Origin of the sequence: Hydrogenophaga sp. (assembly GCF_051860785.1) — a bacterium.
Classification (GTDB): Bacteria; Pseudomonadota; Gammaproteobacteria; order Burkholderiales; family Burkholderiaceae_C; genus Hydrogenophaga.
The window spans coordinates 1-55962 of sequence record NZ_JBIMLB010000018.1 but is presented as its reverse complement, the minus strand read 5'-3'; the positions used below and the strand labels follow the sequence as shown (position 1 = coordinate 55962).

The 55962-nt window shown below is 64.2% G+C and carries 51 protein-coding genes and 1 tRNA gene (1 of these 52 only partly in view); 20 read left to right on the top strand and 32 right to left on the bottom strand.

Translation table 11 applies throughout. The features are described from left to right. Window positions 1-136, bottom strand: the 5' end (the start) of a protein-coding gene (locus ACTIF6_RS20135; protein ID WP_439589715.1) for a penicillin acylase family protein. The gene continues 2369 nt to the left of window position 1, outside the view; 136 of the gene's 2505 nt are visible here — the first part of the coding sequence; it begins with the start codon at window positions 134-136; the stop codon falls past the left edge of the window. 69 nt (window positions 137-205) lie between these two features. Further along, window positions 206-1150: an FHA domain-containing protein gene (locus tag ACTIF6_RS20130; RefSeq protein WP_439589714.1), complete on the bottom strand. Its 945-nt coding sequence runs from the start codon at window positions 1148-1150 to the stop codon at window positions 206-208. Between the two features lie 306 nt (window positions 1151-1456). Between ACTIF6_RS20130 and ACTIF6_RS20125 the strand changes: the two genes are divergently transcribed. Continuing rightward, window positions 1457-1789: a hypothetical protein gene (locus ACTIF6_RS20125; protein WP_439589713.1), complete on the top strand. Its 333-nt coding sequence runs from the start codon at window positions 1457-1459 to the stop codon at window positions 1787-1789. Between the two features lie 2 nt (window positions 1790-1791). Here the strand turns inward: ACTIF6_RS20125 and ACTIF6_RS20120 are convergent, their stop codons facing one another. Both ACTIF6_RS20120 and tadA read right to left on the bottom strand, forming a co-directional pair. Beyond that, complete coding sequence (locus ACTIF6_RS20120; protein ID WP_439589712.1) at window positions 1792-2700, bottom strand: LD-carboxypeptidase; 909 nt, start codon at window positions 2698-2700, stop codon at window positions 1792-1794. An 11-nt stretch (window positions 2701-2711) separates the two neighbouring features. After that, the gene (gene tadA, locus ACTIF6_RS20115; protein ID WP_439589711.1) at window positions 2712-4091 is read right to left on the bottom strand and encodes a tRNA adenosine(34) deaminase TadA; all 1380 of its coding nucleotides are present in this window, start codon (window positions 4089-4091) and stop codon (window positions 2712-2714) included. 84 nt (window positions 4092-4175) lie between these two features. Between tadA and opgC (ACTIF6_RS20110) the strand changes: the two genes are divergently transcribed. Beyond that, window positions 4176-5324 carry an OpgC domain-containing protein gene (gene opgC, locus ACTIF6_RS20110; protein ID WP_439589710.1) on the top strand — a complete coding sequence of 383 codons (1149 nt, stop codon included), beginning with the start codon at window positions 4176-4178 and terminating at the stop codon, window positions 5322-5324. A 21-nt stretch (window positions 5325-5345) separates the two neighbouring features. Further along, a complete protein-coding gene (gene opgC, locus ACTIF6_RS20105) occupies window positions 5346-6518 on the top strand; it encodes an OpgC domain-containing protein (RefSeq protein ID WP_439589709.1) in 1173 nt (390 codons plus the stop codon). On the opposite strand, the gene ACTIF6_RS20100 is transcribed toward opgC (ACTIF6_RS20105), so the two are convergent. Together ACTIF6_RS20100 and ACTIF6_RS20095 are read right to left on the bottom strand one after the other, a co-directional pair. Beyond that, a complete protein-coding gene (locus ACTIF6_RS20100) occupies window positions 6493-7215 on the bottom strand; it encodes an SGNH/GDSL hydrolase family protein (protein WP_439589708.1) in 723 nt (240 codons plus the stop codon). The genes opgC (ACTIF6_RS20105) and ACTIF6_RS20100 overlap by 26 nt on opposite strands. Before the next feature lie 120 nt (window positions 7216-7335). After that, a complete protein-coding gene (locus ACTIF6_RS20095) occupies window positions 7336-7953 on the bottom strand; it encodes an FMN-binding negative transcriptional regulator (protein ID WP_439589707.1) in 618 nt (205 codons plus the stop codon). A gap of 87 nt (window positions 7954-8040) precedes the next feature. Here ACTIF6_RS20095 and ACTIF6_RS20090 point away from each other — a divergent pair, with 87 nt between their 5' ends. Together ACTIF6_RS20090 and ACTIF6_RS20085 are read left to right on the top strand one after the other, a co-directional pair. Beyond that, window positions 8041-8610, top strand: a complete 570-nt coding sequence (locus ACTIF6_RS20090) for a hypothetical protein (RefSeq protein ID WP_439589706.1) — start codon at window positions 8041-8043, stop codon at window positions 8608-8610. Between the two features lie 82 nt (window positions 8611-8692). Continuing rightward, window positions 8693-9604, top strand: a complete 912-nt coding sequence (locus tag ACTIF6_RS20085; protein ID WP_439589705.1) for a RibD family protein — start codon at window positions 8693-8695, stop codon at window positions 9602-9604. On the opposite strand, the gene ACTIF6_RS20080 is transcribed toward ACTIF6_RS20085, so the two are convergent. From ACTIF6_RS20080 to ACTIF6_RS20065, 4 genes are all read right to left on the bottom strand, one after another. Next, entirely contained in the window at window positions 9594-10406 is an 813-nt protein-coding gene (locus ACTIF6_RS20080; protein ID WP_439589704.1) for a hypothetical protein, read from the bottom strand. The two genes, ACTIF6_RS20085 and ACTIF6_RS20080, sit on opposite strands and share 11 nt — an antisense overlap. Window positions 10407-10468: 62 nt before the next feature. Beyond that, a complete protein-coding gene (locus ACTIF6_RS20075) occupies window positions 10469-11515 on the bottom strand; it encodes a glycosyltransferase family 4 protein (protein WP_439589703.1) in 1047 nt (348 codons plus the stop codon). Next, complete coding sequence (locus tag ACTIF6_RS20070; RefSeq protein WP_439589702.1) at window positions 11512-11943, bottom strand: 6-pyruvoyl trahydropterin synthase family protein; 432 nt, start codon at window positions 11941-11943, stop codon at window positions 11512-11514. The genes ACTIF6_RS20075 and ACTIF6_RS20070 overlap by 4 nt, the downstream gene beginning before the upstream one ends. A 19-nt stretch (window positions 11944-11962) precedes the next feature. Beyond that, window positions 11963-12964: a zinc-dependent alcohol dehydrogenase gene (locus ACTIF6_RS20065; protein WP_439589701.1), complete on the bottom strand. Its 1002-nt coding sequence runs from the start codon at window positions 12962-12964 to the stop codon at window positions 11963-11965. A gap of 77 nt (window positions 12965-13041) precedes the next feature. On the opposite strand from ACTIF6_RS20065, the gene ACTIF6_RS20060 reads away from it, so the two are divergent. From ACTIF6_RS20060 to ACTIF6_RS20050, 3 genes are read left to right on the top strand one after another with little or no spacing between them, the layout of a single operon-like run. Continuing rightward, on the top strand, window positions 13042-13821 hold the full coding sequence (locus ACTIF6_RS20060) for a CDP-alcohol phosphatidyltransferase family protein (RefSeq protein WP_439589700.1): 780 nt from the start codon (window positions 13042-13044) through the stop codon (window positions 13819-13821). A 3-nt stretch (window positions 13822-13824) separates the two neighbouring features. Further along, window positions 13825-14424 carry a YceI family protein gene (locus tag ACTIF6_RS20055; protein WP_439589699.1) on the top strand — a complete coding sequence of 200 codons (600 nt, stop codon included), beginning with the start codon at window positions 13825-13827 and terminating at the stop codon, window positions 14422-14424. After that, a complete protein-coding gene (locus tag ACTIF6_RS20050) occupies window positions 14421-16145 on the top strand; it encodes a hypothetical protein (RefSeq protein WP_439589698.1) in 1725 nt (574 codons plus the stop codon). Before ACTIF6_RS20055 ends, ACTIF6_RS20050 begins: the two co-directional genes overlap by 4 nt. Here ACTIF6_RS20050 and ACTIF6_RS20045 read toward each other — a convergent pair. Continuing rightward, complete coding sequence (locus tag ACTIF6_RS20045; protein WP_439589697.1) at window positions 16128-16928, bottom strand: FkbM family methyltransferase; 801 nt, start codon at window positions 16926-16928, stop codon at window positions 16128-16130. The genes ACTIF6_RS20050 and ACTIF6_RS20045 overlap by 18 nt on opposite strands. 89 nt (window positions 16929-17017) lie before the next feature. On the opposite strand from ACTIF6_RS20045, the gene ACTIF6_RS20040 reads away from it, so the two are divergent. The 3 genes from ACTIF6_RS20040 to ACTIF6_RS20030 all read left to right on the top strand — a co-directional run bounded on the left by ACTIF6_RS20040 (window position 17018) and on the right by ACTIF6_RS20030 (window position 21460). Further along, on the top strand, window positions 17018-18697 hold the full coding sequence (locus tag ACTIF6_RS20040; protein ID WP_439589696.1) for an FAD-dependent oxidoreductase: 1680 nt from the start codon (window positions 17018-17020) through the stop codon (window positions 18695-18697). 295 nt (window positions 18698-18992) lie between these two features. Further along, a complete protein-coding gene (locus tag ACTIF6_RS20035) occupies window positions 18993-20075 on the top strand; it encodes a polysaccharide deacetylase family protein (protein ID WP_439589695.1) in 1083 nt (360 codons plus the stop codon). Next, entirely contained in the window at window positions 20075-21460 is a 1386-nt protein-coding gene (locus ACTIF6_RS20030; RefSeq protein WP_439589694.1) for a glycosyltransferase, read from the top strand. The genes ACTIF6_RS20035 and ACTIF6_RS20030 overlap by 1 nt, the downstream gene beginning before the upstream one ends. Here the strand turns inward: ACTIF6_RS20030 and ACTIF6_RS20025 are convergent. The 3 genes from ACTIF6_RS20025 to guaB all read right to left on the bottom strand — a co-directional run bounded on the left by ACTIF6_RS20025 (window position 21354) and on the right by guaB (window position 26573). Further along, on the bottom strand, window positions 21354-23303 hold the full coding sequence (locus tag ACTIF6_RS20025; RefSeq protein WP_439589693.1) for an acyltransferase family protein: 1950 nt from the start codon (window positions 23301-23303) through the stop codon (window positions 21354-21356). The genes ACTIF6_RS20030 and ACTIF6_RS20025 overlap by 107 nt on opposite strands. Window positions 23304-23415: 112 nt before the next feature. Beyond that, window positions 23416-25032, bottom strand: coding sequence for a glutamine-hydrolyzing GMP synthase (gene guaA, locus ACTIF6_RS20020; RefSeq protein WP_439589692.1), 1617 nt, complete (start codon window positions 25030-25032; stop codon window positions 23416-23418). Between the two features lie 71 nt (window positions 25033-25103). Beyond that, a complete protein-coding gene (gene guaB, locus ACTIF6_RS20015; protein ID WP_439589691.1) occupies window positions 25104-26573 on the bottom strand; it encodes an IMP dehydrogenase in 1470 nt (489 codons plus the stop codon). A gap of 172 nt (window positions 26574-26745) precedes the next feature. Here guaB and ACTIF6_RS20010 point away from each other — a divergent pair, with 172 nt between their 5' ends. Further along, entirely contained in the window at window positions 26746-27297 is a 552-nt protein-coding gene (locus tag ACTIF6_RS20010; protein WP_439589690.1) for a DUF4124 domain-containing protein, read from the top strand. Here the strand turns inward: ACTIF6_RS20010 and ACTIF6_RS20005 are convergent. Both ACTIF6_RS20005 and ACTIF6_RS20000 read right to left on the bottom strand, forming a co-directional pair. Further along, window positions 27291-27620: an RnfH family protein gene (locus tag ACTIF6_RS20005; protein ID WP_439589689.1), complete on the bottom strand. Its 330-nt coding sequence runs from the start codon at window positions 27618-27620 to the stop codon at window positions 27291-27293. The genes ACTIF6_RS20010 and ACTIF6_RS20005 overlap by 7 nt on opposite strands. 1 nt (window position 27621) lies before the next feature. Then, complete coding sequence (locus ACTIF6_RS20000; protein WP_439589688.1) at window positions 27622-28068, bottom strand: type II toxin-antitoxin system RatA family toxin; 447 nt, start codon at window positions 28066-28068, stop codon at window positions 27622-27624. 48 nt (window positions 28069-28116) lie between these two features. Between ACTIF6_RS20000 and smpB the strand changes: the two genes are divergently transcribed. Further along, window positions 28117-28611, top strand: a complete 495-nt coding sequence (gene smpB / locus ACTIF6_RS19995) for an SsrA-binding protein SmpB (RefSeq protein ID WP_439589687.1) — start codon at window positions 28117-28119, stop codon at window positions 28609-28611. Window positions 28612-28628: 17 nt separating this feature from the next. Here smpB and ACTIF6_RS19990 read toward each other — a convergent pair whose 3' ends face one another. The 15 genes from ACTIF6_RS19990 to ACTIF6_RS19920 form a co-directional block, all read right to left on the bottom strand. Continuing rightward, window positions 28629-29624, bottom strand: coding sequence for a hypothetical protein (locus ACTIF6_RS19990; protein WP_439589686.1), 996 nt, complete (start codon window positions 29622-29624; stop codon window positions 28629-28631). Window positions 29625-29819: 195 nt separating this feature from the next. Beyond that, on the bottom strand, window positions 29820-30920 hold the full coding sequence (locus ACTIF6_RS19985; protein ID WP_439589685.1) for an enoyl-CoA hydratase/isomerase family protein: 1101 nt from the start codon (window positions 30918-30920) through the stop codon (window positions 29820-29822). A gap of 30 nt (window positions 30921-30950) precedes the next feature. After that, entirely contained in the window at window positions 30951-31958 is a 1008-nt protein-coding gene (locus ACTIF6_RS19980; RefSeq protein WP_439589684.1) for a DMT family transporter, read from the bottom strand. Then, window positions 31958-33784 carry a translational GTPase TypA gene (gene typA, locus ACTIF6_RS19975; RefSeq protein WP_439589683.1) on the bottom strand — a complete coding sequence of 609 codons (1827 nt, stop codon included), beginning with the start codon at window positions 33782-33784 and terminating at the stop codon, window positions 31958-31960. Before typA ends, ACTIF6_RS19980 begins: the two co-directional genes overlap by 1 nt. Then, complete coding sequence (gene truB, locus ACTIF6_RS19970) at window positions 33781-34758, bottom strand: tRNA pseudouridine(55) synthase TruB (RefSeq protein WP_439589682.1); 978 nt, start codon at window positions 34756-34758, stop codon at window positions 33781-33783. The genes typA and truB overlap by 4 nt, the downstream gene beginning before the upstream one ends. Before the next feature lie 2 nt (window positions 34759-34760). Further along, complete coding sequence (gene rbfA / locus ACTIF6_RS19965; protein ID WP_439589681.1) at window positions 34761-35132, bottom strand: 30S ribosome-binding factor RbfA; 372 nt, start codon at window positions 35130-35132, stop codon at window positions 34761-34763. 18 nt (window positions 35133-35150) lie between these two features. After that, window positions 35151-38012 (bottom strand): translation initiation factor IF-2, encoded by a 2862-nt coding sequence (gene infB / locus ACTIF6_RS19960; RefSeq protein ID WP_439589680.1) that lies wholly within the window; start codon window positions 38010-38012, stop codon window positions 35151-35153. A gap of 31 nt (window positions 38013-38043) precedes the next feature. Beyond that, entirely contained in the window at window positions 38044-39543 is a 1500-nt protein-coding gene (nusA, locus tag ACTIF6_RS19955) for a transcription termination factor NusA (RefSeq protein ID WP_439589679.1), read from the bottom strand. Beyond that, window positions 39540-40202 carry a ribosome maturation factor RimP gene (gene rimP / locus ACTIF6_RS19950; RefSeq protein WP_439589678.1) on the bottom strand — a complete coding sequence of 221 codons (663 nt, stop codon included), beginning with the start codon at window positions 40200-40202 and terminating at the stop codon, window positions 39540-39542. Before rimP ends, nusA begins: the two co-directional genes overlap by 4 nt. Before the next feature lie 151 nt (window positions 40203-40353). After that, window positions 40354-40575, bottom strand: a complete 222-nt coding sequence (locus tag ACTIF6_RS19945) for a DUF2788 domain-containing protein (protein ID WP_439589677.1) — start codon at window positions 40573-40575, stop codon at window positions 40354-40356. A 3-nt stretch (window positions 40576-40578) separates the two neighbouring features. Then, on the bottom strand, window positions 40579-41334 hold the full coding sequence (locus ACTIF6_RS19940; RefSeq protein ID WP_439589676.1) for a DUF2189 domain-containing protein: 756 nt from the start codon (window positions 41332-41334) through the stop codon (window positions 40579-40581). Between the two features lie 63 nt (window positions 41335-41397). Continuing rightward, window positions 41398-43005, bottom strand: coding sequence for an ABC transporter ATP-binding protein (locus ACTIF6_RS19935; RefSeq protein ID WP_439589675.1), 1608 nt, complete (start codon window positions 43003-43005; stop codon window positions 41398-41400). Continuing rightward, window positions 43002-44039 (bottom strand): ABC transporter permease, encoded by a 1038-nt coding sequence (locus tag ACTIF6_RS19930; RefSeq protein WP_439589674.1) that lies wholly within the window; start codon window positions 44037-44039, stop codon window positions 43002-43004. Before ACTIF6_RS19930 ends, ACTIF6_RS19935 begins: the two co-directional genes overlap by 4 nt. Further along, window positions 44039-45067, bottom strand: a complete 1029-nt coding sequence (locus ACTIF6_RS19925) for a microcin C ABC transporter permease YejB (protein WP_439589673.1) — start codon at window positions 45065-45067, stop codon at window positions 44039-44041. Before ACTIF6_RS19925 ends, ACTIF6_RS19930 begins: the two co-directional genes overlap by 1 nt. A gap of 5 nt (window positions 45068-45072) precedes the next feature. After that, window positions 45073-46896 carry an extracellular solute-binding protein gene (locus tag ACTIF6_RS19920; RefSeq protein WP_439589763.1) on the bottom strand — a complete coding sequence of 608 codons (1824 nt, stop codon included), beginning with the start codon at window positions 46894-46896 and terminating at the stop codon, window positions 45073-45075. A gap of 81 nt (window positions 46897-46977) precedes the next feature. Here ACTIF6_RS19920 and fabI point away from each other — a divergent pair, with 81 nt between their 5' ends. Together fabI and ACTIF6_RS19910 are read left to right on the top strand one after the other, a co-directional pair. After that, window positions 46978-47775 carry an enoyl-ACP reductase FabI gene (gene fabI, locus ACTIF6_RS19915; RefSeq protein ID WP_439589672.1) on the top strand — a complete coding sequence of 266 codons (798 nt, stop codon included), beginning with the start codon at window positions 46978-46980 and terminating at the stop codon, window positions 47773-47775. Between the two features lie 8 nt (window positions 47776-47783). Next, entirely contained in the window at window positions 47784-48650 is an 867-nt protein-coding gene (locus ACTIF6_RS19910) for a DNA ligase (RefSeq protein ID WP_439589671.1), read from the top strand. Window positions 48651-48662: 12 nt separating this feature from the next. Here ACTIF6_RS19910 and ACTIF6_RS19905 read toward each other — a convergent pair whose 3' ends face one another. After that, window positions 48663-50936, bottom strand: coding sequence for an Orn/Lys/Arg decarboxylase N-terminal domain-containing protein (locus ACTIF6_RS19905; RefSeq protein WP_439589670.1), 2274 nt, complete (start codon window positions 50934-50936; stop codon window positions 48663-48665). Window positions 50937-51170: 234 nt separating this feature from the next. Between ACTIF6_RS19905 and ACTIF6_RS19900 the strand changes: the two genes are divergently transcribed. The 5 genes from ACTIF6_RS19900 to ACTIF6_RS19880 all read left to right on the top strand — a co-directional run bounded on the left by ACTIF6_RS19900 (window position 51171) and on the right by ACTIF6_RS19880 (window position 54515). Next, window positions 51171-51596, top strand: coding sequence for an NfeD family protein (locus ACTIF6_RS19900; protein WP_439589669.1), 426 nt, complete (start codon window positions 51171-51173; stop codon window positions 51594-51596). Window positions 51597-51653: 57 nt separating this feature from the next. Next, window positions 51654-52568 carry an SPFH domain-containing protein gene (locus tag ACTIF6_RS19895; protein ID WP_439589668.1) on the top strand — a complete coding sequence of 305 codons (915 nt, stop codon included), beginning with the start codon at window positions 51654-51656 and terminating at the stop codon, window positions 52566-52568. A gap of 20 nt (window positions 52569-52588) precedes the next feature. After that, window positions 52589-52981, top strand: coding sequence for a DUF2237 family protein (locus ACTIF6_RS19890; RefSeq protein ID WP_439589667.1), 393 nt, complete (start codon window positions 52589-52591; stop codon window positions 52979-52981). Window positions 52982-53015: 34 nt separating this feature from the next. Beyond that, window positions 53016-53105 (top strand) — tRNA-Ser (locus ACTIF6_RS19885). A 195-nt stretch (window positions 53106-53300) separates the two neighbouring features. Beyond that, entirely contained in the window at window positions 53301-54515 is a 1215-nt protein-coding gene (locus ACTIF6_RS19880; RefSeq protein ID WP_439589666.1) for a tyrosine-type recombinase/integrase, read from the top strand. Window positions 54516-55962 lie beyond the last annotated feature (1447 nt).

Below are 55962 nucleotides of genomic sequence, written 5' to 3'. Positions count from 1 at the left end.
CCGGCGCAGAAAGCCCCGGCAGTGCGAGTGAGCCCGACATCTGGGGCAGGCTGCGTTGCACGTAAAACGCCGCCAATGCCACCAGCAGCACCAGCACGAAGCCCAGCAGGGCGGCCAATCGTCGAATCCAGCGCACGGGTTGTCTCCTGCGTCGCCCCGAGACTGGCGTGCCCGTCCGAAGCGTTTGTTGTGGTAACTGCCAGGGCTACTTGCGGATCATGCCGTGACCGAGGGAAAGGGTGCCATCCACCAACTTGAAGCTCACGGTGGGTGCGCTGAAGTCGCTGAAGGGCGCGCCCATGGCGATCTCGCCATCGCTGTGCAGCAGGCATTCCTGGCGGCGCAGCGAAATGACGTTGTCGCCCCCCGCGAAGCGCACCCAGGTGCCATAGCTGCTGATGTCTTCCAGCACGTAGTTGCCCGAGCGGATGTCGATGGCCGCGTGCAGGCGCGACACGCGCGGGTCGCTCACGATGAAATCGGCCTCGGGCACACGCCCGATCTTCAACGGCAGGTCCGTGATGTTGAAGGCATGCGTGGAGTCGAGCCAGGCGAGTTCGATCCCGCCGAACATCGATTCGGTGGAGTTGTTCAGCGCATGCAGGTCGGCCGGCAAGGTCAGGAATTCGGACAGCATCTCGGGCTGCCATTCCACGCGGAACACCTCGCAGGGCTCCACCCTGCCCTTGATGCGCATGGGTCCCAGGCTGCGGCTGCGCACACCATTGCGGGGCCCCAGTTTGCGGATCACGGTGTCGGTGGCCATGATCTGCTCGGGGCCGGCCAGATCGCTCAGACGGGACGCCACATTGACGGCGTCACCGAAACAGTCGCCATCGACCACCACCACCTGCCCGCGTGCCATGCCGATCTGCATCATCAGCTTGAGCCGGTTCGGCCACTGGGCCACGCGCTTGGCGTGTTCCTGCTGGATCTGCACCATGCTTTCAACCGCATTGCGGTTGTTCGAGAACGACAGAAGCACCCCATCGCCCAGCATTTTCACGACCTTGCCGCCGTTTTCCACGCCGATGGTGCCGATCCATTGAGTCAGCTTGGTCACGGCCTTCGTGGCGCGATCGTTACCCAGTGTTTCAAACACGGAGACGCTGCCGGTCAAGTCGACAAAAGCAATGGTCAGTTCTGCCATAGGGTCGGGGGAATAAGCGCTGAATTACAACACACCGCCCCCGGTATTCTGAGAGCTAGCGAGACCCCTTTCCATACCCTGTATGGCGGCTTGACACGCGCCTTTTTTTCACCCTGAAAACGCATGAACCCTGGGTGCGCGCGCATAAAAAGGTATTACATACTTCAGCCTCAATCTCAGAAACCCCCTGTAAACATTTGATTTATCTGTTGTTTTTCGACTTTGATGCAAAATATGTCATTGCACAACCCAGGAAACGGGACGTATCCTGTATCCAATTAGTACAAAGTCGTTGAGGCCATTCCCATGCGCTGGTTCAAACCCGGTATCCGCAACAGCATTTCGGCGCTTCTGAGCCCCGAACTGCGCAAGGACTCGACCGAGGCTCTGGAGCCCGTTCGTGAAGCGATGCTGGCCGCGCTCGGGGAAGAAGGCGCCAAGGTCAATCCACAACTCACCCGCAAGCTCAAGTACCTGCACGATGCACATGCCCTCTGGTTCGCTCGTGCCGAGATGGTGGCTGTGCTGAGCCAGTTGCACGGCGAGGCGCTGGCTGTGCACCGGGTGCAGAGCCTGTCACCCGTCTTCCAGGGGCTCGTTCCGAAGAGCCTGATGGACTCCTGCCGAATGAGGCGCTAGCCTCACCCCCAGAAAACAAGGGCATCGCGCCCGTCCACCAGCAGGTGGACCTTGCGGCCTACGGGCAGCAGCACTTTGGTTTGAACGTGGCCGAACGGCAGGCCAGTGAACACCGGTGTTTTCGTCTGCGTGCGCAGCCAATCCACCACCCGCTTGAGGTTGAATCCCCGGTCGTAGCCCGGCACCAGCTTGAAGCGGTTGAACGAGCCCAGCAACACCGCCTTCTGTTGACCGACGATGCCGGCGTTCACGAGTTGCGTGAGCTGTCGCTCGATGCGGTAGGGGTGTTCGTTGGTGTCTTCCAGAAAGAGGATGCCGCCCTTCACCACGGGCAGATGCGGCGTGCCCACCAGCGAGCAGATGACGTTGAGGTTGCCGCCCCACAGCGTGGCGCCGCGCACGCGCAGCACGGCGTCTTTCACAGCATCGGCTGCCGGCAGCGTCCAGCCCGCGCCTTCGCCGTGGCCAACCAGCAGATCGTCGAAACAGGCTTCCATGATGTCGTCGGGCGTTTCTGCACCGAAGTCCTCGCCCAGCGCAGGGCCCGCCCAGGTGATGCCGCCGGTCCTGGCGAGCAAGGCCATTTGCAGGGCGGTGAAATCGCTCAGGCCCACAAACTGCGTGCCGCGTTCGATGGCCTTGGTGATGGGCTTGAACGGCAGGTCACCCAGGATGCGGGTGAGCCCGTAGCCGCCGCGCGAGATCAGGGCTACGTCGGCTTCGCTGGCGGCCGCTCGGCCGATGGCGGCCAGGCGGGTTTCGTCGTCCCCGGCAAAGCGCATGTGGCTCTTCAGCACCGCCTCGTCCAGCTCCACCTCATGACCCAGGGCCTTGAGTCGGGCCACGCCGCGCCGGAAAGCGGCCTTGTCGCGCACGGCGCTGGAGGGGGAATAGATGTAGATATGGCTCATGTTGGCCTGGATTATCCCGTGGAGAAATGGCGCACCGCCGCCTGCGCAATCGCCTCGCCGTGCTCCTGGGCGAAGTGGCCCGCCTGCGGCAGCAACATCGGCTCGGGACAGCCGCGGATCTGGCTTTGCAGCGCGCGCATCACCGGTTCGCCGAGCACGGGATCCTGCTGGCCGATCGCCATCAGGCTCTGCCCGCTCCACTCGTTTCGCCAGAAATCGCGCGCACGGCGCGAGACGTCCGCTCCCTCGTCGTCGAGGTGCTCGGGCACCAGCGCGGGAAAGGCGCGCAGCGCGGCACGATGGCCGCGGTCCGGGAACGGTGCCTCGTAGGCTTCGCACTCGGCTGCGCTCATCTGCGGGTTGCCGCGTGCAAACAGGCGCGCCACGTTGAAATCGGGGTTTTGCGCGCACATGGTGCGCCAGGCCAGGAAGCCTGGGGAAAGCGGCGCATCGCCGGTGGCCAGCGTGGTGTTCATCACCAGCAGGCCCCGGTAGCGCGACGGCGCTTCCATGGGCAGCGTGAGGCCGAGCAGTCCACCCCAGTCCTGCACCACCAGCACCACGTTCTGCAAGTCCAGTCGTTCGACGAATTCGAGCAGCACCTGCCGGTGCCAGCTGAAGTGGTGGGCGCCCTCCTTCTTGGGCTTGTCGCTGCGTCCGAAGCCAATGAGATCGGGCGCCACCACGCGGCCACCAGCAGCCGCGAATGTCGGGATCATCTTGCGATAGAGGTAGCTCCAGGCCGGGTTGCCGTGCAGGCAGAGCCAGGTGAGGGGTGGGTTCGCGGTGCCTTCATCGAGGTAGTGCAGGCGCAGTCCGTTGAGCGAGGGGAGATCGCTCAGGTAGTGCGGTGACCACGGGTAGCCGGGCAGCGACTCGAAGCGCTCATCGGGTGCACGCAGCGCGTCTTCGCGCAAGGGATGGGCATTCACACGGCGCTCCTTGAAGAATTCGCGCAGCAGACTGGCGCATTCGCCCGCCAGCACACCACCCTCCACCTGCGTCTGGTGGTTCAGTCGTGGCTGGGAAAACAGGTCCAGCACCGAGCCGGCCGCGCCGGTCTTGGGATCCGTCGCGCCAAACACCACGCGCGCCAGCCGCGCGTGCAGCATGGCCCCGCTGCACATGGCGCAGGGCTCCAGCGTCACGTAGAGCGTGCAGCCGTCGAGCCGGTAGTTGCCCAGCGCCTGCGCGGCCGCGCGCAGGGCGACGATTTCGGCGTGTGCCGTGGGGTCCTGCCCTTCGATGGGCGCGTTGCGACCGCTGGCAATGACCTGCCCATCCTTCACCACCACGGCTCCCACCGGCACTTCACCCGCCTCGGCCGCCGCGCGGGCCTCGGCCAGGGCCAGGCGCATGAAGGCCTCGTCGGCGGGCGTGGAAAAAGACATGCGCGTGAGTGTAGGTCAGGGCTCGGAGGACGCCTGCCCTCTGGCATGATCGCGGGTTGTTCTGGTAAACCCTGATCTTTTCCCATGCCACCACGCCGCTGGGAGCTGGATGCCCTGCGCGGCCTCATGCTCGTCCTGATGACGCTGACCCACATGCCAACGATGTTCTCGTTGCCGTCGGGCCAGCCGTTCGGCTTCGTCTCGGCGGCCGAGGGCTTCGTGTTCCTCTCCGCCTTCATGGCCGGCAAGGTCTACGGAGGCCGTGCGCGGCGCGATGGATGGCCCGCCATGCAGGTGGCCTTCCACGAACGCGCGCTCAAGCTCTACCTGTGCCAGCTCGGCCTGTTGCTGCTGGCCTTCACGCTCATCGCCTGGCTGGGCGTGCGCAACCAGCAGGGAGGCGTGACCGGCCTGCTGGAGTTCTTCTTCATCGATCCCCGCACCTCTGTGGTGGGCGCCGCCCTGCTCCTGCACAACCCGCCGTTGCTGGACATCCTGCCGATGTACATCGTGCTGATGCTGGTGAGCCCCTGGCTGTTGCGCCGGGGTCTGCGGCAGGGTTGGCGCGGCGTGCTGGCCGTCAGTGCCCTGCTCTGGTTGGGTGAGCAATGGGGCTTCGGCCAAGCCGTGCATGAACAGATTGCAGCGCTCAGTGGCCTGCCCATTCCTTACGGCGAAACGGGCGCCTTCCACTGGCTGGCCTGGCAGGCGTTGTGGGTGACAGGCCTCTGGCTGGGCGCGCGGCAGCAGCCGTTGCCGCGTTTCCCGAGCTGGCTGCTGGTGCTGGCCGCCTTCTACGCGCTGGGCATGCTGCTGTGGCGCCACATGGCAGGCCAGGCCCCGATGCCAGGCGTGCAGGCGGTGGGCCTGCTGCTTGACAAGTGGTCACTCGGGCCCATGCGCGTGATGAACTTCGCCAGCGTGTTCGTGCTGCTGGTCTGGGCCGGCCCCTGGCTGCTGAAGGTGCTGCCGCGCCCCTTGCCGCTGGAGTTGCTGGGAAGGCACTCGCTCCCGGTTTTCTGCGCTCACATCGTGATGGCGCTGATCACCCTCGCCTTTTTCGGCTCCACGCAGGTCATCCGGCCCTGGACGACGGATGTGGTGCTGCTGGTCGCCGCGTTCGCCGGCCTGTTTCTGGTGGCCCTGGGTGTGCAAGCGCACGAACGCCGAGTTGGGCTGGGTTCACAGTCGGGCCATGGGAACTTACAGCCACAAACCGGCACGATCACCTGATACCACCTCGGAGCCACGCCCATGAGCCAGAGCGAGCGTCGGTGGGAGCTCGACGCCCTGCGGGGCCTGATGCTCGTGCTGATGACCTTGACCCACCTGCCCACGCGGGTGTCGGACCCGGCGGGGCAGCCTCTGGGTTTCGTGTCGGCGGCCGAGGGTTTCGTGCTGCTGTCGGCCTACATGGCGGGCATCGTCTACAGCGACAAGGCGTACCGCCAGGGTGAAGACGCCATGAAGTCGGCTTTCTTCAACCGGGCCCTGAAGCTCTACGCCTGCCAGCTCGCGCTGCTGCTGTTTGCGTTCACCATCATTGCCGGGATCGGTCTGGTCAGCCGCGAGGACTCGATCACCGGGCTGCTGGGCTTCTTTCTCGAAAAACCGGTGGTGGCCATGGTGAGTGCGAGCCTGTTGCTCTACAGCCCAGCGCTGCTGGACATCCTGCCGATCTACATCATCTTCATGCTGATCAGCCCCGTCATCCTGCTGCACGGCCTGGAGCACGGCTGGCGCGGCGTCCTGCTGCTGAGTCTCGCGGTATGGCTGGGCGCGCAGTTCGGTCTGGGGCCAACGCTTTTCCACATGGCCACCGGCTGGTTCAACATGCCCCTGCGCTACCAGGACCTGGGCGCCTTCGAGATCTTCGCCTGGCAGTTTCTCTGGGTGCTGGGCTTGTGGATGGGCGCAACGCACAGCCAGCCCGACCACGAACCTGTGCGCTTTCCCCGCGCGATGGTGCTGCTGGCGCTGGCATTTGCCTTGGCGACCTTCGTCTGGCGCCATGCCGTGGGCCAGACGCCGCTGCCGGGCAACCCCGGTGTGAACCTGATGTTCGACAAATGGCAGCTCGGCCCGTTGCGGCTGATCAATCTGCTGGCGCTCTTGCTGCTCGCCATGCATTTCGCGCCCTTCCTCCAACGGCATCTGCCGCGCTGGCGGGCGCTGGAAACCATGGGCAAGGCCGCCTTGCCGGTGTTCTGCGCCCACCTCGTGCTGGCCTTGCTGGCCCTGGCGTTTTTCGGTGCTGCCCGCCCTGGACGGCCGTGGTCTGTGGACCTGCTGATTCTGTTTGTGAGCTTTTACGCGCTGTGGGTGGTGGCCAGGCTGTCGCTGGCGCACGATCGGCGGCTGGCTGAGCGGCGCATGCGCAAGGCGCAAACGCCGCGCGACATCACACTTTCAGGCGCGATGCAATGACACTTCGCCAGAGGGCATAGCCTTCGGCATTCATGTGCAGGCGGTCGCTGGAGAACAACTCCGCACGGGGTTGCCCACTGGCATCGAGCATGAGCGAATACACGTCGATGAAGTCGAGCTGCGGCTCGGTCTGACTGTAGGTCTGGATCAGCTCGTTGGCCTCGCGCACCTGCGGCATGAGACCGGCGCGCAAGGGGCTGGGTTTGATCGACACATAGGCAATGCGGCTGCCGGGCAGATCGGCCTTGACCGCCTGCACGAAAGCGGTGAAGCGTTCCAGCACCTGCTGGGGTGTGGCGCCTTCGGCAATGTCGTTCTCGCCCGCGTAGACCACCACCATGCGGGGCTTGTAGGGCAGCACCAGGCGGTTGACCAGCTTCACGCAGTCGAGCAGTTGAGAACCACCAAAACCCCGCTTGATCACCACCGGCTGGTCGGAGAAGCTGGTCTCCAGGTCGTTCCAGAGCCGGATCGAGGAACTGCCCACGAACAGCACGCCACCGGGCTGCGGTGCCTGGCGCAGGTCGGCTGCGGCGAAGGCTTCCAGGCTGGCGTGCCAGCGCGCGTCCACCGCTGCCAGCGCGAGCTCGGGCGGCCTGGCGTCCTGGGCGCGTGTGGGTGCCAGGAAGCCGGTGGCCAGGAGGCCGGCGACAACCAGGGGCAGGTGCAGGGCAGATCGCAGGGAACGGATGGGCATGTTGGGCGGGAAACTCATCTGGAACGAGGACCGGGGGTGGACCGCCCGCTTGGGGCAAAGTTCACCGTGTTGCAGTGTAAGGAATGGGATTTTTCCCGTCCATCCCGGTGTTGTTCAGCGTCACACGCCCAGGCCCAGGCGGCGCATCCACCCGGCCAGGGCCTGCTCGTCCGGGCTGCCCGAGGCATAGGCGGCGTGCAGGGCCCCATGCGATTCGGGGCGGTGCTGGTTGATCTTGAGCTTGCACTGCAGCTCCATGACACGCAGCTCGAAGGCCACGATGCCGCGCATCAGCTTTTGCTGGAAATCCTCCTCCAGGCCGCGCCACTGGTCGGCATAGGCGGGATCGTGGTCGTGGATCAGGTGCTTGAGCAGGCGGTCCTTGTCCTCGAAGCTGTCCACGGGGGTGGCCTGCACGGTGCAGTGAACCGCCAGGTAGTTCCAGGTGGGCACCCGGGCGAGGTCGGGGTAGACGCGCGGGGTCATGTAGGCATGCGGCCCCATGAACGTGACCACGGCCCTGGGCCGGTCGAACAGGTATTTCGCGTGGGGGTTGGGCCGCGCCACATGGCCGAGCAGCACGAGTTCATCGCCCTCTTCCACGAGGTGCAACGGCAGGTGGGTCACGAACGGCAGGCCTTCGTCGTCGGTGCTGATAAGGCTGGCGAACGGGTGGGCGCGCATGAGCTCACGCGCGATGGCCGCGTCTTTCGCGGCGAACTGGGGCGGCATATACATGGTGGCGACTCGGGTTCGTGGGAAACGCAGTGTATGCCCCGGAAATGGCCGCTGGTGCGATGATGTGCCACCCGTCTGCCGCACACGATGTCCTTCCTTCAACACCCCGCTTTCCAGAGCCTTGTGCTGCCTTTGCTGCTCGCCGTGGCGGGCATCGCGCTGCTGCGATGGGCCGGTACGCGCTGGAGCTCGCTGGGTGCGGCGCTCGGCCTGGTGCTCGCCATGGCCTTCTGGCCGGGCTTCGACTGGCCTGCCAGTTCGCGTGCGCAGACCCTGCCCTGGATCGCGCTGGCGGGGCTGGTCGTGGCGGCGCTGGCTGTCGCGTTGAAAGCACCCGGAACCCAGGTCTTGGGGCGCAGGAGCGGCTTCCTGGTCACCGCGCTGATCACAGCCCTGGCCGTGGCGCTGGCGGTGTGGGCCGCCCTGGGTGGCTCGTTGCTGCTCGCGCAGCTCGCGCTCATGGTCGGCAGCGTGGCAGGTGTGGCCAGTCTGTGGGCATGGCGATCGGCATCGGTCACGCCGGCCTCGCTGCTGCCGCTGTTGCTCGCCGGCTTGACCATCGCTTACGCTCAGGCTTCCTTGGCTCCCACCGCCCCCGACGCGAGGGGTGAGGCGGCAGAGCAAGACGACCCCTACTACACGCCGAAGTGGAAATGAATCGCGACGTGGCTGTTTGTCAAACCAAGGGCTATTCCGGTCATTGAGGCCACGGCGGCAGCGCGATGCGATGATGCCGCCCATGCCGACGCCCGAGTTGCTCACCCCACCGCCCGAGGTCACCTCCGGGGCCTTGGCAGACATTCCTTCGGACTGGCCCGTTCTGTGGCTGCAGATGCTGCAGGCCCGCGAGGGCGGATGCCCCCCGCTGCTGCGGCACACCACCGCACACGGCTGGGTGTTGCAAGGCGAGTGCAGCACTCGCAGCCGCGAGTTGTTCACCGCTTACAAGCCGATGCTCGACGCCCGCGTGCGCAACGACCGGTCCCCTTGGGTGGTGGCGCAACTTGGCCAGAGCCTGGACGGTTTCGTGGCCACCGCCACCGGCGATTCCTACTACGTCAATGGTGCACACGGCCTGCTGCACCTGCACCGCCTGCGCGCGCTGTGCGACGCCGTCGTGGTGGGCGCCCGCACCGTGGCCACCGACGACCCGCAACTCACCACACGGCGCGTGCCCGGCCCTGCGCCCGTGCGCGTGGTGATGGATTCGCGCGCACGGCTCGACGGTCGCTCGCGCGTGTTCCGCGACGGCCAGTCGCCCAGCCTGTGGGTGTGCGACGCGCGCCATGCCGAGACCGCTCGCCAGCGCCTGCAGGGTGCCCCCGACTCTGTGCAGGTGCTCGCGGTGGAGGGCCTGTTGGATGAGAGCAACCCCACCGCCTGCTACCGGGCCGAACGCGCTGTCGAAGCCCTCGGCCGGCACGGGCTGCGGCTGCTGTTCGTGGAAGGCGGCGGTGTCACCGTCTCGCGCTTCTTCGGCGCAAACGCGCTGGACCGGTTGCATCTGGTGGTCGCCCCGGTGTTGATCGGCAGCGGCAGGCGCGGCCTGCAGGTCCCTGCAAGCGATGTGATGGTCGAATGCCCCCGCCCACCCGCACGCACGCTGCGGCTGGGCGACGACATGCTGTGGGACCTGGGTCTCAGGTCCTGACGGGCCAGGCCAGCACGTCCGCATGCCCAACGCGCAGACGGGTCTGCGTCACCAGCGACCGTCGTCGACCCTGCCAGCCACGCGACGCGACCGTCCGGAGGGGCGCCTGCTCCAGGGCGGCTTCGGCCATGCCGTCGATCAGGCTCTCCAGCAGCTGGCTTGTGTCCACCTGCCAGTCGCTGCGCGCTTGCCGCACGCGGTAGCCCGCGTGGCGCAGGGCGGGCAGCAGCGTGGCGACGGCCTGCGCGCCGAGCGCAGGACCAAAACCCTTGTCGCGCCGCTGATGCGCGGCGAACAGCGCTCCGACTTCGGCATCCCCGGGATCCGCAGGCGTCCAGATGTGGCGCCCATCGACGCTGAGCGAGAGCAGCAACGGCACACGCGCCGAAGCACAGGCAGTCACCAGCCGATGCAGCCACGCCGTGCCCACCAGGTCGAGCAGGGCCGAAGCCGTGACGAGGTGGGCGGCATGCCAGGGCAACGCCTCCAGCGAGGCCATGAGATCCAGCCGCTGGCGCACGAGGGACACGCCCTCCACTGGCTCCGGTATCCGGCGCAGCAAGGCATCGTCGTGGTCCACCATCAGCCATTGCTGCGGCCCTCGCAGTCGTGGCGCCAGCCAGCGCTGGTTGGCGCCGGTTCCGCAGGCCAGGTCGATCACGCGCCAGGGCGTACCGGATGGGGGACGCAACGCCGCCAGTTGGTCGTCGAGCTGCAGGCGCGCGGCCGCTTCGTCGCGTGCGGCGGCATCGAAGGGTTCGCGCAACCCGAGCCAGTCGGCGCTGAAGGTTTCAACGCTCACTGGACTACCCTCCGTGCTGCGCACTGCGGCGCGAACTCCCTTTGGAACGGCCGGGCGGGCGCTCATGGCATCAGCTCCAGCACGCGGGCGAAAGCCGCGGCTTGCCGGGGCCAGTCGGGCAACCGGGCCGCGGCGTCTCTAGCACCGGCAGCCAATTGTTCTCGCAGCGGGGTGTCTTCGATCACACGGGCCAATGCCTCCCGCAAGGCGAGCGCGTTGCCCGGGTTCACGTGCAGGCCCGCCTGCGATGGCAAGGTATGCGCCAGCGCGCCGGCGTTCGTGGCCACCACAGGCAGGCCGTGGGCCAGCGCCTCGGCCACCACCATGCCGTAGCCTTCATGCAGCGAAGGCAGCACGAAAACGTCCGCTGCCGCGAAGCGTGCCTGCACAGCGGCCTCCGTCAGTTCACCGTGCCACTGCACGCGCGCGCCCCATGGCGCCGATGCCGCGACGAGCGCAGCGGCGGTGACGGGGTCGCGCGTTGTGCTGCCCACGTTGTGCAGCTCCCAGGGCAGCTCGCCCAGGCCCGAGAGTGCCTGCAGCAGAAAGGCGTGGCCCTTGCGGGGCGTGAGCGTGGCCACGCACAGCAGTTGAATCGGGCCTGTTCCTCGCGGTGACCGGTTCTTGGGCAGTATGGGGTCGGTGCCCGGTTCCACCACTGCGATGCGCGCAGACGCCACGCCCATGGCCTCGAGGTCCTGCACGGTGGCGGCACCCGTCACCACCACCTGCCGGACCAGTTGCAAGGCATCGGCTTCGGCCAGACGCAGGCGAGAACGGGCGGTTTCGTCCAGCCCGATTTCAAGGTGCAAGGGGTGGTGCACCAGCGCCACCCAGCGCAGGCGAGTGGCGTGCGGTCGCACTTCGTCGGCCAGCACCGCCCCAGCAAGGCCGTCGATCACGACCATGCGGCCGTCTGCCAGCGAGGCGATCAGGTCTGCGGCTGCCGAGCGGGCGGCAGCGCCGGGATATGGCCAATCGCCCACCAGGTGGTGCACGTCCACCGCCCAGCCCGCCTGCCTCAATGCCTGCACCAGCCGCCGGTCGTAACCGTAGCCGCCGGTGCGCACGTTCCAGTCGCCCGGGATGAGAAAGGCCAGTGAGTTCATGCGGCGTGCGCGGGCAGGTTCCCCTCGAACGCGGCCCAGGCCACGTGCGATTCGTGCAGCGTCACGCGCATCTGGCGCAAACCCGGCCCTTGCGCCGTGGGCAGGGCTTGCGCGCCCATGGCGCCGGCCGCAATGCGCGCCGCGATGCGGTCGAAGATGACGCGCGCCAGAAATTCGGTGGTGGTGTTGCGGCCGGCGAACTCGGGCGCTTCGTCGAGGTTGCGGAAGTTGAGTGCGGCGAGCTCCTCGCGCAGCACCTGGGTGGCCAGGCCGATGTCGACCACGATGCCGTCGGCATCGAGTGCATCGCGGCGCATTTCCAGGTCCACCACGTAGGTGGCACCGTGCATGCGCTGCGCGGGGCCGAACACGGCGCCCTGAAAGCTGTGGGCGATCATGAAATGGTCTCTGACGTTGACGGCGTACATGGTGGGGTTTCTCTTTTCTTCAGTCGGTGTAGTCGATTCGGTGGCACAAGGTGCCGGGAGATTCATGACCGGCAAGCCGCTCCAGCACCACCGGCAATTGGTGAAACGGTGCGGTATCGGTGATGAGTCGGTCGAGCACAGGATCGGTCAGCAGCGAGAGCGCCAGCGCGAGGCGACGACGGTGGGTCCAGTCGCCGCGCTTGACCGCGGCCACATGACCGACCTGCGAACTCTTGAGCGTGAGCCGCTGGGAATGGAAAGCTTCCCCGAGCGGCACGCTCACGTCGCGGCTGCCGTACCAGCTCAGTTCAAGCACGGTGGCTTCGAAGGCCGCGAGTCGCAGCGCGGTGGCCAGGCCCGCCGACGTGGCACTGGTGTGCACCACCAGACCGGCGTTGCCAGAGGCCTGATCGGGCAGGCGGAAAACCGCCCCCATTGCCTCGGCCAGCCCGGCGCGTGAAGCCTGGGTGTCCACCACCTCCACCTGGCAACCGTGTTCTCGCGTTGCCAGCCAGGCCACCAGCAGGCCGATGACACCGCCCCCGACCACGCAGACGCGGCTGCCCGGCACGGGAGCGGCGTCCCACAAGGCGTTGATCGCGGTTTCCATCTGCGCGGCGAGCACCGCGCGCGCGGGCGGCACGCCTTCGGGCAGCGGCAGCACGGCCTCGGCGTTCACCTGGTAGCGGGTCTGGTGGGGATACAGGCAGAACACCGTTCGTCCGATCAGTTCCGCCGGGCCAGCCTCCACCACGCCCACGTTCACGTAGCCGTACTTCACCGGCGACGGGAAATCTCCCGCCTGGAATGGCGCGCGCATGCGCTGCCATTCGCTCGCAGGCACCTCGCCGCGAAACACCAGGCCCTCCGTTCCCCGGCTCACGGCGCTGTGCAATGTGCGCACCCGGACCTCGCCGTCGGCCATCGGCGGCAAGGTCTCCGTGCGAATCTCGGCCTGGCCTGGCGCGACGATCCAGCAGGCCTGCGCGGCGAGGGTTGGTTGATCGGCAATGAAGGGCATGAACGAAATGGGGAATGGGGAGTCCGACCGGCAGCGCGTGCCATGATCGTTGTCCGTTCAGGACGCGCTTGCATCTTATGTCGCAGCCAATAACCCCCCACCCCACACCCGCCATCCCCGGCGCGGACCGTTCCGTGCTGAGGGTGGACGCGGCCCGTTCCCTGGGTGCCAGCATCGCACTGATGGCCTTGGCCGCCATCGCACTGGGCGTGGCTGGCGGGCTGGGAGCGGACTTTTCCCTGAAGGCCCTGCTGCTGTTTGGCCTGCTTGCCTGGCTGGTGTGGCGTGGCCTGTTCGCGCCGATCAGTCCACCCCACCCGCACGCGCGTTTCGGCAGCGCCAACCAGGTGACGCTGCTGCGCCTGGGTGTGGCGGCCCTGCTCGCCGCCTTGCTGGGCGAAGACCTGCCCACGCAAGCCTGGTGGGCGGTGGTGGTGCTGGCCACAGCCACCGCCCTGCTCGACGCGGTGGATGGCCCGCTGGCCCGGCGCAGCGGCCTGGCCAGCGACTTTGGCGCCCGCTTCGACATGGAAACCGACGCCCTGTTCACGCTGGTGCTGTGCGCGTTGGTGTGGCAGGCCGGCCAGGCTGGTGTCTGGGTGCTGGCCAGCGGCCTCATGCGCTACGCCTTCGTGGCCGCCGCCCAGGCCTGGCCCTGGCTGGCCGGCGCACTGCCACCGAGCCGGCGCCGCCAGACCGTGTGCGTGGTGCAGATCACCACACTGATCGTGTGCCTGGGCCCCATCGTGCCGTCCCTGCTGGCCTCGGCACTGGCGGCCACCAGCCTGGCCTTGCTCACCGCGTCCTTCGCCATCGACGTGCGATTCCTGCACCGCGCCCATTCACAGGAGACCTGAACCATGCGAGCCTTTTTCCTGCCCACTCTCACCCTCTGCTCCGCCCTCCTCGCCACCACGCCCGCGCAGGCCCAGGCTGCGCGCTACGAGATCGACCCCGACCACCTCACCGTGGCTTTCCTGGTGGACCACATCGGCTACGCCAAGGTGCTCGGCATGTTCCGCTCGGCGCGCGGCAACTACCGGTTCGACGAAGCCACGGCCACGCTCTCGGAGGTGCGCATCGAGGTGGAGACCGCCAGTGTGTTCAGCAACCAGCGCAAGCGCGACGACCACCTCAAAGGCCCGGATTTCCTCAACAGCGGCGAGTTTCCGCGCATGGTGTTCACCGCCAGCGGCGCCAAGCGCACGGGCGAGCGCACCTTCGACATCACGGGTCAGCTCGAACTGCTCGGCAAGAAGCAGCCGCTCACGCTGCAGGCCACCTGGAACAAGAGCGCCGAATCGCCCATGGGCGGCTTCGGTGGCAAGCCGTACGTGATGGGCGTGTCCGCTCGCGGCAGCTTCAAGCGCAGCGCGTACGGCATGAACTACGCCGTGGCCAACGGCTGGGTGGGTGACGAGGTGCCGTTGATCATCGAGTTCGAGGCGATCCGCCAGTGAGCGCTGCGCTGGCACCCGCCGCGCCATCTTCGGTTGTTGCATGGCTGCTTCGCTTCGGGCTGACCTTTGCGCTGCTCAACACGCTGCTGACCTTCGAGAACCGCTGGCCCGGTTTTGGCGTGCATTACATGCCGCGCCTGTCGTTCGAGCTGTGCCTGGCGGTCGTGGCCCTCATGGCCTGGATCGCCTGGCGCGGGCCGCTCTCGCGCCGTGCAACCGCCGTCCTGGCCCTGGTCTTCGTGGCATTGGTGGTCGTGCGCTATGCGAACGTCACCGCACCCGCGGTGATGGGCCGGCCGGTGAACGTGTACTGGGACGGTCGCCACGCCGCCGGGTTGCTGCGCGCCGCGTTGCAGACCCTGCCCACCTGGCAGGTCGTCACCGCGCTGGCTGCGCTGTCGCTGGGGCTGCTGGCGTTGTGGTGGCTGGTGCGCACGGCCATCGCCTCGCTCTCGCACAGCCTGGCCTGGCCGCGCCCGCGTCCCTGGCTGCTGGCCACCGTGGTGGCCCTCACCCTCAGCTTCGCCGCCTACGTGCCCGAGCGGCGCGACACGCGCTGGTTTTTCTCCCTGCCCATCACTCCCACGCTGCTCCACCAGGGGACGCTGCTGGCCCAGGTGTGGCTGCCTGGGCAGCGCCACGCGGCCCTTGGCGCGAGCCCCACCTTTGCCGGCGACCTTTCCGGCCTGGTGAGCGCGCGCGGCCCGGCGGACGTGCTGCTGGTGTTTGCTGAGTCCTACGGTGCCAGCACCTTTGATCAACCTGAACAGGCGCAAGCGCTTCAGGCTTCGCGCCAGCAACTGGCCGACGCCATCCACACCGGCGGGCGTGCCGTGGTTTCGGCGCGCGTGGTCGCGCCCACGTTTGGCGGGGCTTCGTGGCTGTCGCACGCTGCCCTGCTCTCCGGCGTGGACACCAGCGACCCGGCCGACCACGACCTGCTGCTCACCAGCCAGCGGCCCACACTGGTGAGCCATTTCGCGCACCGCGGCTACCGCACCGTGGGGTGGATGCCCGGCCTCAAGCGCCCCTGGCCCGAGGGCTCGTTCTATGGTTTCGAACGGCTGGCCGACGACCCAGCGGTGGGCTACCAGGGACGGGATTTCGGCTTCTGGCGCATTCCCGACCAGGCGGCCATGGCGCTGCTGCACGCGCAGGAACTGGACCGGCGCGCACCCGGCCACGATCAACGCCCGAGGCTGGCGGTGTTTCCCACCACCAGCTCCCATGCACCCTTCCACCCACTGGCCCCCTTCGTGGCCGATTGGTCCCGCCTCACCGGGCCAGACGCCTACAGCGCTGACGACGCTCGTGCCGCGCTGAGCGCACCGCTGAACATCTCGCAGACGGTGCCGCGTTTCCTGGAGAGCCTGCGCTACCAGAACACCTGGATGGCCGATTACCTGCGCCATCTTGCGCCGCACCCCCTGGTGATGGTGATCGTCGGCGACCACCAGGCGCCGGCACTGGCCTCGGGTGCGGGCGCTTCGTGGGACGTGCCGGTGCACGTGGTCAGCGACGATCCGGCGCTGCTGCATCGCCTGATGGCGCGCGGTTTCATTCCCGGCATCACACCCGGGCCGCGCCCACTCGGTCCGATGACGCAACTCACTCGCGTTTTGCTGGAGGCGTTCGGCGCACCCACCGCGCACGAAGTCCCGGGCGCCGAGCACCTCGCCATGCCGCCGCGCTCGCACGCCCCCTCAGCGCCGGGTTCCTGAATCCGCGCCTGGCCACCAGGCGTGCACATCACCCGAAGGCGCATCGTCCGGCATGGCGCGCAGCCACTCGCGCAGCGCATCCGCCGGCTCGCCCTCGGGCCGCCGCAGTTGCAGACGCTCGCCCAGCGAGACGGCGTAGCGGTAGCGCCCCGGCCCGGCCAGGGTCTCCAGCCGGTCGATGCAGGCCGCCGCCACGTCGCGCACGGCCGGCAGGAACTCGAACGACAGCGCCGGCAAGGGCTGGCTCAGGCCCAGCAGCACCTCATGCTCGAAACCCTCGACGTCGATCTTCACGAAATCGGGCGTGCCATGCTGTGCGATCAGCGCATCCAGCGTGGTGACGGGCACCTGCGGCCCCGCCTGCCAGCTCACGCCCCGGAACGATGGCGCGGCGCCCGCGCGCTGGATGAAATCGCCGGAGAGCGTGGTCACGGTGGGCGTGCGCGGGCTCACCATCAAACGCGCCTGTCCCGCCGCCCGGCCCAGCGCCTGGGGCAACAGCGTCACCCCGGCATCACCATTGAAGCGGCGCCTCAGCAGGTGCACGAAATCCGGTTGCGGCTCCAACGCCACCACACGGGCGCCCAGTTGTCGAAACGCCGCCACGCGGTTGCCCAGATGCGCACCCACGTCGAACGCCAGCCCACCATCGGGCACGAAAGGGCGGTAGAAACGCCGCAATTGGGCACCGCGCCAGGGAATGGCGCGGTAGACCAGCATAGAGCGCAGCAAGCCCAGCGAGCGCTGCCAGCGCTGCACCGGCTCAGATGGGTGAAGGTCCATGCGCCATTGTGGCCGCGCGTACCAAAGCCCGGCTGAAACGGTCGCATACTCCGCTCCAGCCCTGCTCCTCACACCACCCCCTCGAACCAATGGCCGAAGACGCACCCAGTGAACTGCTGTCCCGTCGACACCAGATGTTTCCGCTGCTCTCCGATGCGGAGGTGGCCAGGATGCGGCGCTTTGGAACCCCGCAGGTCCATGCGCGCGGCGATCGCCTGATCACCGCCGGTGAACCCGGGCCGGGACTGTTCGTGGTGCTCCACGGCGTGGTGGCGGTGAGCCAGCGCGATGGCATGGGGCACGTCACGCCCATCGTGCAGCACGGCCGAGGGCACTTCATGGGCGAAGTGGGCGCGTTGTCGGGCAAGCCTTCGCTGGTCGACGGCATCGCGCTGGACGACGTGGAGGTGCTCCTGCTGCTTCCGAGCCAGTTGCGGGCGCTCATCATCGCCGAGGCCGATCTGGGCGAGCGCCTGGTGCGCGCGCTGATCCTGCGCCGCGTGGCGCTGATCGAGGCCGGCGCCAGCGGGCCGGTGCTGATCGGCGAAACGACCGGGGCCGATCTGCTGCGCCTGCAGAACTTTCTGCGCCGCAACGGCGAGCCTTACCACGTGGTCGATGCCCGCACCGACACCGACGCCGCCGCACTGATGGAGCAGTCCGGCGCGGCGCCAGGCGAGCCGCTGGTGGTGTGCCCGGATGGTTCGGTGCTCGTCAATCCCAGCGAAGAAGCGCTGGCGCGCTGCATCGGCATGGTGGACACGGTGGCACACGACGAGCTGTTCGACGTGGCCGTGGTCGGCGCCGGGCCTGCGGGCTTGTCGACCGCGGTGTACGCCGCATCCGAAGGCCTGCGGGTGGTCGTGCTGGACTGCCGCTCCTACGGAGGCCAGGCGGGCGCCAGCGCGCGCATCGAGAACTACCTGGGGTTTCCGACGGGCATCTCAGGCCAGGCCCTGGCGGGCCGGGCTTATGTGCAGGCCCAGAAGTTCGGCGCCGAGATGCTGATTCCAGCCGAGGTGCAGTCGCTGGACTGCACGCGAGCCGGACCCGACCGCGAGCTGGCCATCCGCCTGACCGATGGCCGCCGCCTGCGCGCACGCACGGTGGTGATCGCCAGCGGCGCGCGCTACCGGCGGCCGGATGTGCCGCGCCTGCAGGAGTTCGAAGGGCGCGGCATCTGGTATTGGGCATCCGCGCTGGAAGCCACCTTGTGCGCACGAACCGAGGTGGCCTTGGTGGGCGGTGGCAACTCCGCCGGCCAGGCGGCGGTTTTCCTCTCGCAGCATGCCGCGCGCGTGACCATGCTGGTGCGCGGCCCCAGCCTGGCGGCCAGCATGTCGCGCTACCTGATCGATCGGATTGAAGCCACACCCAACATCGACTTGAAACCCCACACCGCCATCACGGCGCTCCACGGCCAGGCCGCCGATGGCCTGGCTGGCGTGACCTGGCATGACAGCCGGGCGGCGACCCATCATGAAACGTCGTTGCGCCACCTGTTCCTGTTTGTAGGAGCCGACCCCGAGATCGGCTGGCTGGCGGGCTGCCAGATCGATGTCGATGCCCATGGCTTCGTGAGAACAGGCTCGGCCGTTGAAACATCACCTGCAGGCGTCCCGCCAGCGCCACTCGAGTCCAGCATCCCTGGTGTGTTCGCCGTGGGCGACGTGCGCTCGGGCTCGGTCAAGCGGGTCGGCGGCGCCATTGGCGAAGGTGCGGCGGCTGTGTCGCAGATTCATCGGTATCTCGCTGCACAAATCGAATGAAGGTCGTCAGTTCATATATAAATCATTCATCTTTTTTGATTTTTTAAAGTAATTTATAAGATATCTGCAAAAACCATCGTGGACACGACCCGTCAGCTGTCCCCGCGTGGGCAATTTGCGCTCCCGGTGCGGAGTGGTACTCGTGCAAATGCACAAAAAGTCACTGATAAATCAAAAAACTTAATTAAGTTTCTTAAGCATTCCTTTATCTCTTGAGGACCGCTTACGATGGTTGCTCGCCTACGATTCTTTGCACCTGTCATTCTGTTTGCATCTCGGAGCGGATCTCGCACCCATGATCGCTATTACCTCGATCAAGGCCTTGGCTCGCGACGCTTGCGGCCAGGTGCTTTCGCTTGCCAACGTGACTTCGCCCGCCATGCGCATGCGCCAGCGCCTGTCGATCATTACCTTTCACAGGGTACTGACCGAATCACAACGCCGGCTCTACCCACTGCCCGGGCTGGCCGTGACGCCCGAAGAACTCGATGCCCACCTGAGCTTCGTCACACGCCACTTCCGCTGCCAGTCGCTCTCGGCCACGCTTGACCTGTGGGCAGAGGGCCAACATGCCGAACCGCCGTTGCTGGCGATCACCTTCGACGACGGCCAGCTCGACAACTACGAGAATGCCCTCCCCGTGCTCGACCGGCACGGGGTGAAAGCGAGCTTTTATGTGCCGAGCCAGATCCTGGAAGACACGGGACCACTCTGGCACGATGCGCTAGCCACCTGCATCAGCCTCCTCAACAACGCCCCGGGTGCGCAGGTCGACGCGCTGATGGAGTCATTGCGCTCTGCCCGGCACGCAGGCAGTTCGCCAGGCCAGACGGATGTGGAGGCAGCCCTGGAATCCACCAAAGCCTGGAGCGCTGCCCAGCGAAACGACTGGATTGAGCGCGCACAAAGGCTGCTCCCCCATCCGGTGCAAAACACCTGGGATGGCTTCATGAACGTGGAGCAGATGAAGGACCTGGTGGCACGCGGTCACGAGATTGGCAGCCATTCGCACTCCCATGCGCTGCTGCCTCAGTGCACGGACACGGAACTGGTGGCCGAGATCAGCGGTTCCAGGCAGAAGCTGGAAGCCGCCCTGGACGCTCCGGTCACCACCTTCTGCTACCCGAACGGTTCCACCGATCCACGGACGGTGGAAACCGTGCGCCAGGCGGGGTACCGTGCCGCCGTGACCACCCGCTGGGGCAGCAATTCGCGCGGGCATGACCCCTTCCAGCTACACCGCTTCGATATGAACGCCAGATACGCCAAAGACCGCCACGGTCGCTTCTCGGAGTCGCGGCTGGCCTGGCGCATGAGTGGCCTGTATCCCGGCCTGGGCGCTGCGGTGTTCGATCCGTACCGTGGAGCGTCCGCGTGATGAAGGTCGCCTACCTCACCAGTCAGTACCCGGCCACCAGCCATACCTTCATCCGCCGGGAGGTGGAGGCGCTTCGTGGCGCCGGCATCGATATCGCCACGTTCAGCATCCGCCCCCCCTCCGATTCGGAACGGTGTGACCCGGAAAACGTAAGTGCTTTCGAAACCACCACGTACATATTGCCTCCCCGACTTCCCGTCTTGCTTGGTTCGCACCTGCGCTGCGTTCTGAAACACCCCTTGCGTTACCTGCGCACCCTCCGCGATGCGTTCCGGCACCGGGTTCCGGGCCTCTCCTCAGGCATCTACAGCTTCATCTATTTCAGTGAAGCCATGATCCTGGCAGATGCCTTGCGCAAGCAGCAGATCGAGCACCTGCACAACCATTTCGCCAACGCCTCGGCAACCGTGGGTTACCTGGCCACCCGCTATCTCGACATCGATTTCAGTCTCACGCTGCACGGAATCAGTGAGTTCGACTACCCGTCGGGGCTGCTGCTGAAGGAGAAGCTCGAGCATGCGCGGTTCGTCGCCTGCGTGTCGCACTTCGGCAGGGCGCAGGCCATGCGCATCACGAGTCAGGAGGAATGGTCGAAGATGGAAATCGTGCGCTGTGGCATTGACCCATCCCGCTTTTCGCCCGCGCCGCAGGTCAGCGGAAAGGGCCGTCTTCGCCTGCTGCATGTGGGCCGGCTGGCGGCTGAAAAGGGCCAGGCCGGCCTGATTTCCGCCTTTGCGCAGATGCAGCAGCAGGGCATTGATGCCGAGTTGAGGATCGTTGGGGATGGCCCGCTGGAGGCAGAACTGAGGCATCAGGCGAACGCGCTGGGTCTGGGAGATCGCTGCGTTTTTCTGGGTCGACACGGCGAAGATGGTGTGCTGGACGAGTTGAGGAAGGCCGACGCTTTTGTCATTGCCAGTCTGATGGAAGGGTTGCCAGTGGTGCTGATGGAAGCCATGGCCTGTCGGGTTCCGGTGATTGCGCCCCACATTGCGGGCATCCCCGAACTCGTGGCTCATGATGAAACCGGCCTGCTGTTCACGCCCGGCGACTGGAACGACCTCAACAAGCAGCTCTTCTTGCTGCTTTCGGACGAAGCCAGACGCACGCGCCTGGCCGGCGCTGGTCAACTTCGGACACTGAAGCAGTTCAGGATCGAAACCGCCGTCCAGCCCCTCATCGCATGTTTTTTCGCGGAGAAGTTGGAAACCTACCCTTCACGCCCACTCAATAGCACCGCAAGAAAAAACTTGTTGCTTGACAAGCACTTGGAAGTATTCACTTTGCAGCGCCGCCAGACTCAACAAGAAGTTGGTAAAAGTTCATCTTCTGGCCAAGATAGGCGCTTCCTTCCCGAGAAAGATGACCTACATCCCTGTAAATGAAAACGCCATCAACCGATGCGCGGCAGGTGTTGTCACGGCACAAATAGTCGGCGAGATTCACCACCGACACATGACCGTCCATCTCCTTGAGGAAATTCCATACGTTTGACTGACGAGCGAGAGATTCGGAATAGCTGAAATCACAAACTCGAGATTCATCTCGAAAAAACGCTGCCTTCTTGAGACAGCCGCCGACATCCTGACCATTTTGAGGTGTTGGTGAAAAAATAACGGGCACCTTTCCCAGGTCTTTAATTTTCCTCACGGTCTGCTTCATGCTCTCTGCAGCAAGATCTTTTCCTTTTGCCACCTTTCCATCTCTCGTCAGCACCATCGCGTCATCACTGACAAACTGAACAAAAGGCGAACTCAGGACAACGTATTTGATACCAGAAGTGCCTTTCAAGTATTCATAAACCTTGTCATTGATGGCAATACATTTTTCCGACCACGAGCGGACATATTCGGCATTGATGGGTGCAATTCCAAGGAAAGGACCACACGTAGAGACCGTTTTCTGAATCAATCCGACATCCGGCTTGGAGGCTACCAAGCCTTGGACAAGATGCATGGCGTAAGAATCCCCCCAAAGCAGAACTTCGGGATTTTCGGATGTTGAACAGTTGGGCAAGGTGTTGTAGTCACCTTCGCAAGCCTCACTAAGTCCGTGATTGACCTTGACACGATCGTCAAGATCCACCATGAAAGATGAATCTTTCCGGTGCACAAGCTTGCCTTCCGTCATGTGGCCGAACAGACCGAGTGCGATGAGTGAGAAGGTGCCGACGAACGCAAAAAGAAAAACCTGACGCCGATTCACAACGGCCTTTTTTCTAAAGGGAGATTCAATGAATCGCCAGCTGAAGTAAGCCATCAGTAAAGACAAGGCAGCAAGTAGCAAAAAAATGGCTTCGCTCGGTTCAAGCAAGCTTCTTTGTCTCGCAAAGGCGAAAAGAGGTTGATGCCAGAGATAAGCGCTGTAACTGATCAGACCTACCGCAACAAATGCCTTGTTCCCTACAAACTTGCCTACCGTGGTCTTTTGGGTGGCAAACAAGATGACCAACACCGTACCCAGCGTGGGAACCAGTGCATAGAAACCAGGAAAAGGTGTTGCCTTGTTGTAGGCGAAGACGGCGAAGAGAATAAGCGCCACACCTGACCAGCCAGCAAACTCACTCCATCCTTTGCCAAATGCCTCAGGATCTGCCTTTGATAAATGGAAGGCCGCAAAGGCACCCATCAACAACTCCCAGCCACGCGTCGGAAGAAGATAAAAACCAGCATTTGGCTCTGAATACGAGGCCCATTGAGCTACACCAATGCTGACAATGAAGACCAGTGCGAGCGCCATAAGTATCCAACGCCTGCCCAGCTTCCAGAACATCATCAGAAACAATGGGAACAGAACGTAATACTGCTCTTCTACCGCCAGACTCCAAGTGTGCAATAAGGGGCTGAGTTCCGCAGCAGCATCAAAGTACCCGCTCTCACGCCAGAAGAATATATTGGACGCAAACAGAGATACGGCAATCAGGCTTTGCGAAAAGTTTTGCATATCGCTCGGCAACAGCCAGAGCCAAGCGAACGGAATACAGACAGAAATAACGAAGAACAACGCCGGCAGAATCCGCCTCGCACGTCGTTCGTAAAAATTTACGATTGAAAACTTGCCTTGCTCGAGCTCAGCAAGAATGATCGTCGTGATCAGGTAGCCACTAATGACAAAAAAGACGTCGACGCCCACGAAGCCACCGCTAAACGTCTCGAAACCAGCGTGAAAAAGTATCACTGGCAGCACAGCAAGCGCCCGGAGACCGTCTATCTCTTTTCTGTAGTTCATAGCTTCTCGTCTGTTGTCCGTCGCTGGTAGAACCAATTTGCGAAGGCATTATCGAGAAAAGCAGGGAGTATCTGACCTGCTCCCAGCAGATATAGCAATCAAATGAGAGCTTTTACTCCCACTCAATGGTGGCTGGTGGCTTGCTGCTCACGTCGTAGGTCACCCGGTTGATCCCGCGCACCTCGTTGATGATGCGGCTGCTGACCTTCTTGAGCAGCGCGTACGGCAGTTCGGCCCAGTCGGCGGTCATGAAATCGCTGGTCTGCACGGCGCGCAGGGCCACCACGTAGTCGTAGGTGCGGCCGTCGCCCATCACCCCCACGCTCTTGACCGGCAGAAACACGGTGAAGGCCTGGCTTGTCAGGTCGTACCAGGTCTTGCCGCTGCCCGACTCCACGGTGGAGCGCAGTTCCTCGATGAAGATCGCGTCGGCCCGGCGCAGCAGGTCGGCGTATTCCTTCTTCACCTCGCCCAGGATGCGCACGCCCAGGCCGGGGCCGGGGAAAGGGTGGCGGTAGACCATGTCGTGCGGCAGGCCGAGCGCCACGCCGAGTTCGCGCACCTCGTCCTTGAACAGATCTCGCAAAGGTTCCAGCAATTTCAGGCCCAGTTGCTCGGGCAGTCCACCCACGTTGTGGTGGCTCTTGATGGTCACCGCCTTCTTGCTCTTGGCGCCGCCGGATTCGATCACATCAGGGTAAATTGTCCCTTGTGCCAACCACTTGGCGCCGTTTGTTGAAGCACCACTTGAGATCAATTTGGCGGCTTCTGCCTTGAACACCTGGACGAATTCGCGGCCGATGATCTTGCGCTTGGCCTCTGGATCGTTCACGCCGGCCAAATGACCGAGGAACTGGTCGGCTGCGTCCACGCGGATCACCTTGGCGTGCAGCTTGCCGACAAACATGTCCATCACCATGTCGCCCTCGTTCAGGCGCAGCAGGCCGTGATCGACGAACACGCAGGTGAGCTGATCGCCAATGGCGCGGTGGATAAGCGCTGCGGCCACGGACGAGTCGACCCCTCCGGAGAGACCCAGGATGACCTCCTCGTCGCCCACCTGCTGGCGGATCTTCTCCACCGCCTCGGCGATGTGGTCGCGCATCACCCAGTCGGGTCGGGTGCCACAGATGCCAAGCACGAAGCGCTCCAGCAGTGCGCGGCCCTGCACCGTGTGCGTGACCTCGGGGTGGAACTGCACGGCGTAGAAATGGCGCGATTCGTCGGCCATGCCGGCGATGGGGCACGAATCGGTGCTGGCCATGAGCTTGAAGCCCGGGGGCAGCTCGGTGACCTTGTCGCCGTGGCTCATCCACACCTTGAGCATGCCGTGGCCCTCGGGCGTGGTGAAGTCGGCGATGTCCTTGAGCAGCTCGGTGTGGCCCCGGGCGCGCACCTCGGCATAGCCGAATTCGCGCGTGTGCGAGCCCTCCACCTTGCCGCCGAGTTGCTGCGCCATGGTCTGCATGCCGTAGCAGATGCCCAGCACCGGAATGCCAAGCTGGTAGACCACGTCGGGTGCCTTGTCGTCCACCTCGTACACGCTGGCGTGACTGCCCGAGAGGATCACGCCCTTGAGCTGTCCGTCGGCGGCAAACTCGCGCACCCACTCATCGCTGACGTCGCAGGGGTGGACTTCGCAGTACACATGGGCCTCGCGCACGCGGCGGGCAATGAGCTGGGTGACCTGGGAACCGAAATCGAGGATGAGAATTTTCTGGTGCTGCATGGTGTGTGGGGATGTGCGGCGAGAAAAATGAAAAAGGCCGTCGCTCTGGACGGCCTGCGGGGCGGCGGCGGTCACTCCGCCCTGTAGTTGGGTGCCTCTTTCGTGATCTGCACGTCGTGCACGTGGCTCTCGCGGATGCCGGCCGAGGTGATCTCGACGAACTCCGCCTTGTGGCGCATGTGTTCGATGCTGGGGCAACCGCAGTAGCCCATGGCGGCGCGCAGGCCGCCGGCCATCTGGAAGATGATGGAAACCACCGAACCCTTGTAGGGCACCCGGCCTTCGATGCCTTCGGGCACGAGCTTGTCGGCATTGGGGTTGCCCGTGCTGCTTTCCTGGAAGTAGCGGTCGGCGCTGCCCTGCTGCATGGCGCCGATGGAACCCATGCCACGGTAGCTTTTGTAGCTGCGGCCCTGGTAAAGCACGATCTCGCCTGGCGCTTCTTCGGTGCCGGCAAACATGCCGCCCATCATCACGGTGTTGGCCCCCGCGGCAATGGCCTTGGCGATGTCGCCGCTGTAGCGGATGCCGCCGTCGGCGATCATCGGCACGCCGGTGCCCTGCAGGGCGCTGGCCACGTTGTCGATGGCCATGATCTGCGGCACGCCCACGCCGGCCACGATGCGGGTGGTGCAGATCGAGCCCGGGCCGATGCCAACCTTGACCGCATCGGCACCGGCTTCCACCAGTGCCATGGCCGCGCCACCGGTGGCGATGTTGCCGCCGATCACGTCGATCTGCGGGTAGTGCTGCTTGACCCAGCGCACGCGCTCGATCACGCCTTTGCTGTGGCCGTGCGCGGTGTCCACGACGATGGCGTCCACCCCGGCCTTGACCAGCGCCTCCACGCGCTCCTCGGTGCCCTCGCCCACCCCGACCGCTGCACCCACGCGCAGGCGGCCGGCGGCATCGCGCGCGGCATTGGGAAAGTTGAGCTGCTTGGTGATGTCCTTGACCGTGATCAGGCCCTTGAGCTCGAAGGCGTCGTTCACCAGCAGCAGTCGTTCGAGCTTGTGCTTGTTCAGCAGTGTCTTGGCCTCTGCCGGCGTGGTGCCGTCGGGCATGGTGATCAGGCGCTCGCGCGGCGTCATGATCTCACTCACCGGCAGGTCGTAACGGGTTTCAAAGCGCAGATCGCGGCCAGTGACGATGCCCACCACCTTGCCACCATCGACCACCGGGAAGCCCGAGACGCCCAGCTCGTCGGAGAGCTTCATGACCTGGCGGATGGTGGTCGAGGGCGTGATCACCACCGGATCGCGCAGCACGCCGGATTCGTAGCGCTTGACCTTGGCCACGTGCGCTGCCTGTTCTTGCGGCGTGAGGTTCTTGTGAATGATGCCGATGCCGCCTTCCTGGGCAATGGCGATCGCCAGGCGGGCCTCGGTCACGGTGTCCATGGCCGCGGAGACCAGGGGCAGGTTGAGCTTGATGTTGCGGGAGAACTGGGTGGCAAGCGAAGTGTCCTTGGGCAGGACCTGGGAGTACGCTGGCACCAGCAACACATCGTCGAAGGTGAGCGCTTTGCCGAGGAGGCGCATGGGTAAAGCTCCAAAAGCGTCGATTGTAGCTGCCCGTCCTACGTGCAAACCCGCACACCGCGCTGTACGCGGCTTACCGCTCAGCCACACAAATCGACCGCTCCGACGGCTCGTCGAGCACAAGAGCATCCATCCGCAGTCCGTGACGGGGGGCCAGGGCTAAACTTGGGCCATGCCTCAATACTCCCCCCTCGTCCGGCGCTGGCGCGCCGCCTGCCTGACGGCCGCGCTGCTGATTTCCAGCCCCTGGACGCTGGCGCAATGGCAGTGGATCGATGGCACTGGGCGCAAGGTGTTCAGCGACACCGCACCGCCTTCAGGCATCCCCGAAAAGAACATCCTCAAGAGCCCACTGAACGCGCGCGCGCAGGCGCCTGCTCCGGCCGAAGCCGTGCCCGCCGCCGCAGCCCCACAACCTGGCGCAGCACCTCAACTGCCCGCGCGGGACGAAGAGCTCGAGGCACGGAAAAAGCAGGCCGACGACGCAGAACAGGCTCGTCGCAAAGCCGAAGAGCAACGGGTTGCCAAAGGCCGCGCAGAAAGCTGCGAGCGCGCCCGCAAGGCCAAAAGCGTGATGGAGTCGGGCACTCGCCTGGCCACCACCAATGCCAAGGGCGAGCGCGAGATCATGGATGACAAGGCCCGCGCGGCTGAAACCCGCCGCATGGACGACATCATCCGCTCCGACTGCGGGCCCATGCCCAAGACCGCTGCCGCTCAGTAGCCGGCTTTGGAGCCAGGCCGTCGCTTGGCAAACAGGCCCGTGGAGCGGGCGCCTTGCCCCACGAAACGCTCCCGCCGCGCCACCTTCGGGTCCACTCGCAAAAGCCGCACCACTTCCACACGGTCGCCTTCGCGCAAGATGTGATCAAGGTCGGCCTTGCGTCCCCACACACAGGTCGTGAGCAATTCGGTCCCGATCTCCGGGAACCGAGTCAGCCAGCCGGCCTGAGCCAGCACCTGTTCCAGCGTGCAACCGGCAGCGACGTCCAGTGAGTCCTCATGCACCGTGCGTGGCGCGCTGGCGTACATCAGGACGATGCGCATCTCAGTCGGCCCCGTAGACCTGATCGGCGCGCTTGACGAAAGCATCCACAAGGTTGCCGGCGATCTTGTCGAACACCGGCCCGACGAGCGCGGCGAGCGCGCTGCTGGAGAACCCGTAGCTCAGCTGGAACGCCACTTTGCAGGCACGCTCGCTGCCGTCGCCGATCGGGGTGAATTCCCAGACGCCATCGAGCCGCGAAAAAGGCCCGTCGACCAGTTCCATGAGCACTTTCCGGTCGGACTCATGGGTATTGCGGGTGGTGAAACTCTGGCGCAGACCACTGATGGCCATGCCCACGCGAGCCACCATGCCGTCGCTGGTCTGCTCCAGCACTTCGCCGTGATCGCACCAGGGAAGGAACTGCGGGTAGCGCTCGATGTCGGTGACCAGCGCGAACATTTCAGCAGCGCTGTGCCACAGAAGAACGGACTTGTGAATCGTTTTCATACAATCGAACTCATTGTATTGGCCTGAAACGGCCGCACCTCGCGCTTCATGGCCACCAAAAACAGCAACGACACACCCTCCAGGAACACCGAAACCCGCATCGCCGACAACCGGAAAGCGTTCTACAACTACGCGATCGAGGAGCGTTTCGAGGCGGGGGTGGTGCTCGAGGGGTGGGAAGTCAAGGCACTGCGCGAAGGCAAGGTTCAACTCACCGATGGCTATGTGGTCATTCGCGAGGGCGAAATGTTCCTCATCGGTTGTCAGGTGAACCCTTTGCACACCGCATCGACCCACGTGAGCCCGGACTCGGTGCGCACCAAGAAGTTGCTGTTGCACAAGGAACAGATCCGTCGCCTTATTGGCAAGGTCGAACAGAAGGGCTACACCCTCGTGCCGCTGAACCTGCACTGGAAGAATGGCAAGGTGAAGTGCGAGCTGGCCCTGGCCAAGGGCAAAGCCGAACACGACAAACGCGACACCATCAAGGACCGCGAAGGCAAGCGCGAGGTGGAGCGGGCCATGAAATCGCGCAACCGCTGAAATGAATGCGGGCGGGCCTAGCTGCCCACCACAGCGTCGCTCAGCACGCCTGCAGCCGGGACTTCACCCGCCCACTCCAGCCCATTCACGAAACGCTGCAACGCACTTTCCCCGTCCAGACCCACCCTGTGCTGATCATGGACAAGGGTGTCGATCAGGTCGCAACCTTCCTCCCGGTCAATCAACAAGGAAAGCAGCTCGGGCGAGTCCTGACACAGCAGATGCAGGCGGGGGGAATAAAGCATCGCGGCGTGCAGCTTCATGTCGTGCAGGGTCAGCGCCGTCTCCAGTGTGGGAGGCTGGATCCCGACATCGATGGCATGTTCTGTGCCCTGAATGGCGGTGGCGGGAGACCGCAGGAGCGCATAGACCTCCCCCCGCACATGCCAGTGGGTCACGCGCAGTTGCTCGCGTTGCGCGAGCATCTCTTGTGGGTGGCGAACAAAGCCTTGCAAGGCCTTCACCGCGCCATCGGCACTCCCCATCAGGGATTCGATGCTGTGCCGGGCGTGGGCAAAGTCACCGGGTGCGAGCGCCACGAAGCGCAAGGGCGCGTGGGCGAAAACGGTGCACGGCTGGTCGAACCAGCAAGCCATGACGGAGGCGATGCCGCCGCCCACGCCGTGTCCGGTGAAGTGGATGCGGTTCGCATCCCTGCCTTCCATGTAGGCACGCTGACGGAGCAATCCGTAGGCGTGTGTCGCGCTCTGCAATGCCTCCGTGAAGGAGGCCAGGCCCATGTCCAGGGCCAGGTTGGTCACGAATTCGTCGGCGTCGTCCGATGCCGCCAGCGCATCAGCGATGAAATCCGGTCCTCTGAAGGCCAGCACGGCGTCGCCATGGGCATTGACGAAGGCATTGGCGCAGAAGCCCTTGTCGTCGAGGCCTGATGTCGAGTCAGACAAAGCAGACCAGCCGGCCGGCGGCGGGAATTTGCCAGATTTGGTGTGATCAACGCCATGCGGGTTGCACACGATCGCCGACAAGGCGGCGCATTCTTTCTCCGTGACCATGTTTTCCTCCTGATCCAGGTCGCCTGGGTGGCGGTCTTTTGGGATCGGAGTTTTAGTACAAAAGTGCAAGCATGTCTACGCAAATTTGCGGCAATCAGAGGCAGTTCGAATTCAGTTTTGAACCGATTGGTTCCAATTGCAGTTATTGGGATCGAAATGCAAATTCAGAGCAACGATATGCAGACTGAACCCGCTTCAGCCCAACATGCGCAACGGATGCTTTTCTGGGGGCCATGGGCTTTCGAAGAACGCGGCGGCTTGCGCGGGCTTCACCTCTTCGATGCGAGCCGGATTCCATCGAGGCTCGTGATCCTTGTCGATGGCCAACGCACGAATGCCCTCCACGGTTTCGCTGGTGGCACCGGGACGCAGGTGGAAGCAGTGGTGCACCATGTCGCGCTCCATGCGCAGGTCCTCAGCCAGACCCATGCCTCGCGCGCGGCGGATCTGCTCCAGCACCACGTGCAGCATCAAGGGTGAGCGTTGGCGCAGGGTGATCGCCGTGGAGCGGGCCCAGTCGCTGTCGGTCGATTCAAGCGACTCGATGATATGCACGGCATCGGGCAGGCTGAACACCCGGTCCACTTCTTTCACCGGCCAGCTCGGTGGCAGGACCGTGGTGCTGAGGTGGCTGGCGCACCAGCGCTCCACCGAGGCGCCGTTCTCGAACGGCGTCTGCGCGAGCGAGGTCCACAGGCCCGGCAGGCGCCCGGCGTCGATGTGGCCATCGGCCAGTCCGGCTGTGATGGCTTCCTTGCCATTCAGCACCAGTCCGGTGAGCGCCAGGTATTCGCCCAGGCGGCCGGCACAGCGGCTGAGGAAATAGCCGCCGCCCACATCCGGGAACAGGCCGATATGGGTCTCGGGCATGGCCAGCTTGCTGCGCTCGGTGGCGATGCGCAGGCTCGCGCCCTGGCTGATGCCCATGCCTCCGCCCATGACGATGCCATCCATGAAGGCGATGTAGGGCTTGGGGTAGGTGTGGATGAGGTGGTTGAGCGCGTATTCTTCGGTGAAGAAGTCTTCGAGAGCACTGTCGCCCGCCAGAGCGGCCTGGTGGAAGAAGCGGATGTCTCCACCGGCACAGAAGGCGCCGAAGGGCCCTTCCTTGCTGACGCCACGCACCGCAACAGCCAGCACCATGGGATCGTCGCGCCACGTGCGCAGGGCCTGTGTGATGTCACGGATCATGGCCAGCGACAAGGCGTTGAGCGCCTTCGGGCGATTGAGGGTGATGCAGCCGACACGGCCCCGGATTTCAGCGACGACGAGGTTTTCGGTGGCGGTGGAAGTCATCTGGTTTTTCCGTTGCGGTCGTCGATCGGGTCATTGTGGCTGTTTGTCCACCGTCTGGATACGCGGTGTGCCGGTACGGGAGCGCCAGCCCAGCAATTCGTTGAGCACCAGGGCGCCGATCACCAGCGTGCCCCCGGTCAGCACCTCGATGCCGGGTGCCTCCCCCGCGCCCAGCCAGGCCAGCAGGATGCCGAAGATGACTTCGAGCAAAGCGAGCAAAGACACTTCGGGTGCCTTGAGCGATCGGGCGCAGACCACGGCCAGCGCGCAGGGAATCGCGAGCTGCACCAGGCCCAGCAGGCCGAGCCAGGCCATGTCCGAGCCCGTGGCGGCGAAAGGCAAAGCGAGTGGCAAGGTCGTCAGCGATGAGAGCACGCCCCCCAGCAGCACTGAAGGCACGAGATCGACTTTCTCGCCGTGGGTCTGACCCCGTTGCACCACGGTCCAGTTGATGGCGCCTGCCACCGGCACACACAACGCCGCAAGGGAACCCGCAATGAGACCACCGGTCTGAACCGTCGGGTCACCGAAGGCCGACAGGAACTGGCTGCCGTACATGTAGACGATGCCCACACCGGCGGCCAGGATGGCCAGCCAGGTGCGCAGGGCCAGGCGCTGGCCGATGACCACACGCGCCAGCAAGGCGGTGAACAAGGGCCCGACCGACATGATGATGAGCACGTTGGCCACGGTGGTGAAGCTCAGCGCCAGCATGAAGGCGGTGAACATCACGCTCCAGCAGACGCCGGAGATCCAGAATGCCCGTGAACGGGTCAGCACGCCCCAGTGCCGCTCCAGGAAGCCCTGAGCGCGGTCATCCGGGATGAAGCCCGTCGACCGGTCCGCCGCACGCCACAGGGGCAGGATCACCAGCAGCGAGATCGTGGTGAAGGCGCTGCGCCAGAAGGTCACTTCGAAACGCGCGGCCGATTCCAGCTGGCGCGAAACGACGCCCGCGATGGACCACATCACGGTCACCGCGACCATCAGGAAGACCGCCTGTGTATGAGTGAGGCGGTTCAGCAGCCGGAATGGCATCAAGCCTCTCGGGAGGCTCGCTTACGGTCGTGCTCTTTCAGGTGGCGCTTGCGCAGGCGGATGCTCTTGGGCGTGATTTCCACCAGCTCATCGTCCTCGATGAACTCCACGCCGTACTCCAGCGTGCATTCGATCGGCGGCGTGATCTTGATCGCGTCTTCCTTGCCGCTCACGCGGAAGTTGGTGAGCTGCTTGGTGCGCGTGGCGTTCACCACCAGATCGTTGTCGCGGTTGTGGATGCCGACGATCATGCCTTCATACACCGGATCGCCGGCGCGCACGAACATGCGACCCCGGTCGTCGAGCTTGCCCAGCGCGTAGGTGAAGATCTCGCCGTCGTCCATGGAGATCAGCACACCGTTCTTGCGGCTGCCAATGTCGCCCTTGTGCGGCTCGTAGCCGTCGAAGATGTTGGAGATCAGGCCCGAGCCGCGCGTGAGGTTCAGAAATTCATTGGTGAAGCCGATCAGGCCACGTGCCGGAATGCGGTATTCCAGGCGCACACGGCCGCGGCCATCGGGTTCCATGTTCACGAGTTCGCCTTTGCGCTCGCCCAGGGCCTGCATCACGCCGCCCTGGTGTTGTTCCTCAATGTCGGCCGTCACGAGTTCGATGGGCTCGTGGCGCTCGCCGTCCACGTCGCGGAACACCACCCGTGGCTTGGACACGGCCAGCTCATAGCCTTCGCGGCGCATGTTCTCCAGCAGGATGGTCAGGTGCAATTCACCGCGACCCATCACCTCGAAAATGCCGTCTTCGCTGGTTTCTTTCACCCGAAGCGCCACATTGCTCTGCAGCTCCTTCTGCAACCGGTCCCACACCTGGCGGCTGGTCACGTACTTCCCTTCGCGGCCCGCCAGCGGGCTGGTGTTCACGCAGAAGTTCATGGTCAGCGTGGGCTCGTCGATCTTGAGCATGGGCAGCGGCGCCGGGTTCAGCGGGTCGGTCACGGTCACACCGATGCCGATGTCGGCGATGCCGTTGATCAGCACGATGTCGCCGGGGCCGGCTTCGGTCACCTGCACACGGTCCAGGCCACGGAAAGTCAGCACCTGATTGACACGTCCTTTGACAGATTTGCCATCCGGACCTTCCATCACCACCACATCCATCATGGGCTTGATGGTGCCGGCACTGATGCGGCCCACGCCAATGCGGCCCACGAAACTGGAGAAATCGAGCGCGGAAATCTGAAGTTGCAGCGGCGCTGCCGGGTCGCCTTTCTGGGCCGGCACGTGCTTGAGCACCGTGTCGAACAGGGCCGACATGTCGGGCCCCCACTGCTCGCCCGGTGCGCCCTCTTCCAGCGAGGTCCAGCCGTTGATGCCCGAGGCGTACACCACCGGGAAGTCCAGTTGCTCATCGGTGGCGCCCAGTTTGTCGAACAGATCGAAGGCGGCGTTCACCACATGCTGCGGGCGTGCACCCGGCTTGTCGACCTTGTTCACCACGAGAATCGGACGCAGGCCCAGTGCCAAGGCCTTCTTGGTCACGAAGCGGGTCTGGGGCATGGGCCCTTCCTGTGCGTCGATCAACAGCACCACGCCGTCGACCATGGACAGGGCGCGCTCGACCTCGCCACCGAAGTCCGCGTGGCCGGGGGTGTCGACGATGTTGATGTGCGTGCCTTCCCAGCTCACCGCGCAGTTCTTGGCCAGGATGGTGATGCCGCGCTCGCGTTCGATCGCGTTGTTGTCCATCACGGTGTCGATCACTTTCTCGTGCTCGGCAAAGGTGCCGGACTGGCGAAGCAGCTGATCGACCATGGTGGTCTTGCCATGGTCCACGTGGGCGATGATGGCGATGTTGCGGATTTGTTTGCTCATGTTGCAGTTTCCGGTGAGGTTTCCTGGATTTGTCGAATGTCGGTGGGGCTCAAGAGGCGCCCCGGAATGAGTTCGCCCGCGCGGACGTGGGCCGTGCCAAGCAAAGCCGGAGAGGCGCCGTCATCCAGTGACGGGCCATAGACGGCGACGAGTTCGCAGTCGGGCCAGTCGCCGCGGCGGCGCAGTCCACTGAGGAAGCGCCCCGCATCTTCGGTACCGAGCGTGACGGCGGTGTGGCCATCCAGCAGCGTCTGCACGGGGCGCAGCAGCGCCAGTCGGTCGCCTTCTTCCAGCGCCTCCAGGGCCTGCAGCGTGGTGCACAGGGATTCATCGAAGGCACCCGTGGCGATTCGGCGCAAGTGCGTGAGGTGGCCGCCACAGCCCAGCGCCTCCCCGATGTCTTCGCCCAGCGTGCGGATGTAGGTGCCCTTGCTGCAACGCACGCGCAGGCGGAGCTGCGGTTCATTGCCCTGCAGGCGCATGTCGAGCAACTCCAGATCATGGATCACGACCTGGCGCGGCTCGCGTTCCACGGTTTCGCCATCGCGGGCGTATTCGTAGAGCGCCTTGCCGTCCTTCTTGAGGGCGCTGTGCATGGGCGGCACCTGGCTGATCGGTCCCATGAACCGGTCGAGCACCTCCACCACCTGGCCGGGGGTGCAGTTCACCTCACGGGTCTGCACCACATTGCCTTCGGTGTCGCCCGTGCTTGTCTTCTGGCCCAGGCGTACCGTGGTCTCGTAGGTCTTGTCGGCATCCAGGTGCAACTGGCTGAACTTGGTGGCCGCGCCGAAGCACAGTGGCAGCACGCCGCTGGCCAGCGGGTCGAGCGTGCCGGTGTGACCGGCCTTTTCCGCGCGCAGCAGCCACTTGGCCTTCTGCAAGGCCTGGTTGCTGGAGAGACCCAGCGGTTTGTCGAGCAACAGCACCCCATGCACAGGGCGCCGTTGCACCCTGGTGCGTGGCGCGTGCATGCCTATTCTTCCTTTGAACGAGAAGAAACCGCCTTGGAAATCAAGGCGTTCATGTCGGCCGCACGCTCGGTGGTGCGGTCGAACACGAAGTGCAGCGTGGGCACGGTGTGGATGTGCAGGCGCTTGAACAGGCCACTGCGCAGAAAGCCCGCCGCCGCGTTGAGGCCCTGCAGGGTTTCTTCGGCATCGCCGGTGAGCAGGCTGAAGAACACCTTGGCGTGGGCGTAGTCGGGCGTGACCTCCACCGCGTTGATCGTCACCATGCCCACGCGCGGGTCCTTGAGCTCGCGCGCGATCAGCTCGGCCAGATCGCGCTGGATCTGGTCGGCCACGCGGAAACCGCGGTTGGGGGTGGATGACGCCTTGCGGGGCATGATGGTTCGGCCTTGTGCTTACAGCGTGCGCGCGACTTCCTTGACCTCGAAGAACTCCAGCTGATCACCTTCCTTGATGTCGTTGTAGTTCTTGAGCTTGATACCGCACTCGAAGCCTTCCTTGACTTCGCGCACGTCGTCCTTGAGTCGCTTGAGCGTGTCGATCTCGCCGGTGTAGACGACCACGTTATCGCGCAGGAGGCGGAAGTGCGCATTGCGCGTGACCATGCCGGAGGTGACCATGCAACCCGCGACCGTGCCGATCTTGGAGGCCACGAACACGGTGCGGATCTCGGCCGAGCCGATGACTTCCTCGCGCTTCTCGGGTGCCAGCATGCCGGACATGGCGGCCTTCAACTCGTCCACGGCGTCGTAGATGATGTTGTAGTAGCGCAGATCGACGTCGTTGCCTTCGGCCAGCTTGCGCGCGCCCACGTCGGCCCGCACGTTGAAGCCGATGATGACCGCCTTGGAGGCGATCGCCAGGTTCACGTCGGACTCGCTGATGCCACCGACACCGGCAAACACGAGCTGGACCTTGACCTCTTCGGTCGAGAGCTTGAGCAGCGATGCCGACAAGGCTTCCTGCGAACCCTGCACATCGGCCTTGACGATGATGGGCAGCACCTTGACTTCGCCGGCGCTCATGTCGGAGAACATGTTCTCCAGCTTGGCGGCCTGCTGCTTGGCCAGCTTGGTGTTGCGGAACTTGCCTGCGCGGTAGGTGGCGATTTCGCGCGCACGGCGCTCGTCGATCATCACCATGAAATCGTCGCCGGCCTGGGGCACTTCCGACAGGCCCTGGATTTCCACCGGGATCGACGGTCCAGCGGCCTTGATCGGTTTGCCGTTCTCATCGAGCATGGCGCGCACTCGGCCCGAGGTCTGGCCCACCAGAACCACGTCACCGGTCTTGAGCGTGCCGCTCTGCACCAGCACCGTGGCCACGGCACCGCGGCCCTTGTCCAGGCGGGCTTCGATCACCAGGCCCTTGGCCATGGCATCGACCGGCGCCTTGAGTTCCAGCACTTCGGCCTGCAACAACACCTGCTCGAGCAGCGCATCCACACCCTCACCGGTTTTGGCGGAAACGCCCACGAAAGGTGTGTCGCCACCGAATTCCTCGGGCACGACCTCTTCGGCGATCAGCTCGGAGCGCACGCGCTCCAGGTTGATGCCGGGCTTGTCGATCTTGGTCAGGGCCACCACGATGGGCACCCCCGCCGCCTTGGCGTGCTTGATCGCTTCCTTGGTCTGAGGCATGACGCCGTCGTCGGCAGCGCAGACCAGAATGACGATGTCGGTCGCCTGTGCACCACGGGCACGCATGGCGGTGAACGCCTCGTGGCCAGGGGTGTCGAGGAACGAGATCATGCCGCGCTCGGTTTCCACGTGGTACGCACCGATGTGCTGCGTGATGCCACCGGCCTCGCCTGCGGCGACCTTGGCGCGGCGGATGTAGTCCAGCAGCGAGGTCTTACCGTGATCCACGTGGCCCATCACGGTGACCACAGGGGCACGTGGCATGGACTCAACTTCGTGTTGCGAGGCTTCTTCGTCGGTGAAGGCTTCCGGGTCATCCAGCGCGGCCACGATCGCCTTGTGGCCCAGTTCTTCCACCACGATCATGGCGGTGTCCTGGTCCAGTGGCTGGTTGATGGTGACCATCTGGCCGAGCTTCATCAACTGCTTGATGACCTCGGACGACTTCAGGCTCATCTTGTGCGCCAGTTCGGCCACCGTGATGGTCTCGGGCACATGCACTTCGATGGCCTTGAACTCGGTCGGCGCCACGAAGCTGCTCTGGCCGCTGTCGCGCGAATCGCGATCGTTGCGACGGCCGCGCGGACCACCACGCCAGTTGGAACGTCCGGCGCTGGTATCGCCACGGGTCTTGATTTCCTTCTTCTTGGCCGCGTCGTCCTTCCAGGTGGAGGACAGGTTCTCGGACTTGACCTCCTTCTTGCCGGCTGCACCGGCCGCCGTGGTGGCCGCGGCTGCGCTGCCCGGTGCCTTCACCGGCGTACCAGCAGGCTTGTGCAGGGTGCCCTTGATGCCAGCCTTGGGATCGGGCGTCGGCTCCGGCTTTTTCGCCACCAGCGTGCGTGCTGGCGCGGACATCATGGCGCGGATATTCGCGGCTTCCGATTCGGCCTTGCGGCGACGTTCCACCAGATCCTGAGCGCGCAGATCGTCGGCGCGCTTGGTCTCTGCATTGCGGTCAGAGATCACGCGGGCTGCAGACTCACGCTCGAGCGAAGCCGTCTTGGCCTTGGCGTCCTTGCTGATGCGTTCGGCGATCGCGTCTGCGGCGCTTTCTTCAGGCACTGTCTTGGCGGCCTCGCGTGCAGCGCTCTCGGCCGCTTCGGCGGCGGCCACACGTTCCTGCTCGGCCTGCGCATCGCGCGCTTCCTGGGCCTCACGCGCTTGGCGCTTCTGGTTGAATTCCTCTTCCTGGCGACGCAGGAGTTCGGCCTGGCGCTGGGCTTCCGCCTCGCGGCGCTCGAGCTCTTCCTTGTCGACCACCGGCGCAGCGGCTACAGGTTCAGCCGCCGCGGCTTCGGGAACGGCCACCTCGTCGTCGCGCTTGATGAAGGTGCGCTTCTTGCGGACCTCCACCTGAATGGTGCGCGCACGCCCGGTCGCATCGGCCTGCTTGATTTCAGAGGTCGATTTCTTGACGAGGGTGATCTTCTTGCGCTCGCCGCCCGCCGTGCCGTGGCTGGCCTTCAGGTGGCCCAGCAGCGACTGCTTGTCGGATTCCGTGAGCGCATCGGTTCCGGTGGTCTTGGGCACCCCGGCCGCTGCGAGTTGCTCCAGCAGGACGGAAGTGGGCTTGTTCAGCTCGGCGGCGAATTCGGCGACGGTGGTACTGGTCATGGGTTCTTTTCTCCGCTGGGGCCTCCGCTGGTCAGGTCGTGGATTGCGCTTCGTCACCGGTGAACCAGTGCGCGCGTGCCAGCATGATCAGCGCCGTGGCCTCTTCAGGCGTCATTGCGGTGATGTCGGTGAGCTCGTCGGTGGCCAGATCGGCCAGCTCGTCGCGGGTGTGGATGCCTGCATCGGCGAGCTTGGCGATCAGCTCGGGCGTGACACCATCGAGGTCGCGCAGATCCTGCGAGACTTCCTCGACGCTCTCCTCGCGGGCGATTTCCATCGTGAGCAAGGCGTCCTTGGCGCGGGTGCGCAGTTCATTGACGGTGTCTTCGTCGAATGACTCGATCTCCAGCATTTCCTGCAGTGGCACGTAGGCCACTTCTTCGAGGCTGGTGAAACCCTCCTCGATCAGGATGTCGGCGATCTCCTGGTCCACGTCGAGCTTGGCCATGAACACCTTTCGGATGCCGTCGGCCTCTTCGGCCTGCTTCTGGGCCGACTCATCGGCCGTCATGATGTTGATGCGCCAGCCCGTCAGCTCGGACGCGAGGCGCACGTTCTGGCCCCCGCGGCCGATGGCGATGGCGAGGTTTTCCTCATCGACCACCACGTCCATGGCGTGGCGCTCCTCGTCCACCACGATCGAAACCACGTTGGCCGGGGCCAGTGCGCCAATGACGAACTGCGCCGGGTCTTCCGACCACAGCACGATGTCGACGCGCTCACCAGCGAGTTCGTTGGTCACACCATTGACGCGCGAACCCCGCACACCGACGCAGGTGCCGATGGGGTCGATGCGGCGGTCGTTGCTATGCACGGCGATCTTCGCGCGCGAACCTGGGTCACGGGCGCAGGTCTTGATTTCCAGCAGGCCCTGCTCGATTTCGGGCACTTCCTGGCGAAAGAGCTCGATCATGAAAGAAGGGGCAGAACGCGACAGCAGGATGGGCGCGCCACGCAGGGTGAGGTCCACGTCCATGATCATGGCGCGCACGCGATCGCCAGTGCGGAAGTTTTCCTTCGGGATCATCTCGCTGCGCTTCAGGCGGCCTTCGACGCGCCCGCTCTCGACGATCAGGTCGCCCTTGTCCATGCGCTTGACGGTACCGACGAAGATCTTGTCGCCGCGCGACATGAAGTCGTTGAGCAGCATTTCGCGCTCGGCGTCGCGAATCTTCTGAAGGATGACCTGCTTGGCGGCCATGGCGCCGATGCGGCCGATCGGCACGCTCTCGACCGGCTTCTCGATGTAGTCGCCTTCTTCGATGTCGGCAAGCTCTTCGCGCGCATCGGTCAGCAATTCTTCGGCGTCCGGGTTCTGCAGGCCGGCCTCGTCGGGCACCACCAGCCAGCGGCGGAAGGTCTCGTAGGCACCGGTGTCCGGATCCATCGCGACGCGGATGTCCACCTCGCCTTTGTAGAGTTTCTTGGTGGCCGAGGCCAGAGCCAGTTCCACTGCGCCGAGCACCACGTCGCGCTCGACGTTTTTCTCTCGCGAGATGGCATCGATCAGCATCAACATTTCGCGGTTCATTTCACTCGCCCACCTTTCCGATTAGCTTGTCCTGTTTCAGGACGCTGGGTTCCATCATTTGCATCTGTCTGCGGCAACACCGCCGCTCCAGGGGCTTTACGCCCCTTGAAATCCACAATCGGCGCCAAGCGCGCCTGCTGGACATCGCCCAGCGAAAACTGCATGGCCTGCATCGGCACGGGTGCGCGCTTCTTGCTCACTCGCTGCCCGGGCTTGGGTTCTGGCGCATCGCTCCAGACCACTTGCCACTGCACGCCGTCATCGGCACGCTCGAGCGTGCCGCGAAATTTCTTGCGGTTGGCCGCCACCTCGCTGCCCGTCACGCCGATCGGCGCCTTCAGGGTCAGGTCCACCACATGGCCTTCGAACCGCACGTAGTCGATCTCGCGCTTGAGCGGGCGATCAATGCCGGGGGAGCCAACTTCCAGGCGCCGGTATTCCAGCCCTTCAACTTCCAGCAGGTAATGCAACTGCCGCGTGACCTTCTCGCAATCCTCGACCGTGACGAAACGCTCCACCGGTGCCGGCTGGCCCTCTTCGGGCTGTTCCCACGGGTAATCGATGGTGACCCGCAGCAAACCACCGGCGGAGCGTTCGAGCTCCACCAGATCCAGTCCCAGTCCGGTGACGGTTTGCTCTACGGTTTCTTGCCAGGCCATCGTGCTGTGGTGGGTCCTATAACGTGTGGTGAACGTGTGCTGAAAAGCGTTCGGCCAAAAAAAATGGGCCGGTAGTTACCCGCCCATTTGGTCGTGAAGCTCGCATTGTAACGCTGATACCCCCCTCTTGCAACCGCCCGAAAACCCTATTTCACATGCCCAGGATCCACTGAATCAGGTTCTTGGCCAGGAAACCCAGCATGCCGAAGGACAACACCAGGAACAGCACGAAGGTGCCGAACTTCCCTGCTTTGGACTCGCGGGCCAGGTTGAACACGATGAACAGCATGTAGAGGATGAACGCACCCACCCCGAAGGTGAGACCAAACTGGGCGATCTGGCTTTCACTGAAGCCAAAAACAGTGGGTTCCATGATTCAGGCGCCTACCCGTCGGCCGGCACTGGCGTCCAGATCGCGGTAGGCATGCCAGCTGGCGTGCCCGATGAGCGGTAGCGCAATCACCAAGCCCAGCAGCGCTGTGAGCATGCCCAAACCGACCAAGGTCACGATGAGCACCGCCCAGAGGGCTGTGGGGCCGGGGTGGCTGGCCACAGCGCGCCAGCTCTGTGCCACTGCCGCCCCGACGGGCATTCGGGTGTCCACCAGCAAAGGCAACGCCACCACCGTGGAGGCGTACACCGGCGCCGCCAGCAGCCCGCCGAGCAGCAGCCAGGCCTCGAACAGGCCGAGTCGGGGCTCCAGCACCACGTGGCGCAGGAAATCCAGCGGTTTCTGGATGGGCACGGGCGACCACAGGGTGATGAGCCCGGCCGAGGTGAGCACCCAGCCGGTACCGGCCAGGCCCAGCAGCAGGCCGAAGCGGACCAGCCGGCCATCGCCCGAGCGCCAGAGCGCCAGCACCTCGGCCAGGCCCACGCGCCGCCCATTCTGGCCGGCGCGGCTCACGGCGTAGAGGCCCGTTGCCAGAATGGGTGCCACGATCAGGAAGCCGGAGAAGGCGCCCGCCAGCAGCCAGAATCGGTCGCGCGCAGCCCAGAGCAGCAACCCACCGAAGGCCGCGAGCAGCAGTCCGTGAGCCAGACCGGGCAGCGGGTTGCGCCGCAGGTCGGCCCAGCCCATGGCGAGCCAGCGCAACGGAGATCGCAGGGAGACAGGTTGTGTCGGTGTCATGGCGCACTTTTATAGCTCCGCACCCGAGCCGGGCGACTGACGCAGATCAAGCAGTGGATGGACTCAGGCCGCTGCCTGCACCAGCACTCGCGTATAGGGATGCGCCGGGGCCTGAAGCACCTGCTGGACGTCGCCGCTCTCCACCACAGCGCCGTCCTTCATCACCACGACATGGTGTGCCATGGCACGGATGACGTCCACGTCGTGCGTGATCAACAGGTAGCTCAGCCCCCGCTCGCGCTGCAGGCGCTGCAGCAAGGCGAGCACCTGTTTCTGCACGGTCACGTCCAGCGCACTGGTGGGCTCGTCCAGCACCAGCAGGCTGGGTTCGACGATAAGGGCACGCGCAATGGCCAGGCGCTGGCGCTGCCCGCCGGAGAACTCATGCGGGTAACGCTGGAGCCAGTCGCCACCCCGGGCGGGGTCATCCACCAATCCCACGTCGGCCAGCGCGCGCACCACACGTTCGCGCCGCTCGCCCACCGAAAGGCCGGGCTGGTGCACCAGCAGGCCTTCGCCCACGATCTGCTCGATGGTCATGCGCGGCGACAGGGAAGAGAAAGGGTCCTGGAACACCACCTGGATGCGCTGGCGCAGTGTGCGCAGTTGCCCGCGTTGTTTCGCCACTTGCCAGTCGGTGCCCGTCACGCTCAGGTTGCCCTGGTGCGGCAACAGGCCCAGCGCAGCCAGCGCCAGGGTGGATTTGCCCGACCCGGACTCGCCGATCACGCCCAGCGTCTGGCCGGGTGCAATATCCAGATCGGCGCCCTGCACCGCGACGAACTCGCCTTTCTTGAACCAGCCTCGCAGGCCTTGCAGCGGCACCGGGTAAACCACCCGCAACCCGCGCGCCCTGAGCACCGGATCGGCATCGGGTGCGGATCGCTTTTCCACCACGTCTCGCTCCGGCTTGCTGGCCAGCAGCATGCGGGTGTAGCGGTGCTGGGGCGCATCGAACACCTCGGCCACCACGCCCTGCTCCACCAGGTGCCCTTGCTCCATCACCGCCACGCGGTCGGCGAAACGGCGCACCAGGTTCAGGTCGTGCGTGATGAGCAGGACCGCCATACCGTGCTGACGCTGCAGGTCGGCCAGCAGATCCAGGATCTGCCCGCGCAGGCTCACATCCAGCGCGGTGGTGGGCTCATCGGCCAGCAACAGCTTGGGCGCGCTGGCCAGGGCCATGGCGATCATGGCGCGCTGGCGCTGGCCGCCGCTCAGCTGGTGAGGGAACGCGTTGGCCCGGCGCGCCGGCTCTGGAATGCCGGTGGACGCCAGCAGCTCGACGGTCGCCGCCATCGCCTGGCGCAGCGTGAGGCCCTTCTTGAGTTGCAACACCTCGCCGATCTGGTCACCCACGGTGTAGAGCGGGTTGAGCGCGCTCATGGGTTCCTGGAAGACGATGGCCACTTCGTCGCCCCGCACCCCGCGGAGCTGGTGCTCCGTCATGGCGAGCAGGTCGCGCCCGTTCAGCAGGGCCGCGCCAGTGACATGGGCGTTGTGCACCAGGCGCAGCAGCGAGAGTGCCGAGACGGTCTTGCCCGAGCCGGATTCGCCGACCAAGGCAAGCTTCTCGCCCGCCTTGATGGAAAAGTCGATGCCGTGAACGACCTGCTGGCCGCCGAACGAGACGCGCAAGTCCCTGACTTCCAGCAAAGGCTCGTTGCTCATTTGTCGGCCTTTCGAGGATCGAGCGCGTCACGAAGTGCGTCTCCCATGAAGGTGAGCAACAGCAGCGTCATGACCAGCACCGCAAAGGTGGACAGCGAGATCCACCAGGCGTCGATGTTGTTCTTCCCTTGGCTGAGCAGTTCGCCCAGCGACGGCGTGCCGGGCGGCACGCCCAGGCCGAGGAAGTCGAGCGAGGTCAGTGCCAGGATGGCCGCACTCATGCGAAACGGCAGGAAGGTCACCACCGGCGTGAGGCTGTTGGGCAGCACGTGGCGCCAGATGATCTGCCAGTTGGACAAGCCCATGGCGCGCGCCGCGCGCACGTAGTCGAGCTGGCGGTTGCGCAGGAACTCGGCGCGCACGTAGTCCGACAGGCCCATCCAGCCGAACAGGCTGAGCAGGATCAGCAGCAGGCTGATGCTCGGTGCGAACACCGCCGAGAAGATGATGAGCAGGTAAAGCTCGGGCATGGAGCCCCATATCTCGATGAAGCGCTGGAAAGCGAGGTCGGTCTTGCCGCCGAAGAAACCTTGGATGGCACCGGTGACTACGCCGAGCACCACGCCAATGAACGTCAGCGCCAGCGCGAACAGCACACTCACGCGGAACCCGTAGATCAGTTGCGCCAGCAGGTCGCGACCACGGTCGTCGGTGCCGAACAGGTTGTCGCGAGTGGGTGGTGAGGGGTTGGGCAGCCTGGCGAAGTAGTTCAGCGTCTGCGGTCCGTAGGGATTGGGTGCGTACAGCGCCCAGTTGTCACCCCTGGAAAGCTGTTCTCGGATGAAGGGGTCGAGGTAGTCCGTGGGCGTGTCGAAATCGCCACCGAACACCGTTTCCGCGTGGTCCTTGACCATCGGAAAGTAGGTCGTTCCCTCGTAACGGACGATCAGCGGCCGGTCGTTGGAGAGCACCTCGGCCAGCAGGCTGCCGACCACGAGAACGCAGAAGAGGACCAGGCTCCAGTAACCCAGGCGATTTCGCCTGAAGCGTTGCCACGCGCGACGGCCCGGGCTGAGCGAGGTGCGCGCTGCCATCAGTCGAACTTCACGCGCGGGTCGACCCACACGTAGCAGAGGTCGGAAATCAGCTTCGTCACCAGCCCGATGAGCGTGAAGAAGAACAACGTGCCGAGCACCACGGGGTAGTCACGCCGGATCACGCTCTCGTAGCTCAGCAGGCCCAGGCCATCGAGCGAGAACAGCGTCTCGATGAGCAGCGAGCCCGCAAAAAAGGCACCGATGAAGGCCGCCGGGAAACCGGTGACGATGGGAATGAGCGCGTTGCGAAAAATGTGCTTCCACAGCACCTGTCGTTCCGACAACCCCTTGGCGCGGGCCGTCATCACGTATTGCTTGCGGATTTCCTCCAGGAACGCGTTCTTGGTGAGCATGGCGGTCACCGCAAAACTCCCCAGCACCATGGCCGTCACCGGCAGGGTGATGTGCCAGAGGTAGTCCACGATGCGCGCCCCCCAGCTCAGTTCTTCCCAGTTCGCAGATGTCAGCCCGCGCAGCGGAAACCACTGAAGTTGTCCACCAAAAATGACCAGCAATGCCACGCCCAGCACGAAGCCCGGAATGGCGTAACCGACGAGCACCAGCAAGGTGGTAACCAGATCGAACCGGGAGCCCGCCCGCACCGCCTTGGCAACACCCAGTGGCACCGCCACGCCGTAGCTGATGAGGAAGGTCCACAAGCCGAGCGTGATCGAGACGGGCAGCTTCTCCATGATCAGCTCGGACACGGCTTTGTTCTGGAAGAAGCTCGTGCCCAGGTCGAAGCGGGCGAACTGCCCGACCATCTGGAAGAAGCGCTCGTGCGCAGGCTTGTCGAAACCGTAGAGCGCCTTGATCTGCTCGATGCGCTGCGGGTCCACGCCCTGCGCACCCCGGTAGACCGATCCACCCTCGGCACCGGCGGCACCAGCGCCAGCGCGTGCCTCCGCCAGGTACTGGTCGACCGGACCACCCGGCACGAACTGGATCACCACGAACGTCAGGAGCAGCACCCCGAACAGGGTCGGGATCATGAGCAGCAGGCGCTTGAGGATGTAGATCCACATGGTGTTCAGTGCTTCGCGGTGGCTGGGTCCTGAGCCCACCAGGTATCGATGGCCCAGGTCTCGCCGGACGCGTACGGTGGCATGTCTTTCGGCCTGCCCAGCCGCCAGGCGTTGTAGGCCATGCGATGCGTGGTCGCGGTCCACTGAGGAATGAGGTAGTGGCTGTGGCTGATGACGCGATCGAGCGCGCGACAGGCGGCCAGGAAAGCGGGCTGCGTGCTGGCAGCGGTCATGCGCGAGATGAGCGAATCGACCGCCGGGCTGGCCACACCCGCGAAGTTGCCCGAATCCTCCGTCTTCGCCGCCTGGCTGCCGAACAGGTCCGCGTACTCGGAACCGGGGTTGTTCGTGCCCTGGTAGTTGATGGAGATGATGTCGAAATCGAACGTGCGCAGGCGCTGCTGGTAGAGCGCGAAATCCACCGGGCGGAAACGCAGCTCGACGCCGAGCTTCTTCAGATTCCGTATCCAGGGCGACACCACCCTGGCGCCGGTTTCGTTGCTGTCAAGGTACTCCAGCACCATCGGTCTGCCTTGGGCATTTCGCAATTGGCCGTTCTGCACCGTCCAGCCCGCCTCGCGCAGTTTGGCCTGTGCCTGCCGCAGGTTGCCACGCAGGGAATTCTCGCCATCGGTGCGTGGTGGCCGGTACATCGGGCCGAAAACCGCCGGCGGCAACTGCTTGCGCCAGGGTTCCAGCAGCGCCAGTTCCTCAGGCGCTGGAGTGCCCTGGGGAGCGCAATCGGTGTTGCCAAACAGACCCTGCACGCGCTGGTATGCGTTGTAGAACATCTGCCGGTTCATCCACTCGTAGTCCATGGCCATGCCCAACGCCTCGCGCACGCGCATGTCGTCCAGCGGCGGACGGCGCGAGTTGAGCACATAGCTCTGGAAGCCCATGGGCAGGCGGTGCGTGAACTCGCCCTTGACCAGCTCGCCGGTGTCGAAACGCTTTCCGTTGACGCGGCGTGCCCAGTCGCCCGCCGAGAAGAAGCGCATCAGGTCGAACTCGCCCGCCTTGAGCGCTTCCAGCCGCGCGGTGTTGTCCTTGTAGATCTTGACGGTGATGCGATCGAAGTTGGCGGTGCCACGGCGCACCGGCAGGTCGCGCGCCCAGTAGGCGGGATCGCGAACGTAGGTGATGTCTTTGCCGAACTGCACTGGCCCGATCTTGTAGGGCCCACTGCCGATGGGAAGGTCCATCACCACTTGATCGAAGGTCTTGCGCTGACCGGTTTTTGGATCAGGCGCATTGCCCCACGCCCGGCTGAACACTGGCAACCCGCCCACCACCAGCGGCAGTTCGCGGTTGGGCAGTTTGAATCGGTAGCGTACGGTGCGCTCGTTGATCACGTCCAGCCCGGCCACGTCCTGCAACACGGTCTTGTAGGCCGGCGATGTGTGCGGCCCCATGAGGATGTCAAACGTGTGCTTCACATCGGCGGCCAGCACCGGATCGCCATTGTGAAAGCGCGCGGTGTCGCGCAGCTTGAACGTGATCGACAGGCCGTCGGGCGCCGCGCTCACATCCTCGGCGAGCAGGCCATAACCCGCCCCGTTCTCGTCCAGCGCACCCGCCAGCAGCGAGTCGAACATCAGGTTGGACAGGTACGCCGGTGCGCTGCCGCGCATGGTGAATGGGTTGTACTTGTCGAAAGTGGAGGTGCGCAGATTGCTCACCAGCCGGATTTCTCCGCCCTTGGGCGCCGTGGGGTTCACATAGTCAAAATGCGTGAACCCATCGGGGTACTTGAGCTGACCCCAGAGCGCATAGCCGTGGGCCGCCAGGGCTTGTGGACTCCACAGGATCAGCAGCGCAGCCACAGGCATTGCTGCGAGGTGGTGGCTGAGGCGCGTGGAGGAAAGGTGCATGCGACAATTCTGCTGGATTTTTCAACGGAGTTTTCAATCATGGGTTTTCTCGCTGGCAAGAAGCTGCTGATCACGGGCGTGCTGTCCAACCGTTCCATCGCCTACGGCATTGCCAGGGCCTGCCACCAGCAAGGCGCTGAGCTCGCGTTCAGCTACGTGGGGGAGCGCTTCAAGGACCGCATCACCGAGTTCGCCGCCGACTTCGACTCCAAGCTCATCTTTGACTGCGACGTGGGTGACGACGCGCAAATCGAGAAGATGTTTGCCGACCTCGCGCAGACCTGGCCCAAGTTCGATGGCTTTGTGCACAGTATCGGCTTTGCGCCACGCGAGGCCATCGCAGGCGATTTCCTCGAGGGCCTTTCCCGCGAAGCTTTCCGCATCGCGCACGACATCAGCGCCTACAGCTTCCCCGGCATGGCCAAGGCCGCCCTGCCCTATCTCAACGAAAAGGCTTCCCTGCTCACTCTGAGCTACATGGGTGCCATCCGCGTCGTGCCCAACTACAACACCATGGGCCTGGCCAAGGCCAGCCTGGAGGCATCGGTGCGCTACCTGGCGGAATCGATGGGGCCCATGGGCATGCGGGTCAACGGCATCAGCGCCGGCCCGATCAAGACCCTCGCCGCCAGCGGCATCAAGGATTTCAGCAAGCTGCTCAACCTGGTCGCGAGCGCGGCCCCGATCCGGCGCAACGTGACGATTGACGAGGTAGGCAACGTCGCCGCCTTCCTCCTGTCCGACCTGGCTTCGGGCGTGTCGGCCGAGATCACCTATGTGGACGGAGGCTACGCCCAGACCACGGGCGTGAGTCGCGACAGCCAGTCGATGCTCTGACACGGCGCATGCGCCTGACAAGACGCGAGCTGCTGGGGCGGCTGGGTGCCGCCGTGGTCGCGGCCACCCTGCCCTGCGGCGCGCTGGCCGGACCTGCACCTGCCTTGTTGCTGGCAGGTGTCTACAGGCCGGGCATTGCGCTCGATGCCTACTGGCTCAGCGAAAAATACGATGGCCTGCGAGCACGCTGGGATGGGCAGCGGTTCGTTACGCGCGGCGGCGAAACCATCGCGGTGCCCGCCTGGTTCACGGCGGGCTGGCCCGCGACGCCACTGGACGGTGAGCTTTGGGCTGGACGTGGCCGTTTCGAGGAGGCGCTCTCCACCGTTCGCCGGCAGACACCCGAAGACGCCGCCTGGCGGCGCATCCGGTTCATGGTGTTCGACCTGCCCGACCATCCCGGCCCCTTCACCGAACGCATTGCCGCGTACCACGGCGTGGTGCAGCAGATCGACCAGGCCTGGGTGCAGGCCGTCAAGCAGGAACGCGTGGCCAGCCACGCTGCGCTGATGACAAGGCTGGACCGCATGGTGAAGGATGGCGGCGAAGGCCTGATGCTGCATCGGGGTGACGCGCCTTACCGGGCGGTGCGCGACGACACCCTGCTCAAGGTGAAGACCCACGAGGACGCCGAGGCGCGTGTGGTCGCGCACCTGCCTGGCCAAGGTCGCCATGAGGGCCGCATGGGCGCGCTGCTGGTGGAAACAGCTGCAGGCATCCGTTTCCGACTGGGCACGGGCTTCACCGATGCCCAGCGTGAACGCCCACCCGCCATCGGCGAGTGGGTGACCTACCGCTTCCGCGGCCTGAGCGCTGCGGGTGTGCCGCGGTTTGCCAGCTTCATGCGGGTGCGTCCGGACGCACCCGCCCGCTGACCCGCAGCCGTCTCAGGCCTTGACGCAATCTGCGAAGTAGGATTTGCGCCCGTCCAGATCCACCACCTCCACCAGGCCGTGGATGTCGGTCTCGAAGCCTGGGCACTGCACGTTGAACTCGCGCGCGAACTTGAGGTAATCCACGATCTTCTTGTTGAACACCTCGCCGGGAATCAGCAAGGGAATGCCAGGCGGATACGGTGTGACCAGGCTGGTCGTGATGCGGCCCTCAAGCGCATCGATGGGCACGCGCTCCGTGGTGCGTTGCGCGATGTGCGCAAACGCATCGCTCGGTTTCATCGCCGGGGTGAGGTCGCTCAGGTACATCTCTGTCGTGAGGCGCGCGATGTCGTAGCGGGCATAGAGCTCGTGCACGTGCTGGCACAGGTCTCGCAGGCCCATCTGCTCGTAACGCGGGTGCTTCTGGCAGAACTCGGGCAGGATGCGCCACATCGGCTGGTTCTTGGCGTAGTCGTCCTTGAACTGCTGCAGCGCGGTGAGCAAGGTGTTCCAGCGGCCCTTGGTGATGCCGATGGTGAACATGATGAAGAAGCTGTAGAGGCCAGTCTTCTCCACCACCACGCCGTGTTCGGCGAGAAACTTGGTGACGATGGACGCCGGAATGCCTTCGGGTTCAAAGCGCCCGTCCAGGTTCAGACCGGGGGTGACGATGGTCGCCTTGATCGGGTCAAGCATGTTGAAGCTCGGTGCCATGTCGCCAAAGCCGTGCCAGTCCTTTCCGCCGGGCGCGTCGTTCGGATTGAGCATCCAGTCGCGCGTCTCGCCCATGCCTTCTTCGGCCAGATCGTCCGGGCCCCACACTTTGAACCACCAGTCGTCGTCGCCAAACTCGGCTTCGATCTTGCGCATGGCGCGGCGGAAATCGAGCGCTTCGAAGATGCTCTCCTCCACCAGCGCGCGGCCACCGGGTGGCTCCATCATCGCCGCGGCCACATCGCAACTGGCGATGATGGCGTACTGCGGACTGGTGCTGGTGTGCATCAGGTAGGCCTCGTTGAAGAGGTGGCGATCGAGCTTGACGTTCTGCGAATCCTGCACCAGCACATGGCTGGCCTGGCTGATGCCCGCCAGCAGTTTGTGGATGGACTGGGTGGAATACACCACCGACTCCAGCGGCCGAGCGCGCTTCTTGCCCATGGCGTGGAAGTTGCCATAGAACGGATGGAAGGCCGCGTGCGGCAGCCAGGCTTCGTCGAAGTGCAGATTGGCCACGTAGCCGTCCAGCATCTCCTTGATGGCTTCGGTGTTGTAGAGCACACCGTCGTAGGTGGACTGGGTAAGCGTGAGCACACGCGGCTTCACCGACTGCGCGTCTATTCCCGCGAGCAGCGGATTGGCGCGGATCTTGGCCTGAATGGCCTCGATCTCGAACTCGCTCTGCGGAATGGGGCCGATGATGCCGTAGTGGTTGCGGGTGGGCTTGAGGAAAACGGGAATTGCCCCCGTCATGATGATGCTGTGCAGGATGGATTTGTGGCAGTTGCGGTCCACCACCACCACATCACCCGGCGCCACGGTGTGGTGCCACACCATCTTGTTGCTCGTGCTGGTGCCATTGGTCACAAAGAAGCAGTGGTCGGCGTTGAAGATGCGTGCAGCGTTGCGCTCGCTCGCGCCGATGGCGCCGTTGTGGTCCAGCAGCTGACCCAGTTCTTCCACCGCATTGCACACATCGGCGCGCAGCATGTTTTCGCCAAAGAACTGGTGGAACATCTGACCCACCGGACTCTTGAGGAAGGCGACGCCGCCCGAGTGACCCGGGCAGTGCCACGAATAGGAACCGTCTTCTGCGTAGTCGAGCAGGGCCTTGAAGAACGGCGGCTGGATGCCTTCGAGATAACTCTTGGCCTCGCGAATGATGTGGCGTGCCACGAACTCGGGCGTGTCCTCGAACATGTGGATGAAGCCGTGCAGCTCGCGCAGGATGTCGTTGGGCAGGTGGCGACTGGTCTTCGTTTCGCCGTAGATGTAGATCGGCACGTCGGCGTTCTTGCGACGCACTTCATCAATGAAGTTGCGAAGATTGAGGACCACCGGATCGGTGTCCTCGCCGACGCTGAACTCCTCGTCGTCGATGGAGAGAATGAAGGCACTCGCGCGGCTCTGCTGCTGGGCGAACTGGCTCATGTCTCCGTAGCTGGTGACGCCGACCACTTCGAAGCCCTCGGCCTCAATGGCCTGCGCCAGTGCGCGAATGCCCAGGCCCGAGGTGTTCTCGGAGCGGAAATCCTCGTCGATGATGACGATGGGAAAACGGAATTTCATGCAGATCTCCAGCCGCGACCTACGGCCAACCGAAAGAAAGATGCCAGGGGAGAAACCCCAACGACGGCAAAACAGGCGCGAAGTGTACGGAAAACGTGTGGCGGCTCGCGGCGCCCGCCGGTCTTTTTGTCGCAGAATGTGGCGCTGACCAGACAATAGCATCCGCCGTGGAGGACGGACGTGCATCCGAATGGCCCAGTTCCTGAATCAAGACAACAAAAGAAAGGTGCCTGAATGGCGGAATCAACCTTGTGGTGGCTGCTGGCGGGCTCGGCCGTAGCACTCGAACTATTCACCGGCACGTTCTACCTGCTCATGCTTGCGGTGGGCATGGTGGCTGCCGCACTGGCCGCCCATGCGGGTGCCGGCACCACCGTGCAGCTCATCGTGGCGGCCATCGTTGGTTCGGCCGCTGTCGTGGCCTGGTACCTCGTCAAGAAGCGCCGTGATGGCGATCCTTCGGTGCGTTCCATGCGCAGCGTCAACCTCGACGTGGGCGAAGTGATTCAGATCGATGAATGGAACCCTGACGGCACCGCGAGCGTCAAATACCGGGGCGCACAATGGACCGTGATCCAGCGCCCCGGCAATGCACCCACTCCCGGCACCTACCGCGTCGCCGAACTCGTGGGCAACCGGCTGCTGGTGGACAAGGTCTAGTACCTGCCATCGCACCGATCCGATCCCTGCAACCCATCAAAAAAGAACTGCGCCATCATGGAAATCGCCATCATCCTCGTCGTCATTGCCGCCATCTTCATTGCCCGATCTGTCAAGGTCGTACCCCAACAGAACGCCTGGGTGGTGGAGCGGCTGGGCAAGTACAACGCCTCACTGGCCCCCGGTCTGAACTTTCTGGTGCCCTTCATTGACAAGGTGGCCTACAAGCACAGCCTGAAGGAAATTCCACTGGACGTGCCCAGCCAGGTCTGCATCACACGCGACAACACCCAGTTGCAGGTCGATGGCATTCTGTATTTTCAGGTGACCGACCCCATGCGCGCCAGTTACGGGTCGTCCAACTACATCGTCGCCGTCACCCAACTCGCCCAGACCTCGTTGCGCTCGGTCATCGGCAAACTGGAGCTCGACAAGACGTTTGAAGAGCGCGACATCATCAACGCCCAAGTGGTGCACGCCATCGACGAAGCTGCGCTGAACTGGGGCGTGAAAGTGCTGCGCTACGAAATCAAGGATCTGACGCCACCCAAGGAGATCCTGCTGGCCATGCAGGCACAGATCACCGCCGAACGCGAGAAGCGCGCCTTGATCGCCGCTTCCGAAGGCCGTCGCCAGGAGCAGATCAACATCGCCACCGGCGAACGCGAGGCTTTCATCGCTCGCTCCGAAGGTGAAAAACAGGCCGAGATCAACAACGCGCAGGGTGAAGCCGCCGCCATCCTCGCCGTGGCCGAAGCCACGGCCGAGGCCATTCGCAAAGTGGCCGATGCCATTCGCCAGCCCGGCGGGCAGGAAGCCGTGCAGCTCAAGGTGGCCGAGAAGGCCGTGGATGCCTATGGCAAGGTCGCTGCCGATGCCACCACCACGCTGATCGTGCCCAGCAACATGACCGAAGTGTCAGCACTCATCGCGTCCGCCATGAAGATGGTCGGTACGGGCAAGACGGTCTAATCATCTTCTATTGGTCCGGCATGACCACTTCGCGCAATGTGTTGGGTGGCAAGCTGCTGCCCTGCTCTTACGACCCACTGACGGGTTTCTACCGCGACGGCTGCTGTGAGACCGGCCCGGACGATCACGGCACTCACGTTGTCTGCGCGCGCGTCACGGCGGCATTTCTCGATTTTTCTCGCGAGCGTGGCAACGACCTCAGCACCCCGAGGCCCGAATGGCGCTTCGCCGGACTCAAACCTGGCGATCGCTGGTGTCTCTGTGTTCAGCGCTGGCTGGAGGCGCTGGCCGCTGACGTGGCGCCGCCCGTGGTGCTCGAGTGCACGAACGCTTCCGCTCTCGAGCAGGTGTCGCTGGAGGTGCTGCAGAAACACGCCTGGAGAAAAACCGCCGACGGCAGACGCCCCGCTTGAAGGCAACACTGCCTGCTACAATCGCTGGCTTCGCGGAGAGGTGGATGAGTGGTTTAAGTCGCACGCCTGGAAAGCGTGTGTGGGCTAATCCCCACCGCGGGTTCGAATCCCGCCCTCTCCGCCAGCTATCGGTCCAAAGACGTCCAAAAGCGTCCAGGACAACCCCCTAAAAGCCCCGTAAACACTAGCGTTACGGGGCTTTTTTGTTTTCCGGCGTCCAGAGACGTCCGTTGACAGCCAGATTTTTTTGGGGGTATGGTTGGGGTACTTTGGCGTCACTTTGGGGGTATCGGCCTCCAACTCCTCTATGGAACCCTAAATGCCCCTAACCGACACTGCAATCAAAAAGCTCAAAGCCAGTGACAAGCCCATGAAGGTCAGCGACGAGCGCGGCCTGTACTTACTAGTCAATCCCTCTGGCTCCAAACTCTGGCGTTGGAAGTTCCGGTTCGACGGCAAAGAAAAGGTCCTTCCCCTGGGACAGTACCCAGACACATCGCTGGCTCAGGCGCGGGAAGCGCGCGAAGATGCTCGTAAGCTGCTGGCCTTGGGCAATGACCCGATGGCTCAGCGCAAAGCCAAAAAAATCGCTCGCCGTCTGGCTATTGAAGACACCTTCGCAGCCATCGCCAAGAAGTGGTGGGAGAGCTGGAAGGCTGCTCGCAGCGACAGCCACACCCTGTATGTCTGGCGTCGCTTGGAGGCGGATATTTTTCCAGCCATCGGTGCGCGTCCCATAACGGAGATCGAGGCGCCGGAACTGGTGGCAATGATGAAGAAGATTGAAGAGCGTGGTGCCCTCGACATTGCTAAACGAGCGCTTCAGACCTGTTCGCAGATCTTCCGTTACGCCATCGCTCACGGGGCAGCCCAACGCAATCCTGCTGTGGATATACGACCCAGCGACGTGCTGGCCTCCCGCAAGAAGGAGAACTATGCACGGGTAGATGCCAAGGAACTACCCCAGTTGCTGCGCAAGATTGAGGTTTACAACGGCAGCACGATCACACGGGTAGCGATCAAACTGATGTCCATGACCTTCGTCCGCACCAAGGAGCTGATCGGCGCCCGATGGACAGAATTCGATCTAGACGCCGCACGCTGGGACATTCCTTCGGCGCGCATGAAGATGAAGACACCGCACATTGTCCCGTTGTCCACACAGGCCGTCACACTGCTCCGCAGCCTTCACACCCTCACGGGGCACAGTGCCCTGCTCTTCCCTGGCGAACGCGATCACGAAAAGCCCATGAGCAACAACACGATCCTAGGTGCCCTGGATCGCATGGGCTACGCTGGCCAAATGACTGGCCACGGATTCAGGGGAATTGCATCCACGCTTCTGCACGAGCAGGGCTGGCCGCATGAACACATCGAACTGCAGCTGGCCCATCAAGAGCGCAACCAGGTGAGCGCATCCTATAACCATGCCCTTTATCTCGTGCCCCGCGCGAAGATGATGCAGGCGTGGGCGGATTTTTTGGATGCGAGTATTGCAGGCAATGTGGTACCACTCCTACGGAAACTTGCGTAGCGCCAAGCGTCTAGATCGATAAAGATTATCGGGCCACCAGCTCCAACCGCGACCGTCACGACCGCAAAAGAGGACCTCTTGTTCCACCAATGACACCCGAAAGAATGCAGCCCTCAGATAACACCCGAGCAATCGCGCATTCAACTGAGCGACTAGTTCAATTAGCGGAAAGAGCGAACGACTATGGCGTTCTGCATGGCCCTCAAACCTCCTGGGAAGATCTGAAAGTATCGATTACTAGCTACGTTCAACAGGGAGGCCGTGCGAGAGACCTAGATGCGGGCGAGATCGGTGGCCGAGCAACCTTTCCGTCTGGGTACGACGGGCATCTCATGGCACCGATTCTTGCGATCGCCTACAGCCTCGAAGGGCTCGAAGCACTGAGACGCGGTGACCTAGATGGGGCCACCGAGTGCGTGGAACGCGGAACACACTGGGTCAGTTCCAATTTCCTGATTGATGCGCCAAGATCCAGATTCAGCGAACGTGGGAGAAAGGCGAGAAATAGTAGGACGGAGCGCTACTCACCTGTAAAAAAAATGGCTGCTCAACTTCTCATCACGGAGATGCCTGCAGGTGGTTGGGCCGACGAGGGCATCGCGATTAATTCTGTTTCGGACACGCTGACAGAGCATCATTCCAGGGAGGTTGAGCGCTGCGGCCTTAAGACCGAAAACCTCCCCCGGCTGATCCGACGTTGGATGAAATCAGCTCCGGAAGATTTTGTCATACCTGTGTGCCGGCCATAGTCACATACCCCAAGGCTCGGCGATAGCCAAGGCACTCGACCGCAATCTCAAGGCTGGGCAGCGCTCATCCGCCGCGCTGATGACGGGCCGCTGCTCGTCGAAAAACCGGTCTCTTCTCTGGCAGCCTGCGCGCAGGCTAGGGGATGGCCGCCGTTATTAGCCGGATCCCCACAGCGCGCATGAATGGGCACGACGCCTATCTGCGCGATGGATGGCACACCTGCCATCCATCGCGCCAGCTAGATCGGCGAGCTACTGCCAATCGCCGACAAGCCTGACAACGCATTCCCGAAAAGCCGGCCGCGTCCTGCGGTCAAGATGTGATGGTCGCGCACTTGCCGTGCTCCGACCGACAGAGGGCGCCAAGGCTGAATTGACGTCAAGCGCTCGAACTACCCGTAGCGGGTTCCACATGCCACTGGTGGACAGTTCATCCAAGAATGGGGGGAGTCCCGGCGCCTATTTGGTTGCAGTATTTTTTTACATCTAGCAGAAGAATCGCCTTGTTCAGCAACCTTTCCTACGATGCGCTCGTGTGCACACATGAACACGAAAACGCAACCAAGGAAACTAAATGGAAAAGCAAGTAACCCTCTCGTCAAACCTGTCCATCGAGGCTACGTGGGTATTCCGGACGACCGTGAACGGTGATTCCGGCAGATCGTGAACACCGATTCCGATTTATCGTGAACAGGGAT

Excerpts from the sequence above, each read along its gene's own strand:
- ACTIF6_RS20130 (WP_439589714.1), bottom strand. The coding sequence starts at position 1,150 with ATGGCAGAACTGACCATTGCTTTTGTCGACTTGACCGGCAGCGTCTCC.
- ACTIF6_RS20125 (WP_439589713.1), top strand. The coding sequence starts at position 1,457 with ATGCGCTGGTTCAAACCCGGTATCCGCAACAGCATTTCGGCGCTTCTG.
- ACTIF6_RS20120 (WP_439589712.1), bottom strand. The coding sequence starts at position 2,700 with ATGAGCCATATCTACATCTATTCCCCCTCCAGCGCCGTGCGCGACAAG.
- tadA (WP_439589711.1), bottom strand. The coding sequence starts at position 4,091 with ATGTCTTTTTCCACGCCCGCCGACGAGGCCTTCATGCGCCTGGCCCTG.
- opgC (WP_439589710.1), top strand. The coding sequence starts at position 4,176 with ATGCCACCACGCCGCTGGGAGCTGGATGCCCTGCGCGGCCTCATGCTC.
- opgC (WP_439589709.1), top strand. The coding sequence starts at position 5,346 with ATGAGCCAGAGCGAGCGTCGGTGGGAGCTCGACGCCCTGCGGGGCCTG.
- ACTIF6_RS20100 (WP_439589708.1), bottom strand. The coding sequence starts at position 7,215 with ATGCCCATCCGTTCCCTGCGATCTGCCCTGCACCTGCCCCTGGTTGTC.
- ACTIF6_RS20095 (WP_439589707.1), bottom strand. The coding sequence starts at position 7,953 with ATGTATATGCCGCCCCAGTTCGCCGCGAAAGACGCGGCCATCGCGCGT.
- ACTIF6_RS20090 (WP_439589706.1), top strand. The coding sequence starts at position 8,041 with ATGTCCTTCCTTCAACACCCCGCTTTCCAGAGCCTTGTGCTGCCTTTG.
- ACTIF6_RS20085 (WP_439589705.1), top strand. The coding sequence starts at position 8,693 with ATGCCGACGCCCGAGTTGCTCACCCCACCGCCCGAGGTCACCTCCGGG.
- ACTIF6_RS20075 (WP_439589703.1), bottom strand. The coding sequence starts at position 11,515 with ATGAACTCACTGGCCTTTCTCATCCCGGGCGACTGGAACGTGCGCACC.
- ACTIF6_RS20070 (WP_439589702.1), bottom strand. The coding sequence starts at position 11,943 with ATGTACGCCGTCAACGTCAGAGACCATTTCATGATCGCCCACAGCTTT.
- ACTIF6_RS20065 (WP_439589701.1), bottom strand. The coding sequence starts at position 12,964 with ATGCCCTTCATTGCCGATCAACCAACCCTCGCCGCGCAGGCCTGCTGG.
- ACTIF6_RS20060 (WP_439589700.1), top strand. The coding sequence starts at position 13,042 with ATGTCGCAGCCAATAACCCCCCACCCCACACCCGCCATCCCCGGCGCG.
- ACTIF6_RS20055 (WP_439589699.1), top strand. The coding sequence starts at position 13,825 with ATGCGAGCCTTTTTCCTGCCCACTCTCACCCTCTGCTCCGCCCTCCTC.
- ACTIF6_RS20045 (WP_439589697.1), bottom strand. The coding sequence starts at position 16,928 with ATGGACCTTCACCCATCTGAGCCGGTGCAGCGCTGGCAGCGCTCGCTG.
- ACTIF6_RS20040 (WP_439589696.1), top strand. The coding sequence starts at position 17,018 with ATGGCCGAAGACGCACCCAGTGAACTGCTGTCCCGTCGACACCAGATG.
- ACTIF6_RS20035 (WP_439589695.1), top strand. The coding sequence starts at position 18,993 with ATGATCGCTATTACCTCGATCAAGGCCTTGGCTCGCGACGCTTGCGGC.
- ACTIF6_RS20030 (WP_439589694.1), top strand. The coding sequence starts at position 20,075 with ATGAAGGTCGCCTACCTCACCAGTCAGTACCCGGCCACCAGCCATACC.
- ACTIF6_RS20025 (WP_439589693.1), bottom strand. The coding sequence starts at position 23,303 with ATGAACTACAGAAAAGAGATAGACGGTCTCCGGGCGCTTGCTGTGCTG.
- guaA (WP_439589692.1), bottom strand. The coding sequence starts at position 25,032 with ATGCAGCACCAGAAAATTCTCATCCTCGATTTCGGTTCCCAGGTCACC.
- guaB (WP_439589691.1), bottom strand. The coding sequence starts at position 26,573 with ATGCGCCTCCTCGGCAAAGCGCTCACCTTCGACGATGTGTTGCTGGTG.
- ACTIF6_RS20010 (WP_439589690.1), top strand. The coding sequence starts at position 26,746 with ATGCCTCAATACTCCCCCCTCGTCCGGCGCTGGCGCGCCGCCTGCCTG.
- ACTIF6_RS20005 (WP_439589689.1), bottom strand. The coding sequence starts at position 27,620 with ATGCGCATCGTCCTGATGTACGCCAGCGCGCCACGCACGGTGCATGAG.
- ACTIF6_RS20000 (WP_439589688.1), bottom strand. The coding sequence starts at position 28,068 with ATGAAAACGATTCACAAGTCCGTTCTTCTGTGGCACAGCGCTGCTGAA.
- smpB (WP_439589687.1), top strand. The coding sequence starts at position 28,117 with ATGGCCACCAAAAACAGCAACGACACACCCTCCAGGAACACCGAAACC.
- ACTIF6_RS19990 (WP_439589686.1), bottom strand. The coding sequence starts at position 29,624 with ATGGTCACGGAGAAAGAATGCGCCGCCTTGTCGGCGATCGTGTGCAAC.
- ACTIF6_RS19985 (WP_439589685.1), bottom strand. The coding sequence starts at position 30,920 with ATGACTTCCACCGCCACCGAAAACCTCGTCGTCGCTGAAATCCGGGGC.
- ACTIF6_RS19980 (WP_439589684.1), bottom strand. The coding sequence starts at position 31,958 with ATGCCATTCCGGCTGCTGAACCGCCTCACTCATACACAGGCGGTCTTC.
- typA (WP_439589683.1), bottom strand. The coding sequence starts at position 33,784 with ATGAGCAAACAAATCCGCAACATCGCCATCATCGCCCACGTGGACCAT.
- truB (WP_439589682.1), bottom strand. The coding sequence starts at position 34,758 with ATGCACGCGCCACGCACCAGGGTGCAACGGCGCCCTGTGCATGGGGTG.
- rbfA (WP_439589681.1), bottom strand. The coding sequence starts at position 35,132 with ATGCCCCGCAAGGCGTCATCCACCCCCAACCGCGGTTTCCGCGTGGCC.
- infB (WP_439589680.1), bottom strand. The coding sequence starts at position 38,012 with ATGACCAGTACCACCGTCGCCGAATTCGCCGCCGAGCTGAACAAGCCC.
- nusA (WP_439589679.1), bottom strand. The coding sequence starts at position 39,543 with ATGAACCGCGAAATGTTGATGCTGATCGATGCCATCTCGCGAGAGAAA.
- rimP (WP_439589678.1), bottom strand. The coding sequence starts at position 40,202 with ATGGCCTGGCAAGAAACCGTAGAGCAAACCGTCACCGGACTGGGACTG.
- ACTIF6_RS19945 (WP_439589677.1), bottom strand. The coding sequence starts at position 40,575 with ATGGAACCCACTGTTTTTGGCTTCAGTGAAAGCCAGATCGCCCAGTTT.
- ACTIF6_RS19940 (WP_439589676.1), bottom strand. The coding sequence starts at position 41,334 with ATGACACCGACACAACCTGTCTCCCTGCGATCTCCGTTGCGCTGGCTC.
- ACTIF6_RS19935 (WP_439589675.1), bottom strand. The coding sequence starts at position 43,005 with ATGAGCAACGAGCCTTTGCTGGAAGTCAGGGACTTGCGCGTCTCGTTC.
- ACTIF6_RS19930 (WP_439589674.1), bottom strand. The coding sequence starts at position 44,039 with ATGGCAGCGCGCACCTCGCTCAGCCCGGGCCGTCGCGCGTGGCAACGC.
- ACTIF6_RS19925 (WP_439589673.1), bottom strand. The coding sequence starts at position 45,067 with ATGTGGATCTACATCCTCAAGCGCCTGCTGCTCATGATCCCGACCCTG.
- ACTIF6_RS19920 (WP_439589763.1), bottom strand. The coding sequence starts at position 46,896 with ATGCCTGTGGCTGCGCTGCTGATCCTGTGGAGTCCACAAGCCCTGGCG.
- fabI (WP_439589672.1), top strand. The coding sequence starts at position 46,978 with ATGGGTTTTCTCGCTGGCAAGAAGCTGCTGATCACGGGCGTGCTGTCC.
- ACTIF6_RS19910 (WP_439589671.1), top strand. The coding sequence starts at position 47,784 with ATGCGCCTGACAAGACGCGAGCTGCTGGGGCGGCTGGGTGCCGCCGTG.
- ACTIF6_RS19905 (WP_439589670.1), bottom strand. The coding sequence starts at position 50,936 with ATGAAATTCCGTTTTCCCATCGTCATCATCGACGAGGATTTCCGCTCC.
- ACTIF6_RS19900 (WP_439589669.1), top strand. The coding sequence starts at position 51,171 with ATGGCGGAATCAACCTTGTGGTGGCTGCTGGCGGGCTCGGCCGTAGCA.
- ACTIF6_RS19895 (WP_439589668.1), top strand. The coding sequence starts at position 51,654 with ATGGAAATCGCCATCATCCTCGTCGTCATTGCCGCCATCTTCATTGCC.
- ACTIF6_RS19890 (WP_439589667.1), top strand. The coding sequence starts at position 52,589 with ATGACCACTTCGCGCAATGTGTTGGGTGGCAAGCTGCTGCCCTGCTCT.
- ACTIF6_RS19880 (WP_439589666.1), top strand. The coding sequence starts at position 53,301 with ATGCCCCTAACCGACACTGCAATCAAAAAGCTCAAAGCCAGTGACAAG.